Source organism: Nakamurella multipartita DSM 44233 (assembly GCF_000024365.1).
Classification (GTDB): domain Bacteria; phylum Actinomycetota; class Actinomycetes; order Mycobacteriales; family Nakamurellaceae; genus Nakamurella; species Nakamurella multipartita.
Window position 1 is genome coordinate 5,729,661 of sequence record NC_013235.1, and the last position, 56,324, is coordinate 5,785,984.

At 71.4% G+C, this 56,324-nt stretch carries 53 protein-coding genes and 1 pseudogene (2 of these 54 cut by a window edge); 21 read left to right on the forward strand and 33 right to left on the reverse strand.

The features are described 5' to 3' along the window. The 3 genes from NAMU_RS25475 to NAMU_RS30185 all read right to left on the reverse strand — a co-directional run. Window positions 1-323 carry the 5' portion of a DUF3151 domain-containing protein gene (locus tag NAMU_RS25475; protein ID WP_015750216.1) on the reverse strand. Its footprint begins 85 nt before the window's first position, so the window shows 323 of its 408 coding nt (coding positions 1-323); its start codon is at window positions 321-323; the stop codon falls past the left edge of the window. Window positions 324-414: 91 nt separating this feature from the next. After that, window positions 415-699 (reverse strand): WXG100 family type VII secretion target, encoded by a 285-nt coding sequence (locus NAMU_RS25480; protein WP_015750217.1) that lies wholly within the window; start codon window positions 697-699, stop codon window positions 415-417. Continuing rightward, window positions 696-998: a WXG100 family type VII secretion target gene (locus NAMU_RS30185; RefSeq protein ID WP_015750218.1), complete on the reverse strand. Its 303-nt coding sequence runs from the start codon at window positions 996-998 to the stop codon at window positions 696-698. The genes NAMU_RS25480 and NAMU_RS30185 overlap by 4 nt, the downstream gene beginning before the upstream one ends. A 354-nt stretch (window positions 999-1,352) precedes the next feature. On the opposite strand from NAMU_RS30185, the gene NAMU_RS25490 reads away from it, so the two are divergent. Together NAMU_RS25490 and NAMU_RS25495 are read left to right on the forward strand one after the other, a co-directional pair. Further along, on the forward strand, window positions 1,353-2,309 hold the full coding sequence (locus NAMU_RS25490; RefSeq protein ID WP_015750219.1) for an NAD(P)H-binding protein: 957 nt from the start codon (window positions 1,353-1,355) through the stop codon (window positions 2,307-2,309). Then, entirely contained in the window at window positions 2,306-3,025 is a 720-nt protein-coding gene (locus NAMU_RS25495) for a CPBP family intramembrane glutamic endopeptidase (RefSeq protein ID WP_015750220.1), read from the forward strand. The genes NAMU_RS25490 and NAMU_RS25495 overlap by 4 nt, the downstream gene beginning before the upstream one ends. A gap of 336 nt (window positions 3,026-3,361) precedes the next feature. Here the strand turns inward: NAMU_RS25495 and NAMU_RS31575 are convergent, their stop codons facing one another. Further along, window positions 3,362-4,315: a peptidoglycan-binding protein gene (locus NAMU_RS31575; RefSeq protein ID WP_015750221.1), complete on the reverse strand. Its 954-nt coding sequence runs from the start codon at window positions 4,313-4,315 to the stop codon at window positions 3,362-3,364. A 497-nt stretch (window positions 4,316-4,812) separates the two neighbouring features. Between NAMU_RS31575 and NAMU_RS25510 the strand changes: the two genes are divergently transcribed. Beyond that, window positions 4,813-5,772 carry a DMT family transporter gene (locus tag NAMU_RS25510; RefSeq protein ID WP_015750222.1) on the forward strand — a complete coding sequence of 320 codons (960 nt, stop codon included), beginning with the start codon at window positions 4,813-4,815 and terminating at the stop codon, window positions 5,770-5,772. 54 nt (window positions 5,773-5,826) lie between these two features. Here the strand turns inward: NAMU_RS25510 and fbaA are convergent, their stop codons facing one another. Further along, entirely contained in the window at window positions 5,827-6,861 is a 1,035-nt protein-coding gene (gene fbaA, locus NAMU_RS25515) for a class II fructose-bisphosphate aldolase (RefSeq protein ID WP_015750223.1), read from the reverse strand. A gap of 341 nt (window positions 6,862-7,202) precedes the next feature. Here fbaA and NAMU_RS25520 point away from each other — a divergent pair, with 341 nt between their 5' ends. Continuing rightward, window positions 7,203-8,072 carry a hypothetical protein gene (locus NAMU_RS25520; RefSeq protein WP_015750224.1) on the forward strand — a complete coding sequence of 290 codons (870 nt, stop codon included), beginning with the start codon at window positions 7,203-7,205 and terminating at the stop codon, window positions 8,070-8,072. Here the strand turns inward: NAMU_RS25520 and NAMU_RS25525 are convergent. The 4 genes from NAMU_RS25525 to NAMU_RS25540 all read right to left on the reverse strand — a co-directional run bounded on the left by NAMU_RS25525 (window position 8,069) and on the right by NAMU_RS25540 (window position 12,695). Further along, on the reverse strand, window positions 8,069-9,076 hold the full coding sequence (locus NAMU_RS25525) for a LacI family DNA-binding transcriptional regulator (protein WP_041369454.1): 1,008 nt from the start codon (window positions 9,074-9,076) through the stop codon (window positions 8,069-8,071). The genes NAMU_RS25520 and NAMU_RS25525 overlap by 4 nt on opposite strands. A gap of 71 nt (window positions 9,077-9,147) precedes the next feature. Next, window positions 9,148-10,089 (reverse strand): carbohydrate ABC transporter permease, encoded by a 942-nt coding sequence (locus tag NAMU_RS25530; RefSeq protein WP_015750226.1) that lies wholly within the window; start codon window positions 10,087-10,089, stop codon window positions 9,148-9,150. Beyond that, on the reverse strand, window positions 10,086-11,129 hold the full coding sequence (locus NAMU_RS25535; protein WP_015750227.1) for a carbohydrate ABC transporter permease: 1,044 nt from the start codon (window positions 11,127-11,129) through the stop codon (window positions 10,086-10,088). Before NAMU_RS25535 ends, NAMU_RS25530 begins: the two co-directional genes overlap by 4 nt. 117 nt (window positions 11,130-11,246) lie before the next feature. Then, entirely contained in the window at window positions 11,247-12,695 is a 1,449-nt protein-coding gene (locus NAMU_RS25540) for an ABC transporter substrate-binding protein (RefSeq protein WP_015750228.1), read from the reverse strand. Between the two features lie 319 nt (window positions 12,696-13,014). Here NAMU_RS25540 and NAMU_RS25545 point away from each other — a divergent pair, with 319 nt between their 5' ends. After that, window positions 13,015-13,623 carry a SigE family RNA polymerase sigma factor gene (locus tag NAMU_RS25545; protein WP_015750229.1) on the forward strand — a complete coding sequence of 203 codons (609 nt, stop codon included), beginning with the start codon at window positions 13,015-13,017 and terminating at the stop codon, window positions 13,621-13,623. A gap of 34 nt (window positions 13,624-13,657) precedes the next feature. After that, the gene (locus NAMU_RS25550; RefSeq protein WP_015750230.1) at window positions 13,658-13,891 is read left to right on the forward strand and encodes a hypothetical protein; all 234 of its coding nucleotides are present in this window, start codon (window positions 13,658-13,660) and stop codon (window positions 13,889-13,891) included. Window positions 13,892-13,972: 81 nt separating this feature from the next. On the opposite strand, the gene NAMU_RS25555 is transcribed toward NAMU_RS25550, so the two are convergent. Together NAMU_RS25555 and NAMU_RS25560 are read right to left on the reverse strand one after the other, a co-directional pair. After that, window positions 13,973-14,908 carry a type IV toxin-antitoxin system AbiEi family antitoxin domain-containing protein gene (locus NAMU_RS25555; protein ID WP_015750231.1) on the reverse strand — a complete coding sequence of 312 codons (936 nt, stop codon included), beginning with the start codon at window positions 14,906-14,908 and terminating at the stop codon, window positions 13,973-13,975. Window positions 14,909-15,121: 213 nt separating this feature from the next. After that, the gene (locus NAMU_RS25560) at window positions 15,122-16,561 is read right to left on the reverse strand and encodes an FAD-binding oxidoreductase (protein ID WP_015750232.1); all 1,440 of its coding nucleotides are present in this window, start codon (window positions 16,559-16,561) and stop codon (window positions 15,122-15,124) included. Window positions 16,562-16,764: 203 nt separating this feature from the next. Between NAMU_RS25560 and NAMU_RS25565 the strand changes: the two genes are divergently transcribed. Beyond that, window positions 16,765-17,472 carry a DedA family protein gene (locus tag NAMU_RS25565; RefSeq protein ID WP_015750233.1) on the forward strand — a complete coding sequence of 236 codons (708 nt, stop codon included), beginning with the start codon at window positions 16,765-16,767 and terminating at the stop codon, window positions 17,470-17,472. A gap of 37 nt (window positions 17,473-17,509) precedes the next feature. On the opposite strand, the gene NAMU_RS25570 is transcribed toward NAMU_RS25565, so the two are convergent. From NAMU_RS25570 to NAMU_RS30190, 4 genes are read right to left on the reverse strand one after another with little or no spacing between them, the layout of a single operon-like run. Beyond that, window positions 17,510-17,770: a hypothetical protein gene (locus tag NAMU_RS25570; RefSeq protein ID WP_138180474.1), complete on the reverse strand. Its 261-nt coding sequence runs from the start codon at window positions 17,768-17,770 to the stop codon at window positions 17,510-17,512. 47 nt (window positions 17,771-17,817) lie between these two features. Beyond that, window positions 17,818-18,480: a TrmH family RNA methyltransferase gene (locus NAMU_RS25575; protein ID WP_041371640.1), complete on the reverse strand. Its 663-nt coding sequence runs from the start codon at window positions 18,478-18,480 to the stop codon at window positions 17,818-17,820. A gap of 8 nt (window positions 18,481-18,488) precedes the next feature. Then, window positions 18,489-19,067, reverse strand: coding sequence for an orotate phosphoribosyltransferase (gene pyrE, locus NAMU_RS25580; protein WP_015750236.1), 579 nt, complete (start codon window positions 19,065-19,067; stop codon window positions 18,489-18,491). Between the two features lie 53 nt (window positions 19,068-19,120). Further along, the gene (locus tag NAMU_RS30190; RefSeq protein ID WP_169312554.1) at window positions 19,121-19,264 is read right to left on the reverse strand and encodes a GPGG-motif small membrane protein; all 144 of its coding nucleotides are present in this window, start codon (window positions 19,262-19,264) and stop codon (window positions 19,121-19,123) included. Window positions 19,265-19,472: 208 nt separating this feature from the next. Between NAMU_RS30190 and NAMU_RS25585 the strand changes: the two genes are divergently transcribed. Further along, entirely contained in the window at window positions 19,473-19,658 is a 186-nt protein-coding gene (locus NAMU_RS25585) for a CsbD family protein (RefSeq protein ID WP_015750238.1), read from the forward strand. 91 nt (window positions 19,659-19,749) lie between these two features. Here NAMU_RS25585 and NAMU_RS25590 read toward each other — a convergent pair whose 3' ends face one another. Then, window positions 19,750-20,526: an SDR family NAD(P)-dependent oxidoreductase gene (locus tag NAMU_RS25590; RefSeq protein ID WP_015750239.1), complete on the reverse strand. Its 777-nt coding sequence runs from the start codon at window positions 20,524-20,526 to the stop codon at window positions 19,750-19,752. 139 nt (window positions 20,527-20,665) lie between these two features. Between NAMU_RS25590 and NAMU_RS25595 the strand changes: the two genes are divergently transcribed. Then, entirely contained in the window at window positions 20,666-21,967 is a 1,302-nt protein-coding gene (locus tag NAMU_RS25595; protein WP_015750240.1) for a hypothetical protein, read from the forward strand. Here the strand turns inward: NAMU_RS25595 and NAMU_RS25600 are convergent. From NAMU_RS25600 to NAMU_RS25610, 3 genes are all read right to left on the reverse strand, one after another. After that, window positions 21,927-22,454 carry a DinB family protein gene (locus NAMU_RS25600; RefSeq protein ID WP_015750241.1) on the reverse strand — a complete coding sequence of 176 codons (528 nt, stop codon included), beginning with the start codon at window positions 22,452-22,454 and terminating at the stop codon, window positions 21,927-21,929. The genes NAMU_RS25595 and NAMU_RS25600 overlap by 41 nt on opposite strands. 88 nt (window positions 22,455-22,542) lie before the next feature. Continuing rightward, window positions 22,543-24,717 carry a methylmalonyl-CoA mutase gene (gene scpA / locus NAMU_RS25605; RefSeq protein ID WP_015750242.1) on the reverse strand — a complete coding sequence of 725 codons (2,175 nt, stop codon included), beginning with the start codon at window positions 24,715-24,717 and terminating at the stop codon, window positions 22,543-22,545. After that, window positions 24,714-26,516 carry a methylmalonyl-CoA mutase family protein gene (locus NAMU_RS25610; protein ID WP_015750243.1) on the reverse strand — a complete coding sequence of 601 codons (1,803 nt, stop codon included), beginning with the start codon at window positions 26,514-26,516 and terminating at the stop codon, window positions 24,714-24,716. Before NAMU_RS25610 ends, scpA begins: the two co-directional genes overlap by 4 nt. A gap of 139 nt (window positions 26,517-26,655) precedes the next feature. Between NAMU_RS25610 and NAMU_RS25615 the strand changes: the two genes are divergently transcribed. The 8 genes from NAMU_RS25615 (at window position 26,656) to NAMU_RS29645 (ending at window position 38,291) form a co-directional block, all read left to right on the forward strand. After that, window positions 26,656-27,369 carry a Clp protease N-terminal domain-containing protein gene (locus NAMU_RS25615; RefSeq protein ID WP_015750244.1) on the forward strand — a complete coding sequence of 238 codons (714 nt, stop codon included), beginning with the start codon at window positions 26,656-26,658 and terminating at the stop codon, window positions 27,367-27,369. A gap of 253 nt (window positions 27,370-27,622) precedes the next feature. Further along, window positions 27,623-28,630, forward strand: coding sequence for an alpha/beta hydrolase (locus NAMU_RS25620; protein WP_015750245.1), 1,008 nt, complete (start codon window positions 27,623-27,625; stop codon window positions 28,628-28,630). A gap of 46 nt (window positions 28,631-28,676) precedes the next feature. Then, window positions 28,677-29,681 (forward strand): helix-turn-helix domain-containing protein, encoded by a 1,005-nt coding sequence (locus NAMU_RS25625; protein ID WP_041371643.1) that lies wholly within the window; start codon window positions 28,677-28,679, stop codon window positions 29,679-29,681. Between the two features lie 77 nt (window positions 29,682-29,758). After that, window positions 29,759-31,156, forward strand: coding sequence for an alanine--tRNA ligase-related protein (locus NAMU_RS25630; protein WP_015750247.1), 1,398 nt, complete (start codon window positions 29,759-29,761; stop codon window positions 31,154-31,156). A 116-nt stretch (window positions 31,157-31,272) separates the two neighbouring features. After that, window positions 31,273-32,373 carry a class II fructose-bisphosphatase gene (gene glpX, locus NAMU_RS25635; protein ID WP_015750248.1) on the forward strand — a complete coding sequence of 367 codons (1,101 nt, stop codon included), beginning with the start codon at window positions 31,273-31,275 and terminating at the stop codon, window positions 32,371-32,373. Beyond that, complete coding sequence (locus NAMU_RS25640) at window positions 32,370-34,337, forward strand: APC family permease (RefSeq protein ID WP_015750249.1); 1,968 nt, start codon at window positions 32,370-32,372, stop codon at window positions 34,335-34,337. The genes glpX and NAMU_RS25640 overlap by 4 nt, the downstream gene beginning before the upstream one ends. A 61-nt stretch (window positions 34,338-34,398) precedes the next feature. Beyond that, window positions 34,399-36,615, forward strand: a complete 2,217-nt coding sequence (locus tag NAMU_RS25645; protein ID WP_015750250.1) for an MMPL family transporter — start codon at window positions 34,399-34,401, stop codon at window positions 36,613-36,615. 248 nt (window positions 36,616-36,863) lie between these two features. Further along, the gene (locus NAMU_RS29645; protein WP_015750251.1) at window positions 36,864-38,291 is read left to right on the forward strand and encodes an Ig-like domain repeat protein; all 1,428 of its coding nucleotides are present in this window, start codon (window positions 36,864-36,866) and stop codon (window positions 38,289-38,291) included. 179 nt (window positions 38,292-38,470) lie between these two features. On the opposite strand, the gene NAMU_RS25655 is transcribed toward NAMU_RS29645, so the two are convergent. The 4 genes from NAMU_RS25655 to NAMU_RS25665 are packed head-to-tail and all read right to left on the reverse strand — an operon-like array spanning window position 38,471 to window position 41,005. Then, complete coding sequence (locus NAMU_RS25655; protein ID WP_015750252.1) at window positions 38,471-39,211, reverse strand: energy-coupling factor ABC transporter ATP-binding protein; 741 nt, start codon at window positions 39,209-39,211, stop codon at window positions 38,471-38,473. Further along, on the reverse strand, window positions 39,208-39,978 hold the full coding sequence (gene cbiQ, locus NAMU_RS25660) for a cobalt ECF transporter T component CbiQ (RefSeq protein WP_015750253.1): 771 nt from the start codon (window positions 39,976-39,978) through the stop codon (window positions 39,208-39,210). Before cbiQ ends, NAMU_RS25655 begins: the two co-directional genes overlap by 4 nt. A gap of 5 nt (window positions 39,979-39,983) precedes the next feature. After that, a complete protein-coding gene (locus NAMU_RS30720; protein ID WP_217180649.1) occupies window positions 39,984-40,319 on the reverse strand; it encodes a PDGLE domain-containing protein in 336 nt (111 codons plus the stop codon). Beyond that, window positions 40,316-41,005 carry an energy-coupling factor ABC transporter permease gene (locus tag NAMU_RS25665; protein WP_015750254.1) on the reverse strand — a complete coding sequence of 230 codons (690 nt, stop codon included), beginning with the start codon at window positions 41,003-41,005 and terminating at the stop codon, window positions 40,316-40,318. Before NAMU_RS25665 ends, NAMU_RS30720 begins: the two co-directional genes overlap by 4 nt. Window positions 41,006-41,190: 185 nt before the next feature. Here NAMU_RS25665 and NAMU_RS25670 point away from each other — a divergent pair, with 185 nt between their 5' ends. Further along, window positions 41,191-41,532, forward strand: a complete 342-nt coding sequence (locus tag NAMU_RS25670; protein WP_015750255.1) for an ArsR/SmtB family transcription factor — start codon at window positions 41,191-41,193, stop codon at window positions 41,530-41,532. Between the two features lie 190 nt (window positions 41,533-41,722). Next, window positions 41,723-42,604: a DUF1295 domain-containing protein gene (locus tag NAMU_RS28750; RefSeq protein WP_015750256.1), complete on the forward strand. Its 882-nt coding sequence runs from the start codon at window positions 41,723-41,725 to the stop codon at window positions 42,602-42,604. 389 nt (window positions 42,605-42,993) lie between these two features. Here the strand turns inward: NAMU_RS28750 and NAMU_RS31625 are convergent. From NAMU_RS31625 to NAMU_RS31580, 7 genes and pseudogenes are all read right to left on the reverse strand, one after another. After that, a pseudogene (locus NAMU_RS31625) lies at window positions 42,994-43,752 on the reverse strand (alpha/beta hydrolase family protein); the annotation flags it as partial. Window positions 43,753-43,754: 2 nt separating this feature from the next. Further along, entirely contained in the window at window positions 43,755-45,056 is a 1,302-nt protein-coding gene (locus NAMU_RS25685) for an SAM-dependent methyltransferase (RefSeq protein ID WP_015750258.1), read from the reverse strand. A 229-nt stretch (window positions 45,057-45,285) separates the two neighbouring features. After that, window positions 45,286-46,185 carry a universal stress protein gene (locus NAMU_RS25690; protein WP_015750259.1) on the reverse strand — a complete coding sequence of 300 codons (900 nt, stop codon included), beginning with the start codon at window positions 46,183-46,185 and terminating at the stop codon, window positions 45,286-45,288. 208 nt (window positions 46,186-46,393) lie between these two features. Continuing rightward, window positions 46,394-47,080: a thiamine phosphate synthase gene (thiE, locus tag NAMU_RS25695; RefSeq protein ID WP_015750260.1), complete on the reverse strand. Its 687-nt coding sequence runs from the start codon at window positions 47,078-47,080 to the stop codon at window positions 46,394-46,396. Between the two features lie 50 nt (window positions 47,081-47,130). Further along, window positions 47,131-47,928 (reverse strand): hydroxyethylthiazole kinase, encoded by a 798-nt coding sequence (gene thiM / locus NAMU_RS25700; RefSeq protein ID WP_015750261.1) that lies wholly within the window; start codon window positions 47,926-47,928, stop codon window positions 47,131-47,133. A 90-nt stretch (window positions 47,929-48,018) separates the two neighbouring features. Next, window positions 48,019-50,361, reverse strand: a complete 2,343-nt coding sequence (locus NAMU_RS25705) for an MMPL family transporter (RefSeq protein ID WP_015750262.1) — start codon at window positions 50,359-50,361, stop codon at window positions 48,019-48,021. Window positions 50,362-50,492: 131 nt separating this feature from the next. Continuing rightward, window positions 50,493-53,147: a helix-turn-helix transcriptional regulator gene (locus NAMU_RS31580; RefSeq protein ID WP_015750263.1), complete on the reverse strand. Its 2,655-nt coding sequence runs from the start codon at window positions 53,145-53,147 to the stop codon at window positions 50,493-50,495. Window positions 53,148-53,494: 347 nt separating this feature from the next. Between NAMU_RS31580 and NAMU_RS25715 the strand changes: the two genes are divergently transcribed. Further along, complete coding sequence (locus NAMU_RS25715; RefSeq protein WP_015750264.1) at window positions 53,495-53,734, forward strand: hypothetical protein; 240 nt, start codon at window positions 53,495-53,497, stop codon at window positions 53,732-53,734. Continuing rightward, on the forward strand, window positions 53,731-54,000 hold the full coding sequence (locus NAMU_RS25720) for a hypothetical protein (protein ID WP_041369461.1): 270 nt from the start codon (window positions 53,731-53,733) through the stop codon (window positions 53,998-54,000). Before NAMU_RS25715 ends, NAMU_RS25720 begins: the two co-directional genes overlap by 4 nt. Here the strand turns inward: NAMU_RS25720 and NAMU_RS25725 are convergent. The 3 genes from NAMU_RS25725 to clpB all read right to left on the reverse strand — a co-directional run. Beyond that, on the reverse strand, window positions 53,935-54,408 hold the full coding sequence (locus NAMU_RS25725) for an RDD family protein (protein ID WP_015750265.1): 474 nt from the start codon (window positions 54,406-54,408) through the stop codon (window positions 53,935-53,937). The two genes, NAMU_RS25720 and NAMU_RS25725, sit on opposite strands and share 66 nt — an antisense overlap. Next, on the reverse strand, window positions 54,405-55,526 hold the full coding sequence (locus NAMU_RS25730) for a hypothetical protein (protein ID WP_015750266.1): 1,122 nt from the start codon (window positions 55,524-55,526) through the stop codon (window positions 54,405-54,407). The genes NAMU_RS25725 and NAMU_RS25730 overlap by 4 nt, the downstream gene beginning before the upstream one ends. 225 nt (window positions 55,527-55,751) lie before the next feature. Then, window positions 55,752-56,324, reverse strand: the 3' portion of a protein-coding gene (gene clpB, locus NAMU_RS25735) for an ATP-dependent chaperone ClpB (protein WP_015750267.1). It continues 2,052 nt past the right edge of the window; the window shows 573 of its 2,625 coding nt (coding positions 2,053-2,625); the start codon falls outside the window, past its right edge — the gene reads right to left on this strand; the stop codon is at window positions 55,752-55,754.

Genomic DNA, 56,324 nt, shown 5'->3' on the forward strand with positions numbered 1-56,324 from the left:
AGGGCGGCGGCCTGCCCGAGCGCGGACAACGAGCGCAGGAAACCCTGGTTCGGGACGTGTGACCAGGGGATCGGGCCGGCCCCCTTCCACCCGTTGCGGCGCAGCATGTCCAGGCCCCGGTGGTAACCGACACGGGCGTAGGCGTACCCGGCCACGTCGTCCCCCCGGTCCAGCGCCGCCTCCGCCAGCACCGCCCAGGCCAACGAGGATGTCGGATTCTGCCGCACCACGTCGCCGGCCGATTCGCCGGCCGCCAACCGCGCGGCCGTTGGATCCACCGGCAACGTCACCGGCGGCGGGCCCAGAAGATTCCCGGATGTCATGCGCCCGATCCTGCCACCGGGCGCATCCCGGCCACCGCCCGGTCCCACCCCACCCACCCCCGACCGGTGGGCGGGGCGGGGCCCGGCCGGATCAGCCGAACTGGGCCGCCATCGCGGCGTCCACGCTGCGGTACTGCTCACCGGCCCGCCCGACATGGTTGGCCAGGGCCTGCAGCGTCTGCTGCCGGTCCTGGGCGGCGGCGTCCCAACGCGCCTTGAGGGCGCGGTACCCGGCCAGCGTCTGCGCCTCCATGTCCGAGGTCGCCGCCACCCGGGCGTCCAGCTCGGCCAGGTGCCCCTCGATCCGGTTCCAGGTGGCGATCAGCCCGTCCCGCCCGTCGGCCAGCGCCGCGTAGTTGACCGCAATCGTGCTCATCCGGCCACCGCCGGCACGGCCTGGGCCAACGCGGACTCCGCGTCCCGGAACTGGCCGGCCGCGACGGTCAGCGCGGCGCCCTGCCCGATCAGCGCGTCCTTGAGCGTGACCGCGTCGGTCAGATGCTGTTCCATCGCCGCGGCGAACCGGGGGGCCGCCTCGCTGGACTGCCACCCCGCACGAATCTGGTCCAGCAGTTCGCGCATCGACGCGACCTCCCGGGTCAACGACCCGGCCACCTCGGTGACCGCGTCCCCGGCTCCCGCGATGCGCTGGGTGTCGATCGACAACACCGCCATGGATCTCCCACCTCTCCTGTCCTCCGGCTGGTCCCGTCCGACTGCTTCGTCCGACTGGCCCCGGGCCGGGTTCCGACTGGCCGACCGGTTCCGACCGGCCGCTCCGATCGTGGGCCGGCGGCCGGGCCCGTGGCGGGCGTCGTCGCCGAATGTGGATGGAATTCGGACATGTGGACTACTCCCCGAGAGCCAGGTCACCGACCGGTTGGCCGTCAGCCCTCGCGGGTACCTTCGCGACAAGGCGCCCGGAAACGGGCCGGAGGGAGACCCGTTGTGACACCACCACCCCGACCACCGGACGATTCGTCGTCGGATGCGGCATCCGGGCAGGGCGGTTCGGCCGGTACCTCCGGCATGACCTCGACCGTGCTCGTCACCGGCGCCTCCGGCTTCGTCGGATCCCACCTGGTTCCGGCCCTGATCGACCGCGGCTACCGGGTTCGGGCGATGACCCGGCATCCGGACACCTACGACGGCCCGGGCGAAGCGGTTTACGGCGACGTCGCGGACACCGACAGCCTGCGGGCGGCCCTGGCCGGCACCAGCGCGGCCTACTACCTGGTGCATTCGCTGGCCTCCGACGACTTCGAACAACGCGACGCGGAGGCGGCCACCGCCTTCGGGCACGCGGCCGCCGAGGCCGGCCTGATGCAGATCATCTACCTGGGCGGTCTCGGCGACGTCGACGATTCGCTGTCCCCGCACCTGCAGTCCCGCCGCGACGTGGAGCAGCTGCTCGCGGTCGGTGGGGTGCCGGTGACGGTGTTGCGCGCCGCCGTGGTGATCGGGCACGGCGGGATCTCCTGGGAGATCACCCGCCAGCTGGTCGACCACCTGCCGGCCATGGTCACCCCCAAGTGGGTCGGCACCCGGACCCAGCCGATCGCGTTGCGCGACGTCATCCGCTATCTGGCCGGCGTGCTGGACAACCCCGGCGCGCTGGGCAAGGTGTTCGAGGTCGGCGGCCCGGAGGTGCTCAGCTATGCGGACATGATGCGGCGGGCGGCCAAGATCCAGAACCATCGGGTGCCGCCGATCGTGCCCATCCCGTTGCTCACGCCGCGGTTGTCCTCGCTGTGGCTGGCGCTGATCACCGATGTCGACCAGGCCACCGCCCGCAACCTGATCGACTCGATGAACAACGAGGTCGTCGTGCACGACCACTCCATCCGGGAATTGCTCCCCGGCGACCTGACCGGGTATGAAGATTCGGTGCGAGCCGCGTTACGGGACCGAGCGCAGGACCCGTCGGTGCCGGACGAGGCCGGCCAGCCCGAAGCCGAGGCGAGCGCGGACCCGGCCCGTTCGTGAGGTCCTGGCCGCGTCGGGTCGGTCACTTCGTCCGGCCCGCCCTCTGGGACCGGGTGGAGCGCGATCACCGGCAACCCGATCACGAGTTCCGCCGCCGGCGGGTGGTCGTGGCCATCACCCTGGTCGTCGGTGCGACGCTGCTGGGCGTCTCGCTGAATGTGCCCCCGGGCAGCACGGTCTTCTACGTGCTGACCTTCGCACTGGCCGCGACCTGGGTGGTCGGCGGCTTCGCCTCGGGTCCGCTGCACCTGGGCCGGATCCAGTACAAGGGTGAGCTGCGCCGGCCCATCATCGTGCCGATCCTGCTCGGGTTGGCGGTGGCCGCGCTGTTCATCGTCGGCGCGGTCGTGGTCCGGGAGATCGCGCCGCTGCGGGAGATGACCGAGGACGTGCTGGCCTTCGCCCGGTACGGCTCGCTGCCCCTGGTCGCGGTCATCACCCTGGTCAACGGCATCGCCGAGGAGATCTTCTTCCGCGGCGCGCTGTTCGCCGCGATCGGCGTCTGGCACCCGGTGGCCATCTCGACCACCGTCTACGCGTTGACCACGGTGGCCACCGGCAACCCCATGCTGGTCTTCGCCGCGGTCCTGCTCGGGCTGTTGCTGGGCCTGCAGCGGCGGGCCAGCGGCGGCATCCTCGGACCCATCCTGACCCATTGCACCTGGTCGCTGACCATGTTGCTGGTGCTGCCCCCGGTGTTCGCGGCAGCCGGCTGAGCCCGCCGCTGCGGCGGCCGGACCCGCCCATGCAGAGAGGCCCGGGGCGGCGTGCCCCGGGCCTCTCTCGCGCCACACGTGCGAGCTTCGCGCGAGGCGGGTGCCGGCTGAACGGGTTTCGACCCGTCACCGACAACGGTGTCATCATCTCCCCGCCCGATGGGATTATGCGAGCCACTTTGACAAAGTGTTATTCAGGGTGACCCGGATGAGCGTGCGCCCACGATCCAGACCGCCCGTGCACCCTGGTGGCAACGCAGCGACGCCCCGACCGGTCGATGCCGCAGCATCACACCGATCGGGGCGCCGAAGGTGCTGCCCGGGCCTGCCGGGTGACTACTTCCCTTCCCAGGCCGCCGCCCAGGTCTTGGGGCCGAGGATGCCCGACGGGTTGATGCCGTTGGCGTTCTGCAGCTGCACGACCGCGGTCTTAGTGGCCGGGCCGTAGTAGCCGGTTCCGGTCAACGGGTAGCCGCGGCTGGCCAGCTGCTTCTGGAAGCACTGCAGCTCCAGCGCCGTGTCGCCCTGCACGAACTGCCGGCCCGGCCAGGCCGGTGCGGTCGGCTGCCCGACCCCGCAGGACTCGTTGGTCTGCGGCGTGTAGGACGAGCCCGAGGCCGCCGGCGCCGGTGCGGCCGCTCCCGAGTCGGCCCAGGCCGCCGCCCACGTCTTGGGCCCGATGTACCCGACGACGTTGAGACCGGCCTTGGCCTGCAGATCCAGGACCGCGGCCTTGGTCTTGGGACCGAAGTAGCCGGTGCCGACCAGGTCGTAGCCGCGGGTGCCCATCTGCTTCTGCCAGGCCTTGAGGTCCTCGGAGTAGTCGCCCTCGGAGAACTGCCGACCCGGATAGGCCGGCGCCCCGGACGAGGACGAGCCGGACGAGGAACCCTCGGCCACCCCGCTACCGGAACTCTGGTTGCCGCTGACCGGAGCCGCTCCGCCCGAGCGGGCGTCGCCGTCCTCGGTCAGGCCGACCAGGTACGCGCAGACCCAGGGCTCCCAGCCGCGCTGCCGGTACAGCAGCAGGGCCCGGTAGTCCTGCTCCGAGGCCGATGCCTCGTTCGGGTACCCGGAACCGCCGACCGATCGCCAGGTCGACAGATCGAACTGATAGGCGCCGTAGTAACCGTTGCCGGTGTTGATGGTGTAGCGATTGGTGGACTCGCACATACGCAGCTGGTACCAGTCATCGGCGGACGGGTCGGCCGAGGCCGGTCCGGCGAAGGCAACGACCGCCGATGTGGCGACCGCCGCGATGATGGCCGCAAAGGCCAGAGCACGCCGCACAGGGCGCCCTTCCTGGTCGCATCGCCACCAGACACGTTTCCAGGCGTGCCGAAATCGCCGATCCCCGCGCACCCGAAAAGGGGTGCGCGGTACCGGCGATCGTGACGACGCCCCTTCCCCTTGCTCGACGCCGTCAGCCGAATTGCGCCTCGCTCGACCATTTCTCGTGACCAGCAGGGAACGGGCGGCGAAGAGCGAGGAGCGACGCCGACACGGGACCACGACACACGCGGTCCTCGCTTACCGTAGAACACCAGTCACAGGAGTCACAAGAGCCTCAGGCGTTCCTCCAATATCAGAAAGCGACACAAGCCCCAAGAAGACACGCCGAAAGTTCGCCTGCTCGGGCGATGCTCCCCACCCATTCGTCAGCCGCACTTCCGGATCCGGTGCAGAAACTTTGCGCGTTCGCCGGGCCCGACCAGGAAGGTGCCGTGCGAGGGTGGCGTTGGTCGTCAACGACGATGCGATGACCGGACCTGGGTGAGGACACGAGCATGACGCGACGAGGGTGGGTGCTGTTCGCGGCACTGAGTCTGATCTGGGGGATTCCCTACCTGCTGATCAAGATCGCGGTCACCGATGTCGACCCGCTGGTGGTGGCCTTCGGGCGCACCCTGATCGGCGCGCTCATCCTGCTCCCGGTCGCCCTGCACCGACGCGTGCTGGGTCCGGTCTTCCGGCGCTGGAAGGTGCTGCTGCTCTACACGGTGATCGAGATCAGCGGACCCTGGCTGCTGTTGGGGCACGCGGAGACCAAGCTCAACAGCTCGACCGCGGGCCTGCTGCTGGCCGTCGTGCCGATGATTGCCGCCATCATCCTGACCGCGACCGGGCACGACCGGTTCGACGCGCGGCGCGTCATCGGCCTGGTCGTCGGTTTCACCGGCGTGGCCTTCCTGGTCGGCCTGGACATCCACTTCGACGACCTGACCGCAGTCGGGCTGGTGATGCTGGTGGCCGTCGGCTACGCAGTCGGACCGATCATCATCAACCGGCGGCTGGCCGACCTGCCGCCGATCGGCGTCGTCACCGCGTCGCTGATCGTGGCGACCGTGCTCTACGCCCCGTTCACGGCCTTCTCGTGGCCGGTGACCATGACGGCGGACGCCGCCTGGTCCATCGCCGGGCTCGGCGTGATCTGCACGGCGGTGGCGTTCCTGGTGTTCTTCGCGTTGATCGCGGAGGCCGGTCCGGCTCGCGCGACCGTCATCACCTACATCAACCCGGCGGTGGCCATCACGCTGGGCGTGCTGCTGCTCGACGAGCCGCTGACGGCGGGCATGGCGATCGGGTTCCCGCTGGTCATCCTGGGCTCGATCCTGGCCACGGCCCGGGTGCGCCGCCGCCGCGGCGACACCGACCTGGTGATCGCCACCGACCAGCCGCCGCGCCGCACGGCGCCGGTCGCCGGCCCGAAGGCCGAGCGCACGGCTGATCAACGCGACACGGGCTGATCAACGCAACACGGGCCGCCGGAATCCGGCGGCCCGTGTCGGTTTCGTACTGGGTCAGGCGCCGAGCGACTTGCCGGCCGAGCCGAGCTGCTGGCAGGCCTCGACGATGCGATCGGCCATGCCGACCTCGGCCAGCTTGTTGTAGCCGCGCGGGTCGTAGGCCTTCTTGTTGCCGACCTCGCCGTCCACCTTCAGCACGCCGCTGTAGTTGGTGAACATGTGGTCCACGATCGGCCGGGTGAAGGCGTACTGGGTGTCGGTGTCGATGTTCATCTTGATCACGCCGTAGGAGACGGCCTCGGCGATCTCCTCCTCGGAGGAACCCGATCCGCCGTGGAAGACCAGGGAGAACGGCTTGGCGCCGGCGTCCAGGCCGAGCTTGGCGACCAGGGCGTCCTGGCCGTCGCGCAGCACCTTCGGCCGCAGCTTGACCCCACCCGGCTTGTAGACGCCGTGCACGTTGCCGAAGGTCGCGGCGACGATGTAGGAGTTGTTCTCCGGTACGCCCAGCGCGTCCACCGTGGCGATGAAGTCGTCCGGCGAGGTGTAGAGCTTGTCGTTGATCTCCGCGACGACGCCGTCCTCCTCGCCGCCGACCACGCCGACCTCGATCTCGAGGATGATGTTCGCCGCCTTGGTCAGCTCGAGCAGCTCGGCCGCGATCTTCAGGTTCTCGTCCAGCGGCACGGCCGAGCCGTCCCACATGTGCGACTGGAAGATCGGCAGCCCGCCGGCCTTGACCCGCTCGGTGGACAGCGCGATCAGCGGCCGGATGTAGGTGTCCAGCTTGTCCTTCGGGCAGTGGTCGGTGTGCAGCGCGACGGTGATGTCGTACTTGTCGGCGACCACCTTGGTGAACTCGGCCATGGCCAGCGCACCGGTGACCATGTCCTTGACCTTGGTGCCGGAGGCGAACTCGGCGCCACCGGTCGAGGCCTGGATGATGCCGTCGCTACCGGCCTCGGCGAAACCGCGCAGCGCGGCGTTGATGGACACCGACGAGGTGACGTTGATCGCCGGGTAGGCGAAGCCGCCCTCCTTGGCGCGATCGAGCATGGCCGAGTAGGTCTCGGGAGTTGCGAGGGGCATGGTGTTCCTTCCACTTGCTGTGGTCACCGAGCGGTCGGCTCGGGCTGGGTCTGCCGATGAACTTGGTCGGAGGGCTGATCACCCGGGCGGGAACGCTGCGCTCCCGCCCCGACTGACACCTCCCCGAAAGCGAACGTGGTCGACGCGGCCACGGTGGTCGGCGGTGGATCCGCGGCTCAGTATTCCGCATCCGGCCCGGTGACGGCGGTCGAGGTGAATCGGCCGGCGCCCGTGGACCACCCACGAGCATCGACCCGGCCGCGTCGACGGCCCAGGGCCGTTGGACCCGACGGTCCGGGCGAGCCCTGTCCGGTTCGTCACGTCGCCAGTACCGTGGGGTGATGGTCCGACGGCTCGGCGGGCTGCTGATCGTGCTGGTCACCATGGTGGGTGTCGCCGTCACGTCGGCCTCGGCGCGCCGGTCGGCCGGTACCGCGGTCGCCGCCCCGCTGCCGTCCGCCCCCGCCGTCGGCGATTGCCTGATCCGGGACGACCCGGCCCCGGGATCGGCCTGGGCCGTCGCCTTCGGGCCCTGTGTCGCGGACGCGCTGGGCCAGGTCGTCGCGCTCCGGCCGGCCGGCACTCCGGTCCCGATGACCCTCGACGGCTCGACCGGATGCCGGGGCGCGGTGCTGACGCGGGCCGGGCTGGTCGAGCGCGAGGGCCGGTTCGTGTTGCCCGGGCAACCGGCGACCGACCCGGTGACCTGGTCGTACTCGATGCCCGCCCGCACCGGCTGGTACGGCCCGTCACCGACGCTGCCGACCACCACCAGCTGGGCGGCCTGCGTGGTCCGCCCGGAGCGCGGCGCCGCCGGTCCGGCCAGTGTGATCAACGCCTTCGACGGCGGCGCCTTGCCGCCGGTCTACGGGACCTGTTGGGAATCAACGGAGATCAGCGCCGGCATGCGGCAGACCGGCTGCGCCCGGGAGCACCGGGCGGAGCTGATCGCGGTCGGCCGGGTCACCCCGGGGCAGTCCTGGGACGAGATCCGGACGTCGTGCCTGCGCCAGGCCGCCCAGGCCATCGGCCGCGCCGACCCCTCCGTCGACGGCCTGCTCACCGTGCGGATGCATCCGGACCGGACCGGGGAGATCACCCGGAACGTCGACGTCACCTGCTACGTGACGGCGACCGGCGACCGGTCGATCGTCGGCAGTGTGGTCGGGCTGGGTCCCCGGGCGCCGGTGCTGCTCGAGCGTCCCAACTAGGAGCGGGGCGCCCCACCGCCGACCGGCCCGGTGGAGGCGCGACGGATCAGTTCGCAGCCGACGTTGACCGCGGTCGGGCCGGCGCCGGGATCGTTGACCTGCTGCAGCAACAGCCGCGCGGCGATCCGACCCTGGTCGCGCACCGGCTGACTGATCGTGCTCAGGTCGAACAGGTAGGCGAAGTCATGCCCGTCGACCCCGATGAAGGACATGTCCTTGGGCACCTGGATCTGGTGCAGGCGGGCGGCGTGCAGGCCGCCGATGGCCACCTCGTCGCTGACCGCGAAGACGGCGGTGGGCCGGTCGGCGGACGGGCCGAACCGGCCGACGCTGCGATGCAGCGCCGCCTCTCCACCGTTGATCGAGAAGTCGGTCGGGAACGACAGCTCCGGGTCGGGCTCGATCCCGGCCGCGCGCAGCGCGTCGTGGTACCCGCGCTGACGATCGGAGGCGACGGTGAACCGGCGGTTCTCCTCGGTCTCGGACCCGAAGAACGCGATCCGCCGGTGGCCGAGATCCAGCAGGTGCTGGGTCGCCTGCCGGCCGACCGCGACGTTGTCCACCAGCACCGCGGAGATGCCCTCCATGGCGGTGCCGACGGTGACGATCGGGACACCCAGGTCGTCCAGGCCCTCGATCGCCCGGTGGGCCAGCGGCACGTTGAGCGCGAGCACGCCGTCCACCCGCTTGGTCAACGCCCGGGCGTCGAGCTCGCCGTCGACGCCGAAGGGATACAGCATCAGGTCGTAGCCGCAGGCGGACAGGACCTCCTGCACGCCTTCGATCACGGCCGAGAAGAACCATCGGGACACCCACGGCGCGATCACCGCGATCGCATTGGTGCGCCCGGTGGTCAGCGCGGTCGCCCAGGGCGAGGGGGCATAACCCAGGGAGGCGGCGGCTCGCTCGACCGCCTCCCTGGTCTTGGTCGACACCCCGGGCAACCCCCGCAACGCGCGTGACACGGTTGCGGGGGAAAACCCGGAGAGTGCGGCCACTTCCATGATTCCGACCGTCTGAACCCTGGGGTCAGCCACGATCGTTCTCCTGGTTCACGTCGGTGCTGTCGGCGCGATCAGCCCTTGACTCCACCGGCCAACAGACCTCGGACGAAGAATCGTTGCAGGGATAGGAAGACCACCAGCGGCACGATGATCGCGATGAACGCACCTGCGGAGAGCAGTTGCCAGTCCTGGCCGCGGGTGCCGGACAGGCCGGCGATGGCTGCGGTGACCGGGGTCAGGTTGGGGCTGGGGGCGAAGACGAGCGCGACCAGCAGGTCGTTCCAGACCCATAGGAACTGGAAGATGCCGAACGCCGCGATGGCCGGGACGAGCAACGGCATGAGCACGACGAAGAAGATCTTCACGTGTCCGGCGCCGTCGACCCGGGCCGCCTCGATGATCGACGCCGGAATCTCCTTCATGAAGTTGTGCATGATGAAGATGGCCAGCGGCAGACCGAAGATGGTGTGCGCGATCCAGACCGGCCAGAACGAGTTCTGCAGGCCGGCGCTGACGAAGATGGACTGCAGCGGGATCAGGGCCACCTGCAGCGGCACGATCTGCAGGGCGAAGACGGCGACGAACAGGAAGTCGCGGCCCGGGAACTCGATCCAGGCGAACGCGTAGGCCGCCAGCAGGGCCAGGGTGATCGGGATGATCACTGCCGGGAAGACGATGACGAACGAGTTCAGGAAGAACGGGCCCAGGCCGCCGCTGCCGCTGAACGCCTGGGTGTAGTTGTCGAAGGTGATGCCGGGGTTGGCGAAGAACGTCCACCAGCCCGAGGTGTCGATGTCCGCTTTGGGCCGGAACGAGGTGACGAACAGGCCGAAGGTGGGGATCGTCCACAGGATGGCCAGCACGATCGCGATGCCCGACGCCCAGGGCGAGGACAGTTTGGTCTTGGCGTCGGCCAGTCGCTGCTGCTTCTTGAGCTGGCGGGCGCTGACCTTTTCTTCCGGGGTGGCGTCGGTGCGGATCGGCAGCTCGACGGCCTCGCCTGACATGCTCATCGGGTTTCCTCCACGAGCCTCATCTGCCGAACGTTGTACGCGATGACCGGGATGATGATCACGAACAGGATGACGGCCAGGGCGGCGCCCAGGCCCTTGCCTTCTTCGCCCTGGCGGAACGACTGGGTGTAGAACTCGTTGGCCACCACGGACGTGCCGAAGTTGCCGCCGGTCATGGTGCGGACGATGTCGAAGGCCTTCAGGGTGGCCATGGCGATGGTGGTGAGCACCACGACGATGGCCGGCCGGATGGTGGGCACGGTGACCTTCATGAACAGCTTGAAGCCGGTGGCCCCGTCGAGCTGGGCGGCCTCGACGATGTCGTCGGGCACGGCCTTGATGGCCGCCGAGAGCAGCGTCATGGCGAACCCGGCCTGGATCCAGATCATCACCACGATCAGGAAGAAGGTGTTCCACGGCTCGGTGATGAGGAACTGGTAGGGGTCGAGCCCGAGCCAGACCAGTATCTGGTTGCCCAGACCGATCTGCGGGACGCCGGCCTGCCGGTACTCGTAGACGAATTTCCAGATGATCGAGGCGCCGACCATGGAGATGGCCATCGGCAGGAAGATCAGGGCCTTGGCGACCTTCTCGAACCGGGTCCGGTCCACGATGACCGCGTAGACCAGGCCGAAGATGGTGGCCACGATCGGCACGAAGATGACCCAGATCGCGGTGTTGATCAGGACCTTCTGGAAGTTCGGGTCGGTGAAGACCTCTTTGTAGTTGTCCAGGCTGAAGCTCAGGGCGGTCGATCGTTGACCGGTGGCCCGGTCGATGATCGGCTTGCCGTTGTCACCCAGGACGACGGAGCTGACCTGGAAAGAACGCCAGACCGTGAGCGCGGCCGGATAGAACAGGCCGACGGCCAGGGCGATCGTGACCGGTCCGAGGAACCCGGCCACCAGGACCCACAACGGCACCTTCGGGCGGTCGATCAGCCACAAGATGCCACCGAGCACGACGACGAACAGCAGGATCGCGACGACCATCACGAGCAACTTGTCGGTGACGGACTCGGGTCGCAGGAACCAATCCACGGTGCACTCCCTTCTTCATTCGATCGAGCCCGGCGCCACGGTGCGGCCTGCACGATGCGTCCTTGCTCGGACGCACCGCGCAGGCCGCCGCGCGGTCAGGGGTCGATCGTCAGTGGGTCAGCTCGACGGCCAGGCCGCTTGAATGTTGGCCAGGGTGGTCGCGTCGTCCTGCCCGGTGATCCAGGCGGTGAACTGCTTCCACTCGGCCGCCGAACCCACCTGGGCGGGCATCAGGTCGGAGGCGTCGAACCGGAAGGTCGTCTCCGGGTCCTGCAGCTTCTTCAGCGCGGTCTGCAGGATCGGGGTCGACGCGTTCGCGCCGTCCAGACCCTTATTGGCCGAGATGTAGCTGCCGGCCTTGGCCCGCTCGTTCGCGTACTCGGGGCTGGCCGCGAAGTACATGAACGCGTCGACCTCGGGACGATCCTGGAAGGCGGCGTAGAAGGTGCCACCACCAAGGACGGTCTGCCCGAACTTGTCGTTCATCGGCGGGAAGTAGAAGGCGTTGACGTCGCCGTCCTCGCCGAACTTGGTGCCCGCCGGGAAGAACGCGTCACCGTTGGCCGCGAAGCGCCACATCGGGCACTCGCCCGAGAGGACCTTGGCCGCCGGGTCGGAGAACTGGGTCGAGGCGATCGACTGCACGTCACCGAAACCGGAGTTCACCATCTGCGGGTTCTTGGCGATCTCGCCCACCCCGGCCAGCGCGTCCGCGATCTGCGGATCGGTGAACTTGACCTCGTTGGTCACCCACTGGTCGTAGACGTCCGGCCCGGACATCCGCAGGACGTACTCCTCCAGCCAGTCGGTCATGTACCAACCGGTGGCCTCACCGGAACCGATACCCATACACCAGGGCTTGGTGCCGGAGGCGGCGATCTTGTCCTGCAGCGCGGTCAGCTCGTCCCAGGTGGTCGGGACCGTCCAGCCCTTCTCCGCCCAGACCTTCGGGTTGTACCAGACCAGCGACTTGAAGTCGGCGTTGTTCGGCAGACCGAAGGGGATGTCGTTGACGACGCCGTAGTTCATCCAGTCGTCGGGGAAGTACTGCTTGGCGAAAGCCTCGGTGTCCTCCGGCAGCGGCTTGACCGCTCCCTTGTCGTTCACGATCTGGGACAGCAGACCCGGCTGCGGGAAGATCGCGATGTCCGGCGCGTTGCCGGAGTCGATCCGCACCAGCACCTGGGCCTCGAAGTCCTTCGAGTCTTCGTAGGCCACGGTGGCCCCGGTGCACTCGGTGAACAGCTGATAGGACTTCTTGTAGGCGTCGGCCTCGGTGCCGGTGATGGTGGTGTAGATGCCGACCGTCTTGCCGGTCAGGTCGCCGTACTTGGACTTGACCGTGTCGCACCAGCCGCTGTCACCCGAGACCGGGCCGGCGGAGGCGGAACCGCCGCCACCCGCCGCGCTGCTCGCGGCCGCGGACGTGGCGGCCGCGCTGGTCGTGCCACTGCTTGATGAACTGCTGCCGCAGGCTGACAGCACCAGCGCAATCGCACCGACGCCGGCCACCGTGGCCGCCAGTCGCTTCCTCGTCGCCTTGTGGGCCACTCGGTTGACCTCCATCTCGTTGGACAGTGTGTGAGGGCGCTCACACGTCAGGAGGAATGAAAACGTTTTCAGCGGTTTTTTGCAAGCCGAGATGGGGATCGAGCCGGTAACAATTGAGTAACCCGTGTGCACACAGCTTCGCTCCGTGAACTTTCTGTCCGATTGATCCGATCCGAGCGATTCTGTTGAAACCCGTTCGGCACGGTCGGTTGCAATCCGTGACGGCCATCGTGACCTGGCCCGAGCACGTCCGGTCCGTGCCAGGATCAAGGTGGCGTCGCGACGGCGCCGGGACGTCGGAACGGCACTTCGATCGGACAGGAGTTGGCCGGGGATGACCGAAAAGGTCGGATCTGCAGGCGGCGGTGAGTCCGCGGTCGAGCGAACCCTCGGCACGCTGGCCACGCTCAACCCCGCCTACGCGCTGGACCATGAGCCACCTCCGGCGGCCGCCCCACCGATCACCATCGACGAGCTGTATCGCACCCACCGGATGCAGATGGTGCGCATGGCGATCCTGCTGGTGGACGACATGGCCAGCGCCGAGGACGTGGTGCAGGAAGCGTTCGCCGGCCTCTACCGGAACTGGGGCGGCCTGCGTGACCGCAACGCCGCCATCGGTTACCTGCGCACCGCCGTGGTCAACGGCTCCCGGTCGATGCTGCGCCGTCGGCGGACCGCCCGCGCCTACGTTCCGCCGGACCCGGGCACCGCCCGGTCGGCCGAGTCCCTGGCCATGCTCTCCGCCGAGCACCAGGCCGTGGTCAACGCCCTCGGCGACCTGGCCCCCCGGCAGCGCGAGGTGCTGGTGCTGCGCTATTACGGCGGCCTGTCGGAGGCCGAGATCGCCGAGGCCACCGGCCTGTCCAAGGGCACCGTGAAGTCGACCGCGAGCCGGGCGGTGGCCAAGCTCGGGGACATCATGCGGTCGGCCCACTCATGACCGGCGCATCGCCTCCCCTGATCGAGGCGGGGCCATGACCGAGCCCGGCCCGTCCCGTCCGGGTCAGAACCCGGGCGCGGCCGACGACTCCCGGGCCGAGCAGGTCCTCTCCCAGGCCCTGCGGGCCATGGCCGGCGGGCAGGCCGCACCGAGCCCGACCGGCGGTCGCGCCTATCTGCGCCTGTCCACCGGCCAGCTGCTGCTGCTCGCCGCCATCGTCGGCCTGCTCATCGGCGGCGGCGCCGGCCTGCTCTCGCTGCTGTTCTAGCGGCCCTGCTGTTCCAAGGCTTCGGTCGGGCAGGCCGCTGGTTGCGAGACCGGCCGACCTCCAGTGAAGGATCAGCGCCGCTCAGCGACACCCATCCTTCACTCGCCCAGCCGCGACGCCATCAGCGGCGAGCTTCGCCGCGACCCGAAGGATGGCCGCGACCTCGCCGTCCGGGTCGTCACGCAGTTGTCGCGGAGTCAGCCGCAGCACCGTCCAGCCGGCCTCGACCAGGCGGTTCTGCCGGGCCCGGTCGCGGTGATAAGCCTCCGCCGTCGAGTGCACCCTCCACCCATCCACCTCCACGGCGAGGCGGAGCCCTTCGATCGCCAGGTCGAGCACGTACTGCTCGGCCGGCCCTATGCAGATGCGTAGTCCGGCCGTCCAGGAGTGGGGTCCGGCGCGCAACAGGGCGTGCAGGGCATCTCGCTCGGGCGGTGAGACCCCGCCCGGCCGGGCCTGGTCGACGAGTCGCCGCGCGGCGACGGCGCCGCGCCCCGGTCCGTACCGTTCCAGGGCTCGATCGAGTGACCAGATCGTGGTGCCACGCTGCAGCGCGGTGTCGCGGATGCTCTCGGCGTCGAACTCTCCGGCGCAGTCCAGCACCGTTCTCGCCCGACCGGTGACAGGCACCCCGCGGATGGTCGTTCGATCGGCGGGAACCAGCGTGCGCCGGGCCACCGCGATGGTGGGATGCGTCGATGGCCATGAACCCGGCGGCATCACCACCGACACCGGTCCGGCGGCCGCCTGGATCAAGCCGTGCCACCAGGCCGCCCAGCGGCCGGCGATGACGCAGGCCGGGCCGAGCCGCAGGGCAACGGCGCGGACCCGGAGCTCGGGCGTGGCCGGAACCACGGCGGGGCGATACACCCCCGGCAGCACGACGCGCAGTTCCCCCGATCGCACCCGCCGGTTGACCGCGGACGGGCTCAGACCGATGGCCAGCAGCTCGGCGCGGCTGATCACTCCCGAATGCCGGGCCAGGGCCTGCTGGACCGAATGATCGAATCGAGCCACCGGCCGATCCTGGGCGGCCGTGGTCGATCCCGGGCGTACCCGCCGGCAGATGTGGATCGAAATCGGACATGGGGACACGTCCGGACCGCTCGGCGCCCGACCAGTTCCCGAGTGAAGGATCGGCGCCGCTCAGCGACACCCATTCTTCACTCGCCCCAACAGCCAAACCACCCGAGCGGGTCAGGACCGGCGGACCGGCGCCGCGGCTGTGGGTCAGCGGGAGAACATGGACCCGGGGTTGAACAGGTCCTGCGGGTCGAGGGCGCGCTTGATCGCGCGGTGCACGCCGAGGGCCACCGGGCCGACCTCCCGGGCCAGGAAGTCCTGCTTGATCCGGCCGATCCCGTGCTCGCCGGTCACCGTGCCGCCCAGGGCGCGCCCGGCGTCCAGGATCCGGCCGAAGGCGTCGGCGGCGCGGGCGACCTGGTCCGGATCGCCGGCGTCGTAGACGATCGTCGGGTGCATGTTGCCGTCGCCGGCGTGCCCGACGACGCCGATGGTCAGCTGCACGTCGGCGGCGATCTCGGCGCAGGCGTGGATCAGGTTGGCCATCTCGGTCCGAGGCACCGAGACGTCGTCGGTGAGCCAGGTGCCCAGCACCTCCAGCGAGGTGAGCACGGCCCGGCGGGCCTGCAGCAGCAGCCGGCCCTCGGCCAGGTCGTCGGTGACGTAGGTGAAGACGGCGCCGGCACCTTCACAGGCCTGCTCCAGCCGGTCCATCTCCGACCGGGCGGTGCCGGGGCCGGCGTCGGACTGGCCGATCAGGATCGCCGCCGGCGTCGGGCCCTCGCCCAGGATGCTCGATCCGGTGTAGGCCTCGACGGCCTCGATACAGGTGGCGTCCATGATCTCCATCAGCGAGGGCACCAGGCCGGCGCGGATGGCGGCCGACACCGCGGCCCCGGCGCTCTCGGTGTCGGCGAAGGCGGCGACCATCGTGCACGGCGCCGCCGGCTTGGGCCGCAGGGCCAGCGTGGCCTCGGTGATGATGCCCAGGGTGCCCTCGGAGCCCACGATCAGCTTGGTCAGGTCGTACCCGGCGACGCCCTTGACCGTCCGCCGGCCGGTGCGCAGCACCTCGCCGGAGGCCAGCACCACCTCCAGCCCGAGCACCGCGTCGGTGGTGACCCCGTACTTCACGCAGCACAGACCGCCGGCGTTGGTGTTCAGGTTCCCGCCGATCGTGCACCAGTCGTAGGACGAGGGGTCCGGCGCGTAGAACAGCCCGCGGGATTCGACCTCGGTGCGAAAGTCCAGGTTGACCACGCCCGGTTGGACAACCGCGAGCCGGTTGCCCTCGTCGATCTCCAGGATCCGGTTCATCCTGGTCATCACGACGCTGACCGCGCCGTCGACCGCGTTCGCCGCACCGGTCAGCCCGGACCCGGCGCCGCGCGGCACGATCGGCACGCCGGCCGCCGCACACGCGCGCACGATCGCGCTGACCTGCGCGGTGTCGGACGGGAACACGACGGCCAGCGGAATGCCGGACGGGGCCAGCGGCATCATGTCGCGGCTGTAGGCCGCCGTGATGTCCGGATCGGTCTTGAGCTGGTCGGGGCCGACGATCGCGTGCAGGGTCTGGATCAGCGCCGCGTGGTCGCCGGAGTGTCCGACCGCCGCCGGCGCCGCGGACGTCGCAGGTGCGTTCATCCCCCGACGGTAATCCTTGGTCGGCCGGCCGTCACCGGCTGTCGCCGGCCGGGAGCAACCACCGGGGTGCGCCGGGCGTCTGTCCGAGGATCGACCGGATCGGATGTATCCGGTGCACCGGCCGCCGCCGGCCGGGCCTGACGCGTTCGCGCGCTCAGATTTCACACAGGAATTCGATCCGACGGCCCGTACCCTGGAGAATTGTGACGACCACCTACCTCGCGCTCCTGCCCGGTTGGCTCAGTCCGGAAAACCTGATCACCAATATGGGTGCCTGGGCCGTGCTCGGCATCATGCTGATCATCTTCGCCGAATGCGGCATCCTGCTCGGCTTCTTCCTCCCCGGTGACACGCTGCTGTTCGTCTCCGGCCTGTTCATCGCCAGCGGCGCGATCAACATCAACCTCGGCCTGTTCATCGCCCTGGTCTCGCTGGCCGCCTTCGTCGGCAACATGGTCGGGTACTGGATCGGGTACAAGATCGGCCCGCCGGTGTTCAACCGGCCGAACGCCAAGCTGCTCAAACGCGAGTACATCGAGAAGTCGGCCGCCTTCTTCGAGAAGTACGGCAAGATCACCATCGTGCTGGCCCGGTTCGTGCCGGTCGTGCGGACGGTCGCCACCGTCATGGCCGGTGCGTCCAAGATGAACGCCAAGATCTACACGCTGTACTCCGCGATCGGCGGCGTCCTGTGGATCGCCAGCGTGACCATCGCCGGGTACTTCCTCGGTCAGATCGGCTTCATCCGGGAGAACCTGGACCTGATCGTGATCGCCGCCGTGGTCATCGTGATCTGCGCCAGCGCATTCCCGGCGGTCGCGCACTGGGTCGTCCGGCGGCGGGAGAAGCGGGCCGCGGCCGAGGGCGGCGCCCCGGTGCCGCCGGTAGTCGAGCAGCCCGCCACCGACTGAACCGCTCGGCCGATTCGGGCCGAGCGCAGCGGCCGAGTCAGTCCGTCGTGCACCAGTCGGCCGGCAACGCCACGTCCACACCCAGGAACGTCACCGACTGGCCGCAGGCATCGTCCTTCACCCCGTTGGCGAAGTCGATGACGTGCTGGCGCTGCTGGTAGCCCACGAAGATGAGCACGGCGGCCAGCACCAGCACGATGATCTTGCCGACGATCTTCTTGATGACGATGGCCAGCACGACCGCGACGACGGCGATGCCGATGAGCACCCAGGGCGTGGTGCTCTGAATCGTGCTCAACTCGACCTCCATCTGACGAACCTATATGCGCGGTGGACGCGTCAGGGTCACCAGGCGTTGCTCAGGTCGGCGTGCCGACGGATCCACGCGTGCATGGCGATCCCGGCCGCGACCCCCACGTTGATCGACCGGGTCGAACCGAATTGCGCGATCGACACGGTCGCCGCGGCACCCGCACGGGCTTGCTCGCTGAGCCCGGCCGATTCGCCGCCGAACAGCAACAGGCAGTCCCGTGGCAGCTCCGCGGTCTCTACCGGCACCGAGCCGGGCAGGTTGTCCACCGCGACCACGGTCAGCCCGGCGGCGCCGGCGAAGGCGAGCAGCGAGGCCACGTCGGGATGATGATTCAGGTGCTGGTAGCGGTCGGTGACCATGGCCCCGCGCCGATTCCACCGGCGCCGGCCCACGATGTGCACGGCGCGCGCCGCGAACGCGTTGGCCGTGCGGACCACGGTGCCGATGTTGGCGTCGTGGGCGAAGTTCTCGATCGCCACGTGCAGCGGATGCCGCCGCCGGTCCAGGTCGGCGACGATGGCCTCCCGGCGCCAGTACCGGTAGTGGTCGACCACGTTGCGGGTGTCACCCTGGGCCAGCAGTTCGGGGTCGAACCGGGGATCGGCCGGCCAGGGCTCCGGATGCGGGCCCACCCCGACCTGGGCAGTGGCCCATTCGGTCGGGCCCGGTTCGTCGCCGGGCGTCGCCCCGGTCACCTCGGCCGTCACATCGGTGGCAGGCCGAGATCGTCCAACCCGAGCAGGTACCGGTACGGCAGGCCGGCCCGGGCGAACACCTCGTCGGCGCCGGTCTGCCGGTCGACGATGGTGGCCACGCCGACGACCTCGGCGCCCACCTCGCGCAGCGCCTCGACGGCGGTCATCGGCGAGTTGCCGGTGGTGGTGGTGTCCTCGACGACCAGGACGCGGCGGCCACGGACATCCGGTCCTTCGACCTGCCGTTGCATGCCGTGGGCCTTGGCCGCCTTGCGCACGACGAACGCGTCGATGGGTCGCCCGGGGGCGTGCAGGACGGCGGTGGCCACCGGGTCGGCGCCCAGGGTGAGGCCGCCCACGGCGTCGAACGACCAGTCCGCGGTCAGTTCGCGCAACAGCCCCCCGATCAACGGGGACGCCTCGTGATGCAAGGTGGCCCGGCGCAGATCCACGTAGTACTCGGCCTCGCGTCCGGAGGACAGCGTCACCTTGCCGTGCACCACGGCCAGCCGGCCGACCAGTTCGGCCAGCCGAGCCTTGCGGGCGGGATCGGGCACGGGAGCGGAATCGGCAGGTGCGTCGGTCACCGGATCAGCCTGTCACAGCCGATCCCGGTGACGTCCGCACCCTGGGAACGGGCTCAGGTGAAGATGCTCACCCCGCCGGGGCCGACCAGCAGGCCGACCACGATCAGCACGATGCCCCACAGGATCTGCTTGCGGAACAGGGCGAAGATCCCGCTGACCACCAGGATCACCGCCAGAATCCAGAGCACCAAGGCCATGACGTCGACTCCCAATCCCGGGGTTCGGGCGAACCCCTGTCGCCAGGCGCGGTACCCGGTGCCACCGGAAGGCAAACCGCGGTTCACCAGAAAACCTCGCAAAGCTAACTGTTTAGGCGATACCGCTGGCGGGTATCAGCGCAGTGCGCTTCCGATCAACGGGGCGCCGTCGACCGGACGGGATCGGGCAACTGGAGGTTGGGCAACCATGAGCATGGGTGACAAGATCAAGCACGGGGCCGAAGAAGCCGTCGGCAAGGTCAAGGAAGCCACCGGCAAGCTGACCGGCAACGAGTCGCTGGAAGCCAAGGGCCAGGCCGAGCAGGCCGAGGCGAACGTCAAGCAGGCCGGCGACCACACCAAGGACGCGGCCAAGGACGTCTTCGGTTCCTGATCGCTGCGCACGCTGACGGGCGGCGTCCTCCCTGACCATCCGGGAGGAGCGCCGCCCGTAGCGTCTGCGGAAGAATTCGGTGCCCCGGGACTCAGGTGCGACCGCGTGAGTTGACCCGCGACGCCGCCACCCGCACCAGCGACCGAGGCAACACCTTGGTCAGCCCGTAGACCGCCTTGTACAGCGGCCCGGGGATGCTCAGCACCCGGTTGTGCCGCAGGTCGGCCAACGAGGTCCGCACCAGCGTGTCGATGTCGACGTAGGCCCAGCCCGGCGTCCGCGACATGTCGATCCGGGCCCGCTCGTGGAACTCGGTCCGCACGAACCCCGGGCACAGCGCCTGCACCCGCACCCCGGTGCCCTTGACGGCCATGGCCATCGCCTCGCTCAACGACACCAAGAACGCCTTCGACGCCCCGTAGGTCGATCCGCGGCCCGGCACCAGCCCGGCCGTCGAGGCGACATTGATGATGCCGCCGTGACCGCGCGCGATCATCCCGGGCAGGGCCGCGTGCATCAGCAGCATCACCGCGACCGAGTTCAGTTCCACCTGGCGCTGCAGGTCGGCCGGCTCGGCCTGCAGGAATTCCACCCCCAGCGTGCTCCCCGCGTTGTTGATCAGCAGGTCCACCGGGTCGATCGCGGCGGTCAGCCGGGCGGTGACCAGCGCCCGCTGATCGGGGTCGGTCAGGTCGGCGGTGATCGTGTCCACCGCGGGCGCGCCCGCCCGTTCCAGCTCGGCCTTGCGCTGGGCGAGCCGGGTGCCGTCGCGGGCGACCAGCACGAGCGCGTAGCCCTGCGCGGCCAGGTGGCGGGCGAAGGCGGAGCCGATTCCCGACGTGGCGCCGGTGACCAGAGCAAGGGGCATACCCCCGACCCTACGGCCGCGCCCGGGGCCACCCAGTGCGTACTACGGCGCGGATGATGCCGGATCCGGCCCCGGTGCCCGATCCTGGATCGTGGTGGAAGCTGGCCGACCCCAGCGTGCGCGGGACCCGGGAGATCGCATGGCCGCAGTCGATGACCTGACCGAACTGGTCGAACGGGCCGCCGCGGCCGAGCGCGCAGCCCTGGCCGCCAAATGGAAGGACCGCGCGGACGTCGAGGCGACGATCCGGCGGGTCCGCAAGGCGGCCGAGGAGCAGCGCGCGGCCGTGCGCCTGGATCAGAATCCGGACCGGCTCTCGCCCCGCTGGGCCCAGCTCCGGCAGAACTACCTGGATTTGGGCGCCCAGCCGCCGGTCACCGGCGAGGACGACACGACTGTGACCCACGCGGCGGCCGCGCGGGCCGAGGCCGACGCGGTCGCCGCCGTCGGCGTGGCCCGGATCGCGCTGACCGACGCCGCCCTGGCGGTGCTGCAGGCCCGGCTGGCCCGTATCGAGGCGGGTGAGGACGCGGCCGACGCCGCGGCGATCGACGGCCATGTCCCGCTGGCCGGGCGCAACCCGGTCAGCCGGCACGGCCCGGCACTGGCCGGCGGCCTGGCCGGCGAGATCCGCTACATCATCGCGCGCAAGCCCCGGTCGACGATGAAGAGCCTGGGCATCGCCCTGGCGCTGGGATTGCTCTACCTGGGCTGGATCCGGCTGTTCGACTGGGACCAGGACCGGCAGTGGTTGCCGTTCCTGGGCCTGTTCGTGCTCTCGGTGGTGATGGGCGGGTCCGTCTGCATCAACGCGCTCTCGTTCGACGCCATGCGGGTGCGGGCCGCGCTGGACACCGGCCAGCGGCTGTGGCACCTGCTGGTGATCAAGAACCTGGCCCTGCTCTGCCTGGTGGCGCCGATCGGGTTCGTGATCAGCCTGCTCATCGCCATCGGCGCCGGGGACTGGAACCGGTTCGTCAACGCCCTGGTGCTCACGGTCTGCTTCATCCTGCTGTGGCTGGGCGTGGGCAACATCGTCTCCATCGCAGTGCCCAGCCGGGACGAGCCGCTGCTCAAACGCAAGCAGTCCGGCAGCCTCAAGCAGTTCCTGATCGCCTTCGCCGTCTCCTACCTGGTCGGCTACCTGGTCAACATCATGCTGATCTGGCGGGCCTTCGCGGCCCGCGACCTGGCCGCCAAGCTGGGCGAGCAGTGGCTGCCCCTGGTGCTGCTGGTCTTCTCCTGCGTCACGATGTGGATCCTGCTGACCGTGTTCGCGGTCGCGTTGTCCCAGCAACCCAAGGTCCGCCGCCTGCTCCAGCGGGAGATCGCCGACTACACCAACAACGCCGAGGCCCAGGCGCTCGCCAAGGAGCAGCCGGAGCCGGCGGCGGCCGGAATCAGCCCATCGTCTTCTGACCGTCAATCGACTCCCGGATGATGTCGGCGTGCCCGCAGTGCTGGGCCGTCTCGGCGACGATGTGCATGAGCACCCGGCGCACCGAGCGGGTCGCCCCGGGCGCGAACCAGGGCGCCGGCGGCAACGGGTAGGCCACGTCCAGGTCGGCGGTGGCGGCCAGCTCGTCGGTCCGGGCGGCGATCTGCTCGTACCGGTCGAGCAGATCGGCCAGGGTCTCCTGCGGGCCCATGACGAAGGCCTGCATCCACTCCTGCGGGTCACCGGCCATGGCCTCCGGGGTGCCGGTCGCGAACGCGTACCAGCTCTGCTCGGTCAGGCTGACGTGCTTGATCAGCCCACCCAGGGACAGCGCGCTGACCGTCGGGGTCAGCCGGGCCTGCTCGTCGGTCAGGTTGGCCACCGTCACCGTGAGGAAGTGACGCTGGGTCTGCAGCGACTCCAGCAGGTCCTGGCGCTCCTGGCTCAATGGCGCGGGAGTGGGCGCGGGGGTGGGCTCGGGGCCGGTCATCTCGGTGCCTTCCGACGTCGGGACTTGACCTGACCCACGCTAGGCCCGGTAGCGGACAGCTTCCGTCCGCTACCGGGCTCGACCTGAATCAGTGCGCCAGCGCCGTCGAGAGTTGATCCAACAGGTCGAGCGCGGCCTCGGCGATGACCGTGCCGGGGCCGAACACCGCCGCCGCGCCCATCTCCCGCAACGTGGGCACGTCGGCCGGGGGGATGACGCCGCCCACCACGATCATGATGTCGGGCCGGCCCAGCTCGGCCAGCGCGTCCCGCAGGGCCGGGACCAGGGTCAGGTGGCCGGCGGCCAGCGAGTTGACCCCGACCACGTGCACGTCGTTGTCGACAGCCTGCTGCGCGACCTCGGCCGGCGTGGAGAACAGCGGGCCGACGTCGACGTCGAACCCCAGGTCGGAGAAGGCCGAGACGATCACCTTCTGCCCGCGGTCGTGGCCGTCCTGCCCCATCTTGGCGACCAGGATGCGCGGCCGCCGCCCCTCGGCCTGCGCGAATCGCTCGGTCGCCGCGAGCACCTGCGCGACCAAGGGTGAGTCACCCGCCTCGGCCCGGTACACGCCGGTGATCGTACGGATGTGGGCGGTGTGCCGGCCCCAGACCTGCTCCAGCGCCGCGGAGATCTCCCCGACGGTGGCCTTGGCCCGGGCCGCGTCGACGGCCAGCGCGAGCAGGTTGTGGGCCAGGTCGCCGCGCACCGGTTCGGCCCCGGCGGCGTTGGTCAGCGCCGCCAGCGCTGCGGTCACGGCCGGCTCGTCCCGCTCGGCCCGCAACCGGCGCAGTTGCTCGATCTGGGCGGCGCGGACGGCGGTGTTGTCCACCCTGAGCACGTCCAGTGGCGGCTGGTCGTCCACCCGGTAGCGGTTGACGCCGATGACCGCCTGGTGACCCGAGTCGATCCGGGCCTGGGTGCGGGCGGCGGCCTCCTCGATCCGCAGCTTGGGGATGCCGGCCTCGATCGCCTTGGCCATGCCGCCGGCGTCCTCGACCTCGCGGATGTGCTGCCAGGCCCGGTCGGCCAGGTCGTGGGTCAGCTTCTCCACGTAGTACGAGCCGCCCCACGGATCGATCGTGGCGGTGGTGCCGGATTCCTGCTGCAGCAGCAGCTGGGTGTTGCGGGCGATCCGGGCGGAGAAGTCGGTGGGCAGCGCGATCGCCTCGTCCAGCGCGTTGGTGTGCAGCGACTGGGTGTGGCCCTGGGTCGCGGCCATCGCCTCGATGCAGGTGCGGGCCACGTTGTTGAACGGGTCCTGGGCGGTCAGCGACCAGCCGGAGGTCTGCGAATGGGTGCGCAGGGGCAGCGATTTCGGGTTCTTCGCGCCGAGCCCGGCGACCAGTTGGCACCAGATCGCCCGAGCCGCCCGCATCTTGGCGATCTCCATGAAGAAGTTCATGCCGATCGCCCAGAAGAAGCTCAGCCGCGGGGCGAAGCGGTCCACGTCCAACCCGGCGGCCACCCCGGTCCGCAGGTACTCCAGGCCGTCGGCCAGCGTGTAGGCCAGCTCCAGGTCGGCCGTCGCGCCGGCCTCCTGCATGTGGTAGCCGGAGATCGAGATCGAGTTGAACTTGGGCATCTTCGCCGCGGTGTAGGTGAAGATGTCGGAGATGATCCGCATCGACGCGGCCGGCGGGTAGATGTAGGTGTTGCGGACCATGAACTCCTTGAGGATGTCGTTCTGGATGGTCCCGGCCAGTTGCTCCGGCGGCACCCCCTGTTCCTCGGCGGCCACGATGTACAGCGCCAGCACCGGCAGCACCGCGCCGTTCATCGTCATGGACACGCTGATCGAACCCAGCGGGATGTGATCGAACAGCTGCCGCATGTCGTAGATCGAATCGATGGCCACGCCGGCCATCCCGACGTCACCGGCGACCCGGGGATGGTCCGAGTCGTAGCCGCGGTGGGTGGCCAGGTCGAACGCGACCGACAGGCCCTTCTGCCCGGCGGCCAGGTTGCGCCGGTAGAACGCGTTGGACTCGGCGGCGGTGGAAAAGCCCGCGTACTGGCGGATGGTCCACGGCTGGGTGGTGTACATCGTCGGGTACGGGCCGCGCAGGAACGGGGGCAGCCCCGGGTAGGTGTCCAGCGCGTCCAGGCCAGCCAGATCCGCGGCGGTGTACCGGGTCTTGATCGCGATGCCCTCGGGAGACAGCCAGGATCCGGCTGCCTCGGCCGGGGCCGGCCCAGAGACCGGGGCCGGGGCCGACGGGTCCCGCAGCGGCAGGTCGGCGAAACTGTCCGGCACGCTCATCGGGCCACCACCTCGGTCGGGAGCGCGGCGCGCAGCCGCCGCAGGAAGTCGATCGCGTCCTGGCCGGCGGCGACGTGGTCGTCGACCAGGGAAGCCAGTTCGGCCGGCGGGGCGCCGGCCAGGATGACGGTGCGCGCCCCGGCCGCCCGCAGCGCGGCGACCGCGTCGGCCCCCCAGACCGCGTAGGTCGGGTCGGCGCCGGCCACCACGACCACCGGCTCACCCTGCCAGGCGGCGGCCAGGTCGGCCGGGCCCTGCGTGCGGCCGGCCGACCGGACCGGCACCCCGCCGGCGGCCAGCAGGTTGGTGACGAACCCGGCCCGGGCGGCGTGCTCGGCTACCGGGCCCAGGGTGGCCAGGAACACCGGGGTGTGCGCGGGGGCGTCCCGCAGCTGCTCGAAATCGGCCGCCCAGGCTTGCGTCTCGGGCGGCGCCGGCCACGGCGGGCGGACCGGCAGCGCCTCGCCGGGGTTCGGGAACTCGCTCACCCCGGTGATCGGCAGCCGGCGGCGGGCGATCCGCTCCCGGCGCCGGGCCGCGGTCTGCGCCCAGCCTCCGGTCAGCGACCCGTCGGTCAGGGCGCCGAGTACCCCGCCGGCCCGCTCGATCGCCTGGAACCGGGCCCAGGAGGCGTCGGCCAGGTCGGCGGTCAGCGCCTCCACCGCATAGGCGCCGGCCGCCGGATCGGTCACGGCGGCCACGTGCGACTCCTCGATCAGGAGCGCGCCGATGTTGCGGGCCAGCCGCCGGCCGAACGCGTCCGGCACGCCCAGCCGCAGGTCGAACGGCAGCGCGGTGATCGCGTCCGCTCCCCCGACCCCGGCGGCGAAGGCGGCCACCGTGGTGCGCAGCAGGTTGACCCACGGGTCGTATCGGGTAGTCATCGGGCGCGAGGTCACGGCGTGGATCCGCATGCCCGCGGGGGCGCCGACCAGCTGGGCGACCCGGGCCCACAGCACCCGGGCGGCCCGCAGCTTGGCGATCGAGGCGAACTGGTCGTCGGTGACGGCCAGCCGGAATTCCAGCAGGCGCAGCGCGGCCGCCAGATCGAGTCCGTGCGCGGTCAACGCCCGCAGGAGGTGTACGCCGGCGGCCATCGCGTAGCCCAGTTCGGCCGCCTCGCCCGCCCCGTGATCGTGGGCGACGGTGCCGTCCACGACGAACCCGAGCACCTCCAGGTCGGTGGCCAGACCGGCGATCTCGGCGATGACGGCAGCGATCTCGTCGGGTTCGCCGCCCTCACCACTCGCCCGCACGGCCCGGCCGACCGGGTCGGCACCCAGGTTGGTGCCGACGGCCGCTGGCCCGGCGGCCGCCCGCAGCGCCGCGGCCAGGGCGTGGGCGCCGGCCCGCTCGCTGACTCCCGGGCCGGCGCCGACGACGACCGGCGCCCAGTCCAACCGCACCGGGGCCAGTGCGGCCGGCAGGGCGTCGGGGGTCAGGCCCGATTCGCTCAGGGTGAGCCAGAGCGAGGTGGCGCCGTTCTCCAGTTCGTCCAGGGCGGCGCCGGCGGCGGCCGCCGGGTCGGCGTCGAACACCGCGGCTCGCACGTCCCAGGCGCCGTCGCGGACGGGCAACTCGACCGGCAGCACGCGCCCGGCCGACCGCTGGGCGGTCCCCAGGGCCGGGATTGGTACGCCCTCGATCGTCGATCGGGACAGGGCCGGCCACACGTCGGCCGGGCGTTCGGGGGCGCGCTTGAGCCGGGTCAGCACGGCCGCGGCGGCCTGTTCCCAGTCGTGGGCATCCACGTCACCGGCGGCCAGCCGCAGCGGGCTCTGGTCGTTGAGCTCGCTCATGGCCGGATCATAGGGCGGCCACCGCCGCCGTGGACCGAGTCGCGGCTTACATCACACTCAGTCTCATTCACTGGCACTCAGTCCCACCCTGCGTCAACACAGGGTTGACGCTCGTGCGTCGTCAACCTAGGGTTGACGCATGACGGATTCCGCCTTTACCCCCGCGCAGCCGCGACTGGACGACCTCATCAACGCCATCACCGCGGTCCACACCGACCCGCTGGAGCAGCTCACCGACGCCGTCCTCGCCGCCGATCACCTGGGCTCCCTGGCCGACCACCTCATCGGCCATTTCGTCGATCAGGCCCGCCGGTCCGGGGCCTCGTGGACCCAGATCGGGGCGAGCATGGGGGTGACCAAACAGGCCGCGCAGAAGCGGTTCGTCCCCCGCGCCCCGTCCCTGGACCCGCAGCAGGGGTTCGAGGCCTTCACCCCGCGGGCCCGCAACACGATCGTGGCCGCGCAGAGCGAGTCACGGGAGCGGGGCGACGATCAGGTCCGGCCCGAGCATCTGCTGCTCGGACTGCTGTCCGAGCCGGCCGGCCTGGCCATGAAGGCACTGGCCGAGCAGGGCCTGTCCGCCGATCGGATCCGCGCGGCCACGGTCGCCGTCCTGCCCGCGGGGCCGGGCCCGTCGCCCGACCCCATCCCCTACGACGCCACTGCCCAGAAGGTGCTGCAGCTGACCTTCCGCGAGGCGTTGCGGCTGGGCCACAACTACATCGGCACCGAACACGTCCTGCTGGCCCTGCTCGAGTTCGAGGGCGGGTCCGGGGTACTCGCCGGGCTCGGCGTGGACCGCGAGCGGGTCGAGGCCAGCCTGCTCGCCGCCCTGGGCGGCCTGTCCGGGTAAGGCGCCTACGCCCCCCATTTCTTGTTGATCATGGCAATCTCTGCTCGACACGCCGACGACACGCCGGCGGTGCAGCAGAGAACGCCATGATCAACACCGGAGCGGGGGGGCGGGGCCGGGGGCGGCGGGGCGGCGTCGGCCGACCCGCCAACTGGCGGGGGACGCCCGCCGCCTGGCTGGATCCGCCGGCCCGACGCACCGGCCACGATGGGGCGCAGGCCACACCGGGGTGGCCCTGACGTCGGGAGAGCCCATGACCGCAACGATCGAGTCGGCATCCACCTCGCAGGATCGGGTCGGGCCGCCGCCCCCGTTCGATCCGGAACTGGCCGCCGCGTTGACGCTGGTGGCCGACATGCTGCCGTCGGCGATCCTGCCGGAGATGATCCCGGCGATGCGCGAGGGGTTGGCCGTCCTGGACGTGCCGCTGAGCGAGCTCACCCGGGACGGTGCCGTCACGATCGAGGAGCGCCAGGTCCCCGGTCCGGTGGGCGAGCCGGACATCTCACTGCTCATCTGCCGGCCGGCGAACGCCGGAACCGGCCGGCCGGCGATCTACCACACGCACGGCGGCGGGATGATCCTCGGCAACAGCCGGACCGGGCTGGAGGATCTGCTCGACTGGGCGTTGGAACTGGGCCTGGTCGTCGTCTCCGTCGAGTACCGGCTGGCCCCCGAGCATCCGGACCCGGCTCCGATCGAGGACTGCTACGCGGGGCTGGTGTGGACCGCCGAGCACGCCGACGAGCTGGGCATCGACCCCGATCAGATCATCGTCGCCGGCACCAGCGCCGGCGGCGGGCTGGCCGCGGGGCTGGCCCTGCTGGCCCGGGATCGGCGCGGCCCGGCGCTGGCCGCGCAGGTGCTGATGTGCCCGATGCTCGACGACCGCAACGACACCCCCTCCAGCCGGCAGATGGCCGGCCGGGGCGTCTGGGACAGCACCGCCAACACCACCGGGTGGACGGCGTTGCTGGGCGACGCCTGCGGCGGGCCCGACGTCTCCCCCTACGCCGCCCCGGCCCGCGCCGTCGACCTGTCCGGGCTGCCGCCGGCCTTCGTCGACGTCGGCAGCGCCGAGACGTTCCGGGACGAGGACGTCGCCTACGCCACCCGGATCTGGCAGGCCGGTGGGGTGGCCGAACTGCACGTCTGGCCGGGCGGGTTCCACGGCTTCGACACCCTGGCCCCGCAGGCGGCCATCTCCCAGGAGGCCAAGGCGGCCCGGGTGCGCTGGCTGCGCCGGCAGCTCGGCCTCTGATCCGGTCACCGGTGCGGGGTCGGGGCGCGCCGGGCACGATGAGATGGTGAAGGAACTGGCCGGACGGCTCGCCGCGCTCGACCCCGACGCGGGCGCGGCCGTCCAGGTCATCGCCTATTTCGATCGGCTGGTCGACGGTCGCGCCGGCCTGGAGGCCATCGTCCGCGGCGCCGCGGTGTTGGCCGGCTGCCCGGCCCGGCTGATCGATGACGAGCGGCGGGTCCGCATCCGGATGACCGCCAGCGGCGTCCGGCAGGACGATTCGTCCGCCCCGGACCCGCAGTGGTTGCACCGGCCGCTGTCCGCCGATGGCCCGTCCGCGCTCTGGTTGGAGCGGCCCGGGCCGGCCGGCCCGGTCGATCTGATGGTGCTGGAACGGGCCGGGAATGCGGCCCGCGGTGCGCTGGAGCGGACCCGGGGCCGAGCCGCCGCCAGCAGTCCGGACCCGGCCTTGGTCGAAACCGTGGTCGACGCCGCCGCTCCGGTGGACGCGCGGCGGCACGCGGCCCGCCGGTTGGGACTGCCCGTGGACGGCCGCGCGCGGGCGCTCGCGCGGCCCGGGGGCCCGGCCACGGTGCACGCGGTTCCGCCCGCCGGGGCGTCGGCGGCCGTGACGGGCCGGGCCGGGCTGGGGCCGGCCGTGGCCGTCCTGGACCTGCCGTCGTCCTGGGCCGACGCGCGCACGGCCCTGCGTTTCACCGCGGACGGGACCGAGCAGGACCCGGGACCGCGCATCGTCGATTTCGCCGACCTCGGCGGTCTGGCCCTGCTGGCCGCCACCGTGGGCGTGGGCACCGAGCCGGTGCCCGACGTGCGCCGGGTGGAGCGCGCCGCCGCGGCGGCGCCGTGGGTGCTGGCGACGCTGGATGCGATCGCGACCACGGCCAGCCTGCGGGCGGCCGCCACCGCCTTGACCGTGCACCATTCGACGGTGCAGGAGCGGTTGACCCACGCCGAGCACCTGCTGGGCTGGTCGGTGCACGACCCGCAGGGCCGGCTGCGCCTGCAGCTGGCGTTGGTGCTGCGCCGGCTGCATCGATCGGCGCGCTGATCGGTCACCCGATTCGGGCGCCCGAACGCGCCGGTTTCAACCCTGCTCGAGCGCCCTCGGTATGTGATCATCCGAGGGTGGACGCCGATGACATTCGCCGGATCTACCTGGACTTCATGGTCGAACGGGGGCACGTCGTCATCCCGCGGGCGCCGCTGATCCCCCGCGACGACCCGACGACCCTGTTCACCGGCAGCGGCATGCAGCCGCTGCTGCCCTACCTGCTGGGGGCCGACCATCCCGCCGGCACCCGGCTGACCGACAGCCAGACCTGCTTGCGCGCGCAGGACATCGACGAGGTCGGCGACAACCGGCACACCACGTTCTTCGAGATGCTCGGCAACTGGAGCCTGGGCGACTACTTCAAGGCCGAGCAGCTGCCGCAGGTCTGGGAGTTCCTCACCGACCGGGTCGGCCTGGATCCGAACCGCATCTACGTCAGCTGCTTCTCCGGCGACCCCGAGCACGGCATCGCCAAGGACACCGAATCGGCGGCGATCTGGACCCGGCTGTTCACCGCCGCCGGGGTGTCCGCCGACCAGGTCGACCTGGACACCGAGGAGCACGGCGGCGAGGTCGGCAACCAGGGCGCCCGGATCGCCTTCTACGGGTCCAAGAACTGGTGGTGCCGGGGCGGCCACGCGCAGGACATGCCGGTCGGCGAGCCGGGCGGACCCGACTCGGAGATGTTCTACCTGTTCCCGCAGATCGAGCACGACCCGGCCTACGGGGCGCACTGCCACCAGAACTGCGATTGCGGCCGGTACCTGGAGATCGGCAACTCGGTGTTCATGGAGTACGTGCGCACCGAGACCGGGTTCGCCCCGCTGCCCCGACGCAACGTCGACTTCGGCGGCGGGCTGGCCCGGATCGCGGCCGCCTCCATCGACAGCCCGGACGTGTTCCGGATCAACTTGCTCTGGCCGATCGTGGCCAAGCTGGAGGAGCTCTCGGGTCGCTCCTACGACACCGACACCGTGGCCATGCGGGTGATCGCCGACCACCTGCGCGGCGCGACGTTCCTGGCCGTGGACGGGGTCCGGCCCAGCAACAAGGAGCAGGGGTACGTGATGCGCCGGCTGATCCGCCGGGCCATCCGGTACGCGTTCGACCTGGGCCTGCAGCAGAACTTCTTCGCCGAGATCATCCCCACCGTCTCCGGCATGTACACGCAGGACTACCCCGAGGTGGCGCAGCGCGCCGAGTCGGTGGTGGGCGTGCTGGTCAAGGAGGAGAAGGCGTTCCGCCGGACCCTGAACAAAGGCATCAAGCAGCTGCGCGGGTACAAGGACGGCATCGGCGGCGCCGAGCTGTTCGTCCTCTACGACACCTTCGGCTTCCCGGTCGAGCTGTCCACCGAGGAGGCGCGGGCCAAGGGGATCGCCCTGGCGGAGAACTGGCGCGCCGATTTCGACGAGAAGATGGCCGAGCAGCGGGCCCGGTCGCAGGCGGCCACCCGGATGAAGATCGGCTGACCGACCCGGCCGCGCATCCGGCGCCCCGATCGGCGACACTGTCGCCGCACCGCTGACCGGCCGGACCTCGACCGGACGGAGCACGATGGACTCCCTAAGGGAAGGACGGGTCCGCGATGCTGGACGACTCGCTCGACGCCGCGGTCGACGACTCGCTCGATGCGCCATCCGCCGGACCGGGACACGACCCGGACGAGGAACTGGCGACGCCAAGGATCCCGAGCCTGGACGACGACCGGATCCTGGCCCTGGAACTGGTCCGGGCGACCGAGGCGGCGGCCATCGCCTGTGCCCGCTTCCTGGGTCGCGGCGACGACGACGAGGTGGACGGCGCCGCCACCGACGCCATGCGACCGGTGCTGGGCACCATCCCGATGCGCGGGGTCGTGGTCATCGGCGAGGGCGAGAAGGACGAGTCCCCGATGATCTACGCCGGTGAGCGGATCGGCTCGGGCCAGGGCCCGCTCGTCGACGTCGCCATCGACCCGATCGACGGCGCCGGGCTGACCGCCAAGGGCCTGCCGAATGCGATCTCGGTGATCGCGCTGGCCGACCGGGGGGCCATGTTTGACCCCGGCCCGTGCGTCTACATGGACAAGGTGGTGGTCGGCCCCGAACTGGCCGACGTCCTGGACATCGCCGCCCCGGTCGAGGACACGGTGCGGGCGATCGCCCGTACCCGCGGCGTCGACGTGCGGGACGTCACCGTCGCCCTGTTGGACCGACCGCGGCACGCGGACCTGGCCCGCCGCATCCGCAGTACCGGCGCCCGGATCATGTTCCTGCTCGACGGCGACCTGGTCGGCGCCCTGCTGGCGTTGACCGACGAGTCGGAGATCGACCTGGCCGTCGGCATCGGCGGCGCCCCGGAGGGCGTCATCGCCGCCTGTGCGGTCAAGTGCCTGGGCGGGGCCATCTACGGCAAGCTGGCCCCCCGCACCACCGGCGAGGCCCGGCAGGCCCGCGACCTGGGGCTGCACCCGGACGCCATCCTGACCACCGACGATCTGGTCAAGGGCAACAACGCCTACCTGGTGGCCACCGGGGTGACCAGCGGCGAGCTGCTGCGCGGCGTGCGATTCGCCCGGGACACCGCGATCACCCAGACCCTGTCGATGCGCTCGAGCAGCGGCGCCATCCGCACCATCGAGACCAAGCACCGGCTGTCCACCTCGATGCTGCTGCCGAGCACGAGCCCGAACTCGACCCCGGCATGACCGCCAGCGCGACCGGCAGTCACCCGCGGGTGGGCCAGCCGCCGAGCAAGCTGCGAGCCTGGCTGCTCGAGGGGCTGATCGACAAGCGGGGCAGCCACCTGGGCCCCGGCCAGGTCCCGCAGGCCGAGCACAAGCGGCACTCCTGGTGGAAGGTCATGTGCCTGACCGGCGTGGACTACTTCTCCACCCTGGGCTACCAGCCGGGCATCGCCGCGCTGGCCGCCGGCCTGCTCTCCCCGCTGGCCACCATCGTGCTGGTGCTGCTCACCCTGTTCGGTGCGCTGCCGGTCTACCGGCGGGTGGCCCGGGAGAGCCCGCACGGCGAGGGCTCCATCGCGATGCTGGAAAAGCACCTGCCCAAGTGGGCCGGCAAGGTGTTCGTGCTGGTGCTGCTCGGGTTCGCGGCCACCGACTTCCTGATCACCATGACGCTCTCGGCCGCCGACGCCACCGCGCACCTGGTGGAGAACCCGTTCATCCCTGAGTCGTGGTCGGGGCACACCATGCTGATCACGCTGATCCTGCTGGCCCTGCTCGCCGCGGTCTTCCTGCGCGGATTCACCGAGGCGATCGGCATCGCGGTGATCCTGGTCGGGCTGTATCTGGCCCTGAATTTCGTGGTCGTCGTCGTCGGGCTCGAGCACATCATCACCGCCCCGCAGGTGATCCCGGACTGGACGAACGCGCTGACCACCAGCTATTCCAGCCCCTGGATGATGGTCGGCATCGCCCTGTTGGTCTTCCCCAAACTCGCGCTCGGCCTGTCCGGCTTCGAGACCGGGGTGGCCGTGATGCCGCAGGTCAAGGGCGACCCGCAGGAGACCGAGGACAAGCCCGAAGGCCGGATCCGGGGCACCCGCCGGCTGCTGCTGACCGCCGCCGTGATCATGAGCTGCTTCCTGATCACCTCCAGCATCATCACCACCCTGCTGATCCCGCAGTCCGAGTTCGCCCCCGGCGGGCAGGCCAACGGCCGGGCCCTGGCCTACCTGGCCCACGAGTACCTGGGCAACGGCTTCGGCACCGTCTACGACGCGTCGACCATCTTCATCCTCTGGTTCGCCGGGGCGTCGGCGATGGCCGGCCTGCTCAACCTGGTCCCCCGGTACCTGCCCCGGTACGGGATGGCGCCGGAGTGGGCCCGGGCCGTCCGCCCGTTGGTGCTGGTCTTCGGCGCCATCGCGTTCCTGGTGACCTGGGTGTTCGACGCCAACGTGGACAAGCAGTCCGGCGCGTACGCCACCGGCGTGCTGGTGCTGATGACCTCGGCGTCGGTCGCGGTCACCCTGTCCGCGGCCCAACGCGGGCACCGGCCGCAGGCCGTCGGCTTCGGCGTCATCGCCGCCGTGTTCGTCTACACGACCATCGACAACATCATCGAACGGCCGGACGGGGTGCGCATCGCCTCGCTGTTCATCCTGGCCATCGTGGTGGTGTCCATGCTGTCCCGGGTCAGCCGGGCGTTCGAGCTGCGGGCCAGCAGCATCGTGCTCGACGCCAAGGCGGCCAGTTTCTTCGCCGACTACGCCGGCCGCGACGTCCAGCTGGTCGCGCACGATCCGGAGCCCGAGGGCCAACACTCGCTGGCGTTCAAGGAGCGCCAGCAGCGGATCACCAACCACATCCCGGCCGAGGACCCGATCATCTTCCTGGAGGTGACCGTCACCGACGCCTCGGAGTTCAGCAGCCGGCTGCAGGTGCACGGCACCATCCGCAACGGGCGCCGGGTGCTGGAGATGCACAGCCCGGTGGTCGCCAACTCGATCGCCGCGCTGCTGTTGCACCTGCGTGACGAGTACGGCGTGCGCCCCAACGTCTACTTCGGCTGGACCGAGGGCAACCCGGTGTCGAACCTGGTGCGGTTCCTGTTCCTGGGTGACGGAGAGATCGCCCCGACCACCCGTGAGGTGCTGCGGCGGGCCGAGCCCGACAAGAACGTGCGACCCCGGGTGCACGTCGGCTGACCATGGGTGACTTCGACCCCCTGCCCGCGACGTTCGGTACCGGGTTTGTGACGATCGTCTGATGTTGCACGCCCTGGGTCGCGCAGTCGCCCGGCATCCGGGTTGGATCGTGCTGGCCTGGGTGCTCATCACCTTCGCTTCGTTCGCCGCGGCCACCGGTGCCGTCGGCGATGGCTTGTTCGCGCGGTTGAACACCGGGCAGCTCACAGTGCCCGGCGAGTCGGATGACGGCCAGAAGATCCTGACCGACAACAGCTCGACCGGGCAGTCGATGAGCCTGCTGATGCATGGCCTGGACCCGGCCGACCCGGGGTTGGTCGAACCGGTGGGCCAGGCCCACGCCGACCTGGCCGCCATCCCCGGCGTGGCCTCGGTGGCCGAGCCGATCACCGTCCCCGGCGGGGTCGACAACCCGCAGGCCGCCCAGCTGGTGGCCAAGGACGGCAACGGGTTCCTGGTCTCGGTCACCCTGGAACCGGATCTGGCCAAGGCACCGGAGAACCAGGCCCTGGACGACGTGCAGGCCCGGCTCACCGCTCTGGGCACCGAACTGACCGCGCAGTACCCCGGGTCCACCGCCCAGGTGGGTGGCGGGTCGCTGCTGCTCGACGCGGTCACCGGGCAGGTGGAGAAGGACCTGGTCAAGGGCGAGCTGATCGCCCTGCCGATCAGCCTGCTGGTGATGGTGCTGGTCTTCGGCGGCTTCGTCGCCGCCGGCATGCCCATCCTCGGCGCGATCGCCTCCATCGGCGGTGCGCTGGTCACCCTGCTGGCCTTCTCCTACTTCATCGACCTGGACGCCAGCGTGGTCAACGTGGTGACCGTGATGGGGCTGGGGCTGTGCATCGACTACGGGCTGCTGATCGTCTCCCGGTACCGCGAGGAGCTGCGCAAACGGTTCGCCACCCTGACCACGCGATCCACCCGGGACGCCCGCACCGACGCCCTGGTCACCACCATGGGCACGGCCGGGCGGACCGTGCTGTTCTCGGCGATCACCGTGGCCATCAGCCTGTCCGGGCTGATGCTGTTCCAGGCGAGCATCTTCCGGGCCATCGGGGCGGCCGGGGTCAGCGTGGTGGTGGTCGCCCTGCTCGTCGCGCTCACCCTGGTGCCGGCGCTGCTGGCGCTGGCCGGCGCCCGGATGCTGCGGCCGGGGGCCCTGACCAAGGTGCCGGTGCTCAAGCGGCTGGCCAACAAGCTCGGCGACGTCGCCCCCGAGGAGGGCGTCTTCTCCCGGTTGGCCCGCTGGACCCAGCGCCGGCCGTGGCTGGTGATGATCGGGGTGCTGGCGATCCTCGGGCTGCTGGCCGCGCCCGCGCTGCGGCTGGAGATGCGCAGCTCCGGGGAACAGCTGCTGCCACCGTCGGCCCCCGACCGGATCTTCTTCGACACCCTGGCCGAGCAGTACCCGTCGTTCGGGCTGCCCGCCGTCGTGGTGGTCGGGCAGACCGAACCGGCGAACATGGCCGAGCTGGCCGCCGACATCTCCGAGCTGCCCGGGGTCGAACTGGTCTCGCCACCGCGCCCGGTCGGCGACGCGCACGCGGCCATCAGCGTCTTCATGACCGACCCGGACCCCGGCAGCGCCGACGCCCGGAACGTGGTCACCCACGTGCGCGAGCTCCGGCTGCCCTACCGGACCTGGGTCACCGGCCAGACCGCGCACCTGATGGATTTCACTCACGCCATCGCCACGCAGGCCCCGGCGGCGATCGCCGTCGTCATCGTGGCCACGTTCGTGCTGCTGTTCCTGCTCACCGGCTCGATCCTGGTGCCGATCAAGGCGCTGCTGATCAACGTCGTCTCGCTCGGTGCCTCGCTCGGAGTGCTGGTGCTGGTCTTCCAGGACGGCCGGTTCGAGTCGCTGCTGAACTTCTCCTCGGTCGGCGGGATCGAGGCGATCATCCCGATCCTGGTCGTCGCCCTGGGCTTCGGTCTGGCCATGGACTACGAGATGTTCCTGCTGTCCCGGATCAAGGAGTACCGGGACCAGGGGATGAGCAACAACGAGGCCGTGGTGATGGGCCTGCAGCGCTCGGGCCGGATCATCACTTCGGCGGCACTGATCGTGGTCCTGGTCTTCGGCGGCTTCGCCCTGGGCGACCTGCTGGTGATCAAGGAGACCGGCATCGCGCTGGCCGTCGCCGTCGCCATCGACGCCACCCTGGTGCGCTGCCTGCTGGTGCCGGCGACCATGACGTTGCTCGGCGAATGGAACTGGTGGGCGCCCGCGCCGTTGCGCCGGCTGCACGACCGGCTCGGGCTCCGGCACTAGGACGGGATGAAGGCGGGCGACGTGATGTGCGTCTCGTCAGCCGCCCGGCCACCTGCGCCGATCGACCGCCGGATCCGCTGACGGGTCGGAAGGCGCCGCCGGGTCCGGTAGCGTGCCGGCCACTGCTGCGCAATCGGGAGCCATCGGGGGGCACCGGCGCGGCCGTCGTGCGTCTGAGCACGGGCCGGACGAATCGTGGGAATCCCGGATTCGGCCGTGCCACCATGGATCAACGCTTGGGGGCGCCGATGCGGACCACACGAACCACCGTCACCGCGGCGAAGGCCGCGTCCGTCGCCGTCCTGCTGGCGGTGCTGACCGCCTGCAGCTCGGGCGGCGGGCTGCCGACCACCTCCAGCAGTGCCCCCACCTCGGCCAGCTCGGTCAGCTCGTCGGGGGTGGCCGACGTGTCCACCTCGGTCGCCCCGGTCGCGGCGGCCGTCCAGGTCGCCGTCTCGGTGGCCGACGGGGCCGTGCACGCCCAGGTCAGTGCCGCCGACGGGACCGCGGTCGCCGGAGCGGTGGCCTTCACCGTCGACGGGGCAGCTGCCGGCTCGGCGTCGGTGGCATCCGGGAGCGCCTCCGTGCCGCTGCCGGCCGGCCTCGCGGTCGGCGACCATGCGGTGGCCGCCGCGTTCACCCCGGCCGCCGGGGCGCTGCTGCAACCGGCCCAGGGCACCGCCGGCTACACGGTGGCCAAGGCGGCGTCCACCGTCACCGCCGGCGTCGGCAAGGACAGCATCCGGTACGGCGACAGCGAGTCGTTCCAGATCACCGTGGCCGCGCCGGGCGTCGCCGACCTCACCGGGCACGTGGCCGTCTTGGACGGTGCGACCGTGGTCGCCGAGGGCGACGTCGACGCCGCCGGCCAGGTGCGGCTCGACGTCTACAACACCGCCGATCCCGGCCCGAAGACCTACACCGCCCGCTACGACGGCAACGCCGCGGCCGAGGCGTCCACCGGCCAGTTCACCGTGACGACCACGCAGACCAACGTCGACATCGTCATTTCCTTCACCGACAACCCCGCCCCCGGCGCGGACGTCGTGGTCACCGCGGACGTGGTCGGCACCCCGCAGAGCCCGAGCGGCCAGGCCACCATCTCCGTGGACGGCACGCAGATCGCGGCCGGCGCGGTAAACGAGAAGGGCATCATCACCGGCACCGCGTCGGCGGTGGCCGCCGGTGACCACACGGTCAGCGTGACCTACGCCGGCGACGTGCGGTTCGAGCCGAACACCGCGTCGGCGACGCTGACCGTCAAGGCCCCGGTGGCCAACCCCAATGCCGCCGGCGCGGCGGCCGCCCAGGCCAGCAACCCCTGCCCGGCCAGCGCATCGGCCTGCGTCGACTTGGCCAACACCCAGGCCTGGCTGCAGTCCGGCGGGCAGATCACCTACGGCCCGGTCTCGATCACCTCCGGCGCCGCCGGCTCGCGCACCCGGACCGGCACCTTCTCGGTGTTCTGGAAGGACAAGAACCACAAATCGTCGCTGTTCAACAACGCGCCGATGCCGAATTCGGTGTTCTTCGACGGCGACATCGCCTTCCACCAGGGCAGCCTGTACGACCAGTCCAACGGCTGCATCCACCTGTCCTGGGACGCCTCGGCGACGTTCTTCAGCACCCTGTCGGTCGGCGACCAGGTCTACGTCTGGGGCGCGCCGCCGTACTGATCGGACCCGCCGCCCTGCGCTGTCCCCCTGCCCCGCCGTCCCCCGGCCCGCTTGTCGCGCCGACCCCCGGCCCGCTCGTCGCGCCGACTTGCCCCACACGCACCGCTGACGTCCGCGCAGCGGTGCGCGTGGGGCAAGTCGGCGGATGGGGGCGTGCGTGGGCGTGGGGTAGGTGCGGCTCAGGGCAGGACGTAGCCGTAGGGCAGCTCGAGCCGGTGCGCGGCCAGCAGCTCGGCGTCGCCCAGGATCTGCTCGGTGGGCCCGTCGGCGACGATCCGGCCGCCGTCCATGATCACCGAGCGCGGGCACAGCTGCAGCGCGTAGAGCAGGTCGTGGGTGACGATCAGCGTGGTCAGCCCGAGCGAGAGCACGATGTCGGCGAACTCGCGGCGGGCCACCGGATCCAGGTTGGACGAGGGCTCGTCGAGCACCAGGATCGACGGGTCCATCGAGAGCACCGTGCTGGCCGCCACCCGGCGTCGCTGGCCGAAGCTCAGATGGTGCGGCGCCCGGTCGGCCGCGCCGCTCATGCCGGTCAGGGCGAGCGCCCGGTCGACCCGAGCGGCCAGCTCGGCGTCCCGGTAGCCCAGGTTGATCGGGCCGAAGGCCACGTCGTCGCGCACGGTGGGCATGAACAGCTGGTCGTCGGGGTCCTGGAAGACGATGCCGACCCGGCGCCGGATTTCCCGCAGCGTCGGCTTGCCGACGCTCAGGCCGTCCACGGTCACCGAGCCGGCCCCCGCGGTCAGCGTGCCGTTCAGGTGCAGCACCAGGGTCGTCTTGCCGGCCCCATTGGGCCCGAGGATGGCCACCCGCTCCCCCGCGGCGACGTCCAGGTTGACCCCGAACAGCGCCTGCCGGCCGTCCGGATAGGCGAAGGCCAGCTCCCGGACCTGCAGCGTCCCGGCCGGCCCGCTCATCCGACCGTCAGCGCGGCGGCGCAGACCACGGCCGCGGCCGCCGGCACGGACAGGGCTCGGGCCCAGGACCGCCGCGGCGCCTGCTGACCCGCGCGGGCGACCGGCCCGAAGCCGTACCCGCGGGCCAGCATGGCCACGTACACCCGCTCGCCCCGCTCGTAGGACCGGACGAACAACGCACCGGCGGTCTGGGCCAGCCCGCGGACCTGCCAGAGCCAGCGGGGATCGTCACCCCGGGAGACCCGGGCGATGCGCATCCGGGCCAGGTCGGCGGCGAGCACCTCGCCGTAGCGGATCATGAACGTCGCGATGGCCACCAACGCCGCCGGCACCCGCAGCCGCTCCAGCGCCCGCAGCAGGTCCGGAACCGTGGTGGTGGCGGTCAGCAGGGCCGACGCGGCGACGCCGAGCGTGCCCTTGACCGCGATGTTCCACGCCCCCCACAGTCCCGGCTCGGACAGCAGCAGCGGACCGACCTGCACGTAGGGGGCGGTGCCGACGAACGGCAGGAAGACCGCGAACAGCAGGAACGGCACCTCGACCAGGCAGCGGCGGGCCCACCGGCGCAGCGACACCCGGGCGGCCAGGGCCACGATCAGCAGGATCACCGCGTCCACCGCGAACGCCCAGAACGCCTCCCGCGGGGTCGCCACCACCGCGAACACGAACAGCACGGTCGCGACGACCTTGCACTGCGGAGCCAGCCGGTGCACCCCGGAGTCGTGGTGCACGAACAGCACGTGGGTGTGGCCGTGCCCGCCGCCCATGCCGGTCAGTCCCGCGCGGCGGACGTGCGTGCGACCGAGCGGCGGCGCGACCAGCGGATCGCGACCAGCAGCCCCGCCCCGAGGGCGAAGCACAGCAGCACCCCGATGACCCCGGACAGGCCGGTGGACAGCGCGCCGTGGTCGACGCCGCTCACCGAGTAGTCGGCCAGCGGGCTGCCCCCGGTCGCATGTTCGGTGGCGTTCTCGGCGAAGCCCTGGTCCAGCGCGACCCGCTCCAAGCCGTCCGGCTCGGAGCTGGCCCAGGGGCTGACCGCGAACGCCAGCAGCAACGCCAGCGCGAGGCCGCCGGCGATGAACAGGCCGATCGACCGGCGGCTCATGACGGCTGCCCGGCCGGATCGCCGGTGACCAGGGCGGCGCGCAGGTCCTGCGCGCCGTAGACCAGGTCGGGCCGGGTGGCCATCACCGCACCGACGGTCAGGCCGGTGATCACCGCCTCGCCGATGCCGATCAGCATGTGCACTCCGATCATGGCCACCGCGACGGTGCCGGTCGACGCGCCGCCCGTCCCGCCGATCGCGTAATACCCGACGAAGACGATCGATGCGGCGACCACCCCGCACCAGCCGGCCCCGCCGGCGGCCAGGGTGACGCCCGTCCTGGAGCGGGGCAGCACCAGGCGCAGCAGCCGGAAGATGCCGTAGCCGACGAAGCAGGTGGTGTAGCCCATCAGGATGATGTTCAGGCCCAGCGCGGTCAGGCCGCCGTCGGCGAAGACCAGCGCCTGCACGATGAACACCACCGACATGGCCAGGCTGCCGACCCACGGACCGACCAGCACGGCGGCCAGACAGCCGCCGAGCAGATGCCCGCTGGTGCCGCCGGCAACCGGAAAGTTGAGCATCTGCAGGGCGAAGATGAAGGCCGCGACCAGGCCGGCCAGCGGCAGCTGCCGGTCGTCCAGCGCGTCGCCCGCCTTCTTGATCGACACCGCGATCAGACCGGCCGCCAGCACCCCGCCGACGATGGACGTCGGCGCGTTGATGAACCCGTCGGGGATGTGCATCCCGCCTCCTCGGCGCTGCTGGGCCGGACGAACCAGCCGATCATAGACCCACGTCTGATCATCGGCTCAGACGTTCCGATTTCGCTGACGACCTCCGATCGAGGGGCCACTTGCGGACCTTTGCCCGGCCCAAGGAACGACCGAATGTGGCCCCTCGATCCGGGCCGGGCTGACAGACTGGAGCGGTGGACACACCGACCGCGGACCCCGGCCACACCCTCGGGGCGGCCGATCCCGGAGTGATCGACGACTGGGCCGAGCTGTTCCAGGCCCTGTCGGACACGAACCGGCTGCGCATCCTGCTGGCCGTGCACCACGCCCCGGGGATGAACGTCACCGACCTGGCCGACACCGTCGGGATGACCGCCAACGCGACCTCGCACGCGCTGGCCGCGCTGCGGGTGCGGGGCATCGTGCGGGCCGAGCGGTCGGGTCGCGAGCGCCGGTGGAGCATCGCCAGCGACGAGATCCACACGCTGCTGCACCAGGTCGGCGCCACCCACTCGCCGCTGCACCCCGAACACTGACCGCGATGGTCGAGGCCGGAATTCGGCGTCCGATCGGGCCCATCCGGGGGTCCGGCGGCTCCGAACAACCCCCGGGCGGAGCTGGTTCCCGACCGCGGTCAGAGGGGTTCGCCGGTCGGGAACCGGTTGCCGGCCGACCGGCGGAGCACCCCGAGCTCTCGATGGCCCCAGCAGGAAAGGCGGATCGGTGATGAATGGCTTCCTGATCGTCACCGCGGCCGCGTTGGCGACCGCCGCGGCGGTGATGGCGGTGTCCTTCCTGGCCGGGCGGGTGACCGGCAAGTACTCGGTGATCGACGCGGCCTGGGGGCCGGGGTTCGCGGCGATCGCGCTGGTGACTTTCGTCGTTTCGGGCCTGGTCGCGGGCTCGTCCGCCGGCCAGAGCCCGGGCGATGGCACGCTGCGCCTGCTGGTGCTGGGCATGGTGGTGGTGTGGGGGCTGCGGCTGGGGACTTACATCCTGATCCGCAACCACGGCAAGCCCGAGGATCCGCGGTACGCCGAGATGCTGGCCGATGCCGGTGGACCCGGCGTGATCGTGCGCAAGGTGCAACTGCCCCAGGGCGTGACCATGTGGTTCGTCTCGCTGCCGGTGCAGGTGGCGATGGTGCTGCCGGGGCCGGCCGGACCGATCATCTGGGTCGGGTTGGCCGTGTACCTGGTCGGCCTGGTCTTCGAGACCGTCGGGGACGCCCAGCTGGCCGCCTTCACCCGCGACCCGGCCAACAAGGGCAAGCTGATGGACCGCGGCCTGTGGCGCTACACCCGGCACCCGAACTACTTCGGCGACGCCTGCGTCTGGGTCGGCATCTTCCTGACCGTGACCTGGTCCTGGTGGGGTTGGCTGACGGTGCTCTCACCCGCGCTGATGATCTGGCTGCTGGTGGCCAAGACCGGCAAGGCGCTCACCGAGCGGCGGATGAGCCAGTCCCGCCCCGGCTACGCCGACTACGTCGCCCGCACCTCGGGGTTCGTGCCCTGGCCGCCGCGGCGGTCCTCGTCCGGCCCGTCCGGAGGCCCGTCCGGCTCGTCCGGCGGTTCGGCGGGCAGCACGGTGGCCAACCAGTCGTAGACGACCTGGTCCCAGACCCGCTGGCCGAGCCCGCCGCAATGGCCACCGGCGCCCTGCGCGGCGGTCAGCTCGACCAGGGTGGTGGGTGCGTGGGTCATCGCCGCGATCAGGGCCGGTCCCCCGCCCCCGACGAAATCGCCCTCGCATTCGACGACCAGCGTGGGGCAGGCGATCCGATCGGCCACGTCGAGCAGGGTGTAGCGGCGCAGCTCGGTGAAGTAGGCGGAGACCTTGGTCAGCCCGTGCACGGCCAGCCGGGCCCCGAAGAACTCCCGCCGGTCGACGCTGACCCGCATCTGGGCGGCCACGATCAGCGGGGCGATCACCCCGGCCGGCCCCTGCGGGACCCGGGCGCCCAGGTCCGGCTGGGCCGGGTCGCACACCAGGGCCGCGATGCGGTGCTCGAACGCGGCCGCGCGCGGGGCCAGGTACCCGCCGAAGGAGCGGCCGATCAGCACCAGCCGATCGGCCCGCACGTCCGGCCGGGCGGCCACCAGGTCGACCACCGGGGTGAGCACGACCTCGAAGTCCGGCCGCATCCACAGCCGGTCCCGGTACAGCGCGGCGCCCTGACCCGGGCCCTCGAAGACCACCGCGTTGTAGCCGCGTTCCAGGGCTCCGGTGACGAAGACCAGACCCTCCTCGGCGGTGGAGTCGTATCCGCAGGGGGCCAGCACCGTCGGCCGGGGCGCGCCGCTGCCGTCCGGGGCGAAGAAGTAGGCCTTGAGCGTCGTCCCCTGATAGGGCACGGCCAGCGTCTCGACGGGCGTGTCGAACAGCTCGACGGCGGCGGTGAACGCGCCGACCTGGGCGGCGTAGGCCCGGCGCAGGCTCGGATCGTCCAGGTCCCGGCGCAGGAAGAAGTACGCCTGGCGGTAGTACTCGGCCGCCCGCAGGAACGCGCCGCGGGCCGACGCCCGGTCCTGCGCGGCGGCCGCGGCCTCCGCGCTCGCGCGGACCGCCTCGGCCCGACCGAACCAGGCGTTGTACCAGCGCTCGGGGTCCGGTTTGCCGATCTCCCGGGCCGTCGCGAACGCCTCGCCCAGGTCGGCCATGCCGGCGTAGGACGCCGACAGGGTGCGCTGGAACTGCCCGTCGTAGGTCTCCTGGCCGAACGCGACCGTCCCGGCCTTGCCCGATCGAGCCATGATCAGTCCCGCTCCCAGGCCCGGCGGGTCGGCGGCATCCCGGACCGGCCCGGGGTGGCGCCGCCCTCGTCGGGCCGGCAGGCCAGGATCTGGTCGACGCCCATCCGGTTCTGCTCGAAGGCCAGCCCGCCGCCGATCAGGTACAGCCGCCAGACGCGGGCGTTGACCTCACCGGTCATCGCCACCACCTCCGCCCAGCGGTCCTCCAGGATCCGGAGCCAGGCCAGGGCCGTCCAGCCGTAGTGCTCGCGCAGCGCGTGCACGTCGCGGACCTCCAGCCCGGCCTCGCCGAGCATCGACACCGTGCTGCCGACCGGCTTCATGTGCATGTCCGGGGCGATGTAGGTCTCGATGAACGGGCCGCCACCGGCCTGGGTGCGACCGCGGGACATCTGCTGCACCAGCGCCCGGCCGCCGGGCCGCAGCACGTCGTGCAGGATCCGGGCGAACACCGGGTACTCGTCGTCGCCGACGTGCTCGCCCATCTCGATGCTGGTCACGGCGTCGAAAGCGGCCCGGTCGGTGCCGCTGCCGATCAGCTCGCGGTAGTCGGCCAGCCGGACGGTGACCAGGTCGCTCAGGCCGGCCGCGGCGACCCGCTTGGCGACGAAGTCGTACTGCGCACGGGACAGGGTGACCCCGACCGAGCGGGTGCCGTAGTGCTCGGCGGCGTGGCAGATCAGCGAGCCCCAGCCGCAGCCGATGTCCAGGTGCCGCTGGCCGGGGCCGAGCCCCAGCTTGCGGCAGATCAAGTCCAGCTTGGCCCGTTGCGCGTCGTCCAGGTCCTGGTCCGGGCCCTGGGTGAAGTAGGCGCAGGAGTAGGCCATGGTCGGGCCGAGCAGAAGTTCGTAGAACTCGTTCGACAGGTCGTAGTGGTGGGCGATGGCGGCCCGATCCCGGTCCCGGGAGTGCTTGTCCCCGGACAGCAGCGCGTGGGCGCCGGGGCGGGGCGGGCGACGCCCGAGCGCCCCCAACCGGGCGGCGGCCACCGCGAGCCGCGGGTAGTCCGTCAGCCGCAACCGCGGCCGGGCCAGGTCCCCCTGGCGGGTGGCCGCCCACACCGCGGACAACCCCGCCGCCAGATCACCCTCGACCTCCAAATCGCCGGCCAGGTACCCCTCGGCCAGGCCCAGTTCCCCGGGCGAATACACCAGCCGGCGCAACGCCCGCCGGCTGACCACCAGCGTCGGCGCCTCCGGCGGTCCGGTCTCGCTGCCGTCCCACGCCCGGATCCGGATGGGCAGCGGGCCGCCGAGCACATGCTCGGCGACCCCGGCGATGCGTTGCGCGGACGTGATCGGCACGCGGACCTCCCCAGGACATCGGGGCGGCGCACCGGACGACGGGCCACCGCCGGCGTCGAGTGGATCATGCCGGGACGACGGCGGGACCCTTGGGGTCCGTCGAGCGGCGTCGACGACCGCCACCATGGGGCCGAACCGGCCCGCACGGGCGTCGGGAACAGCCGGCGACGCCGCTGTCCCCGGCGCGGCCGGCGCATCCGTCGGGGTAGATGCGCCGACCGCGCCGAGCTCATGGGCGCTCGGTGACCGCGCCGCGGACCACGACGACCGGCCAGGGGCTGTGGCCGATCAGAGCGTGGCTGGTGGAGCCCAGCAGCAGGCCGGAGAAGCCGCCCCGGCCGCGGCTGCCGACGACGATCAACTCGGGCGCCGGGCCCTGCGGGTCCGCGCGGAGCAGCTCCGGCACGGTCCGGCCGTGACGTACCTGCGGCGTGACGACGACGTCCGGGTACTTCTCGGCCCAGCCGGCGAGCTGTTCGGCCAGCACGGCGTGTTCCTCGTCGGCGGCCGCGTCCGGCGCGACCGCCCACCCGGAGCCGCGCGGGGCGACGTCGTCGACGACCAGCACGGCGTGCAGGGCGGCGCGGCGCCGGTCGGCCTCGTCGAAGGCGAACTCGACGGCGGCCTCACTGGTCCGCGACCCGTCGACGCCCAGCACCACCGGCCCGGCCGGAGCACCGTCATCCCGCATCGTGCCGGCCGGGATGACGGCGACCGGGGACCGGCCGTGGGCGGTCAGGTGCTGGGTGACCGAGCCGAGGATCGCCTCGGGGATCCGCCCGCCGCCTCGGGTGCCGACCACCGTCAGCACGGCCCGCTCGGACCACTGGACCAGCACCGGGCGCGGGTCGGCCCGCACCTGGCGGCCGGTGATCTCCAGCTCGGGGTCCTGCGCCCGCAACTGATGGGCGACGTCGGCGAGCAACTGCTCCCCGGCACGGTAGAGCTCCTCGGTCAAGTCCGTCGGGATCGCGTAGCCCCACCCGGCGAACACCGGGATGTCGAAGGCGTGCACCAACTGCACGGCCACATGCCGCAACCCGGCCTCGCGGGCGGCCCAACGGGCGGCGGTCAGGGATTCCGGCGATCCGTCCAGTCCGACGAGGATCTGCTGCCGGACGCCAGTCATGATCGAACTCCTTGTCCGGCCGTCCACCCGATCCGAACCCGAACCCGTCGGACGACCTGATCCCAGCCTGCGTCCGGGGCCCGACAACAACCAGGGACGAAGGTCCCGCCGGGCCGGGATCCTGCGCCTTGGCCACGACCTCCCCTCCCGGCGGGCGGATCAACTCGGCGCGAAACCGGGCAAAACGGACCGGGTTTCGCCGAGTTGATCAGCCCGCCCCGCGGGACGACGAGCCGGCGGCGGCCCAGGAGTCGCGGATGCGGCGGGCGGCGGCGGCCGGGTCGGGCTGCCCGCAGATCGCGCTGACCACGGCGACCCCGGCGGCGCCGGTCGCCCGGACGTGAGCGGCCCGTTCGGCGTCGATGCCGCCGATGGCCACGCAGGGCACCGGGCTGCGCCGGACGATCGCCGAGAGCGCGCTCAGCCCGCCCGGGTCGGCGGCGTCGGGCTTGGTCGCCTGCCACCAGACCGGCCCGACGCCCAGGTGGTCGACACACCCGGCGGGCAGGGCGGCGGCCGCCTCGGCGTGGGCCAGGGTCTGCACCGACAGGCCGAGCAGCTTGTCCGGCCCGAGGATGCGACGGGCCGCGACCGGGTCCAGGTCGCCCTGGCCGACGTGCGCACCGTCGGCGCCGATCCGGGCGACCAGGTGCACCCGGTCGTTGACGATCAACGGGACGCCGGTGCCGGCCAGCACTGCGGCCACCGCTCGCCCGATCCGGACGAACTCCTCGTCGGCGGCGTCGGGGTCCCGCACCTGCACGGCGGTGACCCCGCCGGCGACGGCCGCCCGGACCGTCGCGGCCACCCCGTCGGCGCCGTTCGAGCCGGTCGCGCCGCACAGCCGGGTGTCGGTGACCAGGTACAACGTCAGGTCGAGCGGGCGGGGCGCCATGGCGGTGTCGGTGGCGGTGTCGTCGGCGGTGGCGTCGGCCGGGCGGGCGGTCAGCTGAGCCGGACCCGGTCGGCGAGCTCGGCCGGGGTCAGCAGCGCGAGCTGGTCCAGCAGGGCGACCGCGAACGAGCCCGGGCCGGCGGCCGCGGCGGCGGCCCGGTCCCCGCAGACGGTCAGGGTGGCGGTGGCGCCGACCGCGGCCAGCAGCGGGTCGTCCAGCACGGCGGCAAAGCCGGCGATCATCGCGCCGAGCGCGCAGCCGACGCCGGTCACCTTGGTCAGCAGCGGATGGCCGTTGCTGACCCGGACCACCCGGGTGCCGTCGGTCAGGTGGTCGACGGGGCCGCTGATCGCCACCACGGTGCCGTGCCGGCCGGCCAGCTCGACCGCGGCGTCCAGCGCGGCCTCCGGGGTGTCCACCGACTCCACGCCCTTGCCGCCGGCGCCGCCGGTCAGCGCCATCACCTCCGAGGCGTTGCCCCGCAGCACGGTCGGGCCGGCCGCCAGCAGCGTCCCGGCGATCTCGGTGCGCCAGGCCAGGGCGCCGGCCGCGACCGGATCGAGCACCCAGGGGGTGCCGGCGTCGGTGGCCCCGGCCACGGCCTGCTCCATGGCCGCGGCGGTGTCCGCATAGGGGGTGCCCAGGTTGATCAGCACCCCGCCCGCGATGCGGGCGAAGGCACCGGCCTCCTGCGGGTTGTCCACCATGGCCGGGGCCGCGCCGACCGCCAGCAGCACGTTCGCCGTCCACTGCGCGACGACGATGTTGGTCAGGCACTGCACCAACGGCGAGTGCTCGCGCACTTGCGCCAGGGCGTCGGCGCAGTCGCCGGGACGGATGTCGGTCATCGTGGCGGCATTCCCTTCACCGGTGGCCCGGCCTGGTCCCGGACCCCCGGCGACAGTAGTCCGCCCGCACCGGCCGGTGGCGATTGACCGTCAGTGGTCGACGGGCACCGGCGAGGACGCCTCGGCCGGCGGCGTCCGCTGGGCGAGTTGGTGTTTGGTCGGCTTGGGACGGATCGGCCACCAGGTGAACCAGCCCATGTCGATCGCGACCGCCGGCACCAGCAGGGTGCGCACGACGAAGGTGTCCAGCAGCACGCCGAAGGCGACGATGAAGGCGATCTGGGCCAGGAACAGGATGGGGATCACGGCGAGCGCGGCGAACGTCGCGGCCAGGACCAGGCCCGCGCTGGTGATCACCCCGCCGGTGACGGCCAGCCCCCGCATCACGCCGTCGTGCGGACCGTGGAACGCCACCTCCTCCCGGGCCCGGGTCATCAGGAAGATCGAGTAGTCGACCCCCAGCGCGACCAGGAACACGAACGCGAACAGCGGCACCGCCGGGTCCGAGCCGGGGAAGTCGAAGACGTGGTTGAACATCAACGCCGACACCCCCAGCGCCGCGCCGAACGAGAGCACGGTGGCGGCCACCAGCAGCAGGGCCGCGATCAGCGAACGCAGCAGCAGGATCAGCACGAACAGGATCGCCACCAGCACGACCGGGATGATCACCTTCAGGTCGCGGGAGGAGGTGTCGTTGGTGTCGACCTGGATGGCGGTGGTCCCGCCGACGAGCACCTGGCCGTTCGCGCCGGGCACGGCATGCACGGCGGTGCGCACCGCGCGAACGGTCTCCTCGGCCGCCTCGGAGTCGCTGGCCGCGGTCAGGGTGGCCTCGATCTGCACCTTGCCGTCGACCACCAGCGGCGGCAGGCCGGCGGCCTGCGGGCCGACCCCGGCCGCGGTGAGCACGGCCGGTTCCCCGGAGATCCCCTCCACCCCGGCCGCCGCGGCGACCACCTCGTCGGCGATCGCCTCCGGCGCGATGATGATCACGGGGTTGCCCGAACCGCCCGGAAAGTGTTCGGTCAGCGCGTCCTGGCCGGCGATCGAGTCGACCTCGGTGAGGAAGACGTCGGTCTGCGCCGTGCCGGCGGCCTTGAAGGTCGGCACGAACGCGCACAGCGCACCCAGCACGATGACGGTGACGATCCAGATCCGCCGAGGCCGGCGGACGACGAACACGGACACCTTCTCCCACAGCCCGGGCTTGCCCCGGTGGCTGATCGCGTGCGCGCCGCCGACGTGCTCGGCAACCCGCGGGATCCGCGGCCAGAACAACCAGCGCCCGGCCATCAGCAGGGCCGGCAGCAGGGTGAGCGCGGCGACGAAGGAGGCGGCGATGCCGATCGCGCCGACCGGCCCGAGGCCCTTGTTGGAGTTCAGGTCGGACAGCAGCAGGCACAGCAGGCCGATGATCACGGTGCCGGCGCTGGCCGCGATCGGCTCCAGGCACGCCCGCCAGGCCCGCTTGATCGCGATCCAGGTCGAGTCGACCCGGGTCAGTTCCTCCCGGTAGCGGGAGACCAGCAGCAGCCCGTAGTCGGTTGCGGCGCCGACGACCAGGATGAACAGGATGCCCTGACTCTGCCCGTTCAGCTTGAGCACGTCGTTCTTGGCCAGCAGGTAGACCAGCCCGCCGGCCGCGGCCAGCGCACTGATCGAGGTGAACAGCACGACGAAAGGCAGCGCGACCGCCCGGTAGACCAGCACCAGGATGATCAGCACCGCGGACAGCGCGACCAGCAACAGCAGGCCGTCGATGCCGGCGAAGGCGGCGCCGAGGTCGGAGATCAGCCCGGCCGGGCCGGTGAGGTGCACCGAGCCGCCGGCCGCATCGGCGTCGACGACGGCCTGGCCGGCGGTCCGCAAGCTCTTGACCACCTCGGTGAGCGGAGCCTTGCCGCTGGCGTCGACCGCGGTCACCTTGTCCTGCGACAACGGCACGATGACCAGGGCCGCCTGCCCGTCGGCGGACGGGACCAGCGGGATCGGGACGGGCTGGCCGTCCGGCGCGTCGATCAGGTAGTCGCCGACCGTGCCCAGCGCGCCGTCGACGCCGACCGGTTGGCTGGCCAGGGTCTGCGTGTAGGCCCCCCACGACGCCAGCTGCTGCTGGGTGGCGGTGCTCCCGTCGGTGGTGAACACGACGAAGGCGGGCAGCTGCCCGGAGTCGCTGAATGCCTTGGCCGCCTCGGTGGCGGCCACGGACTCGGCCCCGGCCGGCAGGAACGATTCCTGATCGTTGGACTGCACGGAGGACAGCGAGCCGATGGCCGGGCCACCCAGGCCGGCGATGAGCAGCCAGATCACCACGACGCCGATCAGGCCGACGGCCCGCAGCACCGCCGAGCGGCGGGCGGGGCGGCGGGGCGGGTCGTCCGTCGCGGTGGCGACGGCCTCGCCGGCCGGGGCGGATGATTCGTGCTTGGGCAATGGATTGTCCGTTTCTGCGACGTTCGGGGCTTCTCGCCTCACCTACTGCGCGACGGGCACCAATGGATGCTGTGTCCATCGACCACCGTGCGTACACCCTCGGACGCAGTCGGCAACCTCGCGCAGCAGATCTACAACAGCCCTTGGGACCGGGCGCGTTCCACCGCCTCCCGGCGGTTGCTGACCCCCAGCTTGCGATACATGGACCGCAGATGGGCCTTGACCGTGTTGACCGACACGAAAAGATCGTCGGCGATCTCCCCGGCCTTCAGCATCGTCGGCAGGTACTTGAGCACGATCAGTTCGCGTTCGGTCAGGTGCTCGACCTGCCCGGCCGGGCTGTGCGCGTCGGCTGGGGCCGCGCCGATGCACTCGACCACGAACGCGGTGTTCGGTCCGTCGAGCACCTGATAGCGGTGCAGGGGCCCGGCCAGCCGGCTGGCCAGCTGCAGAAAAGGGCGCCGGATCCCCTCGGGCTGGGCCAACTCGACCGCGGCGGTGAAGTGGGTCAGGGCCAACCCGTCCCGGTGTTGCTTCTCGGCCGCGATGGCCAGCAGCAGCCGGGCCAGGATGACCGGTTCCCGGTACTGCCAGCCGGGCTCGATGACCGGCCGGACCAGCTCTTCCACCCGGTGCAGGGCGCCCAGTTCCAGGTGGGCCCGGGCCAGCCAGGCCCGCTGCCAGACGGCGGAGAAGCCGCGGTCGTCGGCCGGCTCGCCCAGCCGTTCGATCGCCTCCTGCGGGAGCCCGGCGGCGATGAGGGTCTGCGCCCCGGCCACGTCGGCCCAGCAGCGCATCCGGATGGGCGTCCCGGGCGTGCGGGCCAGGCCGGCCCGGGCCCGGGCGTCGGCCTCCATCGCCCCGGCCACGTCCGAGCGCAGCACGGCGGCCTCCACCGCGCCGACGGCCAGGCCCAGCCGGACCATCCGGTCGCTCTGTGTGCGGCTCACGCTCAAGCCTCGGCCGAAGGCCCGCATGGCCTCGTCGGCCTGGCCGCGGGCGTTGAGCACCATGCCCAGGGCCAGGTGCAGCGCGAATGACTGGGTCTCCGATCCCCAGCCACGCCGGTCGACCAGGGCCAGCGCCTGCCGGGCCCGCCGTTCGGCCCGCCGGCACCGCCCGGTCATCGCCTCCATCACCGACTGGAACGAGACCGTGTTGAGCAGGGTCAACTCCAGGCCCAGGTCGTTCAGCTGGCGGTCGCCGTCGGCGAAGGTCAGTTCGGCCGCGCCCAGGTCGTCGGTCCACAGCTGGGCCGCCCCCAGGTTCGCGGTGGCGATGGCCCGGAAGTGCGGGGCCAGCGGCAGGTCCCGCCGCGGAATCTCGTCGACCAGCCGCAGCACCTTGTCGCACTGGTTGGCCAGCCCGGTCGCGTCGCCTACCAGCCGGCAGTAGGCGATCTCGAACAGTTCGAGCAGCACCGTGATCAACGGCCGCAGCTCGTCCGGCGCGGAGTCCACGTACTGGCGTGCGTCCACGATGTTCTGGTGCACGGCCGCGTAGTCCTGCTGTTGCAGGTGCGAGGCGGCCGCCGCGAGCAGCGGGAACAGACCCGGGTGGGTGACCGCCCGGTCGGCCAGCGGCCGGATCGCGGCGGCCAGGATGGGCGCCTCGACCGAGAGAATCTTGGGGATGCAGAGCATCAGCGTGCGGCCGGCCCCGTCCCAGTCCTGGGCCCGAATCGAGTGGCGCAGGGATTCGATCGGATCGCCGCGCTCGACGAACCAGGCCGCGGCCCGGCGCTGGAGCTCCGGCACGATCGCCCGGTGCTCGAGCAGCAGCCGGTGCCGCAGCAGTTCGCGTAGCAGCGGGTGATAGCTGACCCACTGATCACGATCGTCCAGGGCGGTGACCAGGGCGTTGGACCGCAGCAGCCGGCCGAGCGCCTGCTGGCCGTCGTCGCGGCCGGTCAACCGGTCGGCCAGGTCGGCGCACAACCGGTCGACGATGCTGGTGCGCAGCAGGAACTCACGGTCGGCCGGCTCCGAGCGGTCCAGGACCTCCCCGACCAGGTATTCGGCGATCGCCCGGTCGCTGCCGGTGACCCGGTTGATGCTGGCCGCCAGGTCGGCCCGATCCAGCGTCATGGCCGCCAGCCGCAGCCCGGCCGGCCAGCCCTGGGTGCGCCGGTACAGATCGTCCAGCTGCTCGGCCGTCAGCGCGAAGCCCTCCAGCACGAACAGATCGGCCGACTCCTCGAGGGTGAAGGCCAGGTCGCGGCTGCGGATCTCGGTCAACTGGCCGGCCACCCGCAACCGGTGCAGCGGCAGCACCGGATCGGCGCGGGTGGTCAGCACCAACCGGAGCTTGGACGGTTGCCGGTCCAGCAGGGTCGCGATCGACTCGAGCACCTCGGGGTTGCGAATCAGGTGGAAGTCGTCCAGCACCAGGACCACCGGCCGGCGCAGGTCGGCCAGCTGGGCCAGCAGGCTGTCGACCTCCCGTGAGCCGAACGAGCTGGCCGGGCTGATCTCATGCAGCGGGCTGTCCGCCGGCACCGCGTCGCTGAACCGGATCGCGGCCAGCACGTCGGACCAGAACCCGTGCACGGAGTCGGCGAAATGGTCCAGGGTCAGCCAGGCGAAGCAGTGGTCGATCTGGCGCAGCTGCACCCAGGACGCCACGGTCACCGTCTTGCCGAAGCCGGGACCCGCGCTGACCAAGGTCAACACGCGGTCGAACGACCGGTCCAGCGCCGTCTCGAGCCGTCGGCGACGGACCCCCGCCGGCAGGGTCGACGGGGGACGGGTGCGCAGCGTGACCAGCTCACGCGCCGGAGCAGTCAACTCTCATCACCCTCGCAGACCCGGCCGAAGCCCCGAGCGAATACGTCAGATTTCGCTTATCGCGCACAACTGGCAACGGCGACCAGTCCGACCGGGTCAGCGTACAGGGGACAACCGGGGGATAACCGCCACCGACAGTGACATCGGGGCTAGTCAGGACCTTGGTCCCGCCGGTTCGCGCCCGATCTCGACAGCCGCGGACCGGGGTCCCAACCCGGTCACAACCATCCGGTCGGGGTGACGCCGCCGGCCACCCGTCTGGGAGAGCATCCAGCGGTGCGGGTGTTCGTCGGAGACCCCGGACTCGCTGCCCGACTCCGACATCGCACCCGACTCGGGAGGAACGGATGACGACACTGGACTACGAGATCAGCGTCTCCGGGGAGCTGCCGGCTTCAGTGCTCGAGGAGATCGAGTCGTTCACGGTCGAGGTCGTACCGGTGCGCACGGTGATGCGCGGGCCGGTGCCCGACCAGGCGGCCCTGCACGGCATCATCAACCGGCTGCAGAGCCTGGGGTTGGAACTGATCGAGGTGCGCCGCATCGGCGAGACCGACGACGCGGGCCCGACCGAGGGTCCTCGATGACCCCGATCTACGAGTTCCACGTCGCCGGCCGGGTCGGTTCGGTGATCCGCTCGGCCCTGCCGGAGATGCACACCTTCGAGCAGCACGCGGGCCGGACGGTGCACGGCACCGCGGAGCCGCAGGAGATCGACGAGTTGCTGACCCGGATCGAGGCGCTGGACCTGGTCGTGCAGAGCGTGCACATCTGCGCACGCTCCCGGTCACGAATCGGCGACCACGTGCCAGTCGTAGACGACGGTGGTGCGCAGCACGACGTCCTGCAGTGAGCGCCGCTTGGGGCTGAAGATCACCCAGGCCAGGCCGACCGGAAAGAACACGCAAAACACCGCACGCAGGAACGACTGCGCCCATCGCAGCATCCGGTGCCCGTTCGTCAGCACCCGCAGGCCCATCACATAGCCGCCGTAGCTGCGCCCCGTGGTCACCCAGCCGATGGTCAGGTAGAGCACGGCGAAGGCGAAGGCGAAGGCGACCGAGGCCAGGAAAGGGACGTCCGGCCAGGTGAAACTGGTGGGCGCCCAGGCCAACCGGGCCAGGGCCAGACCCAGGTAGGCCACCGAACAGACCACGATGACGACGGCCAGGTCGATGCCGGCGGCCAGCGACCGGGTGACGATGCCGGCCGGACGCTGCTCGGTCTGGCCCAGCGCGGAATGAGGGGTGGGCGCGGTCACGGCGTCCGGTTCCGGTCGGCCGGCGGGCGCGGATCCAGGCGTGGGTCGTGGTGGCCGTTGAGCGAGGCCCGGCCGTTGACCGCGGGCGGCTCGCCCGGCCGCGGCACGATCGGGGCGCCGTCGAGTTGCCGTCGACGGCCGAGCATCCGGCCGACGAACTGGCCGATGGCGTCGTCCGCCTGCTGACCCTGCACCCGCACACCGTGCACCGCCTCCGAGGCCAACGACCCGGTCGAATCGCGGATGATGCCGGCCAGGTCGATGCCGTCGACGACGGCGGTGGCGATGCCGATCAGGTCGATGTGCGAGATCGCCAGGTCGAAGTCGACCCGGCTGACGATGGCGTCCGGATCGACCTGGGCCACGATGGCGTCCAGGTCCAAACCGGCGACGATGCCCTCGATGTCGACCCGGGCGACGATGGCGTCCAGATCGAGCCGGTTGATGATGCGGTCCAGATCCACCCGTTCGACGATGGCGTCGATGTCCAGCCGATCGATGATCCGCACGATGTCCACCCGGGCGACGATCGCATCCAGATCCAACCGGTCAAGGATTCGCTCGATGTCGACCCGGGCGACGATCGCGTCCAGGTCCAACCGGTCAAGGATCCGCTTGACGTCGACCCGGTCCACGATCGCGTCCAGGTCGACGCGGGCCACGGCCGCATCCAGATCCACCCGGGCGACCGCCGAGTCCAGATCGACCCGGGCGACCGCCGAATCCAGATCGACCGCGGCCACCACGGCGTCCAGGTCGACCTGCTCGAGCACCACCCGGGTCAGGTCCAGACCCTCCAGGGCCAGCCGAACCACCGCGTCGATCACCGGCCGCAGCGGGCTCAAGGCCCGGTCGAGCATCCCGGGTGCGGTCTCCTGGCCGGGGCCGGCACCCACCGGCGGATCCGGGGCCGCGGCCGGGCGGGTCAGGGCGCGGGCGGCCACCTCGGACACCGCGGCCTCGGAGGCGCGGACGGCCACACCGGCGCCCCAGCGCAGCGGGGCGGACATCGTCCAGGCCGCGCCGGCCGCCCCGCGGGCCAGCGATTTGAGCCGGCTCCGTCGACGCGCACCCGATCCCGACGCCGATCCAGGCGTCAGCGAATCGGGGTGGGCCACCGCAGTGCTCCTTCATCCGTGGGCCGGTTCCGACCATTGTTCGTCACCGGAGTCCGCCACCGCGTCACCCGAGCGGAATGACTGTGTTCAGCGTCGCACAGCGCTTCGGTTCGAGCCGGGCTACCGCAGCGCCCGAAACGGTGAAAGCCCGCCCGGGAAACTCCCGGACGGGCGGTCACCGCGACGAGCGGTCAGGTTCACACGGTCAGGTTCACACAGTCAGATTCACACGGTCAGGGGCACGCTCTCGTCGAGCGGGCGCACGACCAGCGCACCCGGGTCGTCGGCGTTGACGTCGACCAGCACCGTCTGCCCGTCCCGGATCCGGCCGGCCAGCAGTTCCTTGGCCAGCTGATCGCCGATGGCCGACTGGATCAGCCGGCGCAACGGGCGCGCCCCGTACAGCGGGTCGAAGCCGCCGATGGCCAGCCACTCCCGGGCCTCGTCGCTGACCTGCAGGGTCAGCCGGCGCGCGGACAGCCGCTTGGCCAGCGCGGCGACCTGGATGTCGACGATGGCGGCCAACTGCTGGGTGGTCAACGCGTGGAAGAACACGATGTCGTCGAGCCGGTTGAGGAACTCCGGCTTGAACGCCACCCGGACGACCGACATGACGGTCTCCCGGCGCTGTTCCTCGGACATGCTCTGATCCATCAGGGCCTGGCTGCCCAGGTTGGAGGTCAGGATCAGCAGCGTGTTGCGGAAGTCCACCGTGCGGCCCTGGCCGTCGGTGAGCCGGCCGTCGTCGAGCACCTGCAGCAGGATGTCAAAGACGTCCGGGTGAGCCTTCTCGACCTC

What these genes read in the sequence shown, in the direction of transcription:
- NAMU_RS25665 (WP_015750254.1), bottom strand. Translation starts at nt 41,005, where the DNA reads ATGCACATCCCCGACGGGTTCATCAACGCGCCGACGTCCATCGTCGGC.
- NAMU_RS25655 (WP_015750252.1), bottom strand. Translation starts at nt 39,211, where the DNA reads ATGAGCGGGCCGGCCGGGACGCTGCAGGTCCGGGAGCTGGCCTTCGCC.
- cbiQ (WP_015750253.1), bottom strand. Translation starts at nt 39,978, where the DNA reads ATGGGCGGCGGGCACGGCCACACCCACGTGCTGTTCGTGCACCACGAC.
- NAMU_RS25525 (WP_041369454.1), bottom strand. Translation starts at nt 9,076, where the DNA reads ATGGAAGTGGCCGCACTCTCCGGGTTTTCCCCCGCAACCGTGTCACGC.
- NAMU_RS25640 (WP_015750249.1), top strand. Translation starts at nt 32,370, where the DNA reads ATGACCGCCAGCGCGACCGGCAGTCACCCGCGGGTGGGCCAGCCGCCG.
- NAMU_RS25540 (WP_015750228.1), bottom strand. Translation starts at nt 12,695, where the DNA reads ATGGAGGTCAACCGAGTGGCCCACAAGGCGACGAGGAAGCGACTGGCG.
- NAMU_RS25645 (WP_015750250.1), top strand. Translation starts at nt 34,399, where the DNA reads ATGTTGCACGCCCTGGGTCGCGCAGTCGCCCGGCATCCGGGTTGGATC.
- fbaA (WP_015750223.1), bottom strand. Translation starts at nt 6,861, where the DNA reads ATGCCCCTCGCAACTCCCGAGACCTACTCGGCCATGCTCGATCGCGCC.
- NAMU_RS25615 (WP_015750244.1), top strand. Translation starts at nt 26,656, where the DNA reads ATGACGGATTCCGCCTTTACCCCCGCGCAGCCGCGACTGGACGACCTC.
- thiE (WP_015750260.1), bottom strand. Translation starts at nt 47,080, where the DNA reads ATGGCGCCCCGCCCGCTCGACCTGACGTTGTACCTGGTCACCGACACC.
- NAMU_RS29645 (WP_015750251.1), top strand. Translation starts at nt 36,864, where the DNA reads ATGCGGACCACACGAACCACCGTCACCGCGGCGAAGGCCGCGTCCGTC.
- NAMU_RS25620 (WP_015750245.1), top strand. Translation starts at nt 27,623, where the DNA reads ATGACCGCAACGATCGAGTCGGCATCCACCTCGCAGGATCGGGTCGGG.
- NAMU_RS25595 (WP_015750240.1), top strand. Translation starts at nt 20,666, where the DNA reads ATGGCCGCAGTCGATGACCTGACCGAACTGGTCGAACGGGCCGCCGCG.
- scpA (WP_015750242.1), bottom strand. Translation starts at nt 24,717, where the DNA reads ATGAGCGTGCCGGACAGTTTCGCCGACCTGCCGCTGCGGGACCCGTCG.
- NAMU_RS25520 (WP_015750224.1), top strand. Translation starts at nt 7,203, where the DNA reads ATGGTCCGACGGCTCGGCGGGCTGCTGATCGTGCTGGTCACCATGGTG.
- NAMU_RS28750 (WP_015750256.1), top strand. Translation starts at nt 41,723, where the DNA reads ATGAATGGCTTCCTGATCGTCACCGCGGCCGCGTTGGCGACCGCCGCG.
- NAMU_RS25715 (WP_015750264.1), top strand. Translation starts at nt 53,495, where the DNA reads ATGACGACACTGGACTACGAGATCAGCGTCTCCGGGGAGCTGCCGGCT.
- thiM (WP_015750261.1), bottom strand. Translation starts at nt 47,928, where the DNA reads ATGACCGACATCCGTCCCGGCGACTGCGCCGACGCCCTGGCGCAAGTG.
- NAMU_RS25690 (WP_015750259.1), bottom strand. Translation starts at nt 46,185, where the DNA reads ATGACTGGCGTCCGGCAGCAGATCCTCGTCGGACTGGACGGATCGCCG.
- NAMU_RS30185 (WP_015750218.1), bottom strand. Translation starts at nt 998, where the DNA reads ATGGCGGTGTTGTCGATCGACACCCAGCGCATCGCGGGAGCCGGGGAC.
- NAMU_RS25490 (WP_015750219.1), top strand. Translation starts at nt 1,353, where the DNA reads ATGACCTCGACCGTGCTCGTCACCGGCGCCTCCGGCTTCGTCGGATCC.
- NAMU_RS25585 (WP_015750238.1), top strand. Translation starts at nt 19,473, where the DNA reads ATGAGCATGGGTGACAAGATCAAGCACGGGGCCGAAGAAGCCGTCGGC.
- NAMU_RS25590 (WP_015750239.1), bottom strand. Translation starts at nt 20,526, where the DNA reads ATGCCCCTTGCTCTGGTCACCGGCGCCACGTCGGGAATCGGCTCCGCC.
- NAMU_RS25560 (WP_015750232.1), bottom strand. Translation starts at nt 16,561, where the DNA reads ATGAACGCACCTGCGACGTCCGCGGCGCCGGCGGCGGTCGGACACTCC.
- NAMU_RS25720 (WP_041369461.1), top strand. Translation starts at nt 53,731, where the DNA reads ATGACCCCGATCTACGAGTTCCACGTCGCCGGCCGGGTCGGTTCGGTG.
- NAMU_RS25545 (WP_015750229.1), top strand. Translation starts at nt 13,015, where the DNA reads ATGACCGAAAAGGTCGGATCTGCAGGCGGCGGTGAGTCCGCGGTCGAG.
- NAMU_RS25510 (WP_015750222.1), top strand. Translation starts at nt 4,813, where the DNA reads ATGACGCGACGAGGGTGGGTGCTGTTCGCGGCACTGAGTCTGATCTGG.
- NAMU_RS25480 (WP_015750217.1), bottom strand. Translation starts at nt 699, where the DNA reads ATGAGCACGATTGCGGTCAACTACGCGGCGCTGGCCGACGGGCGGGAC.
- NAMU_RS25550 (WP_015750230.1), top strand. Translation starts at nt 13,658, where the DNA reads ATGACCGAGCCCGGCCCGTCCCGTCCGGGTCAGAACCCGGGCGCGGCC.
- glpX (WP_015750248.1), top strand. Translation starts at nt 31,273, where the DNA reads ATGCTGGACGACTCGCTCGACGCCGCGGTCGACGACTCGCTCGATGCG.
- NAMU_RS25530 (WP_015750226.1), bottom strand. Translation starts at nt 10,089, where the DNA reads ATGAGCATGTCAGGCGAGGCCGTCGAGCTGCCGATCCGCACCGACGCC.
- NAMU_RS25610 (WP_015750243.1), bottom strand. Translation starts at nt 26,516, where the DNA reads ATGAGCGAGCTCAACGACCAGAGCCCGCTGCGGCTGGCCGCCGGTGAC.
- NAMU_RS25600 (WP_015750241.1), bottom strand. Translation starts at nt 22,454, where the DNA reads ATGACCGGCCCCGAGCCCACCCCCGCGCCCACTCCCGCGCCATTGAGC.
- NAMU_RS30720 (WP_217180649.1), bottom strand. Translation starts at nt 40,319, where the DNA reads ATGAGCCGCCGGTCGATCGGCCTGTTCATCGCCGGCGGCCTCGCGCTG.
- NAMU_RS30190 (WP_169312554.1), bottom strand. Translation starts at nt 19,264, where the DNA reads ATGGCCTTGGTGCTCTGGATTCTGGCGGTGATCCTGGTGGTCAGCGGG.